At 42.3% G+C, this 57,671-nt stretch carries 55 protein-coding genes and 1 tRNA gene (2 of these 56 cut by a window edge); 37 read left to right on the forward strand and 19 right to left on the reverse strand.

The features are described from left to right. The 5 genes from astD to AN394_RS04475 all read left to right on the forward strand — a co-directional run. Positions 1 to 849, forward strand: the 3' portion of a protein-coding gene (gene astD, locus AN394_RS04455; RefSeq protein ID WP_054563479.1) for a succinylglutamate-semialdehyde dehydrogenase. 621 nt of this gene lie to the left of the window's left edge; only the last 849 of its 1,470 coding nucleotides appear in the window; the start codon falls outside the window, past its left edge; it ends in the stop codon at positions 847 to 849. A 128-nt stretch (positions 850 to 977) separates the two neighbouring features. Next, positions 978 to 1,325 carry a DUF3802 family protein gene (locus tag AN394_RS04460; protein WP_054563480.1) on the forward strand — a complete coding sequence of 116 codons (348 nt, stop codon included), beginning with the start codon at positions 978 to 980 and terminating at the stop codon, positions 1,323 to 1,325. Positions 1,326 to 1,470: 145 nt separating this feature from the next. Continuing rightward, positions 1,471 to 1,884 (forward strand): OsmC family protein, encoded by a 414-nt coding sequence (locus AN394_RS04465; protein ID WP_055020887.1) that lies wholly within the window; start codon positions 1,471 to 1,473, stop codon positions 1,882 to 1,884. An 88-nt stretch (positions 1,885 to 1,972) separates the two neighbouring features. Next, positions 1,973 to 2,785 (forward strand): adenosylmethionine decarboxylase, encoded by an 813-nt coding sequence (gene speD, locus AN394_RS04470; RefSeq protein WP_054563482.1) that lies wholly within the window; start codon positions 1,973 to 1,975, stop codon positions 2,783 to 2,785. 117 nt (positions 2,786 to 2,902) lie between these two features. Beyond that, positions 2,903 to 4,381, forward strand: coding sequence for a bifunctional ADP-dependent NAD(P)H-hydrate dehydratase/NAD(P)H-hydrate epimerase (locus AN394_RS04475; RefSeq protein ID WP_055020888.1), 1,479 nt, complete (start codon positions 2,903 to 2,905; stop codon positions 4,379 to 4,381). Between the two features lie 124 nt (positions 4,382 to 4,505). On the opposite strand, the gene groL is transcribed toward AN394_RS04475, so the two are convergent. The 3 genes from groL to AN394_RS04490 form a co-directional block, all read right to left on the reverse strand. After that, positions 4,506 to 6,155 carry a chaperonin GroEL gene (gene groL / locus AN394_RS04480; protein WP_054563484.1) on the reverse strand — a complete coding sequence of 550 codons (1,650 nt, stop codon included), beginning with the start codon at positions 6,153 to 6,155 and terminating at the stop codon, positions 4,506 to 4,508. Between the two features lie 51 nt (positions 6,156 to 6,206). Further along, on the reverse strand, positions 6,207 to 6,494 hold the full coding sequence (locus AN394_RS04485; protein WP_036973362.1) for a co-chaperone GroES: 288 nt from the start codon (positions 6,492 to 6,494) through the stop codon (positions 6,207 to 6,209). A 143-nt stretch (positions 6,495 to 6,637) separates the two neighbouring features. Further along, positions 6,638 to 7,114 (reverse strand): FxsA family protein, encoded by a 477-nt coding sequence (locus AN394_RS04490; protein WP_054552425.1) that lies wholly within the window; start codon positions 7,112 to 7,114, stop codon positions 6,638 to 6,640. 162 nt (positions 7,115 to 7,276) lie between these two features. Here AN394_RS04490 and cutA point away from each other — a divergent pair, with 162 nt between their 5' ends. From cutA to AN394_RS04565, 15 genes are all read left to right on the forward strand, one after another. Further along, the gene (cutA, locus tag AN394_RS04495) at positions 7,277 to 7,597 is read left to right on the forward strand and encodes a divalent-cation tolerance protein CutA (protein WP_054552426.1); all 321 of its coding nucleotides are present in this window, start codon (positions 7,277 to 7,279) and stop codon (positions 7,595 to 7,597) included. Beyond that, positions 7,597 to 9,423, forward strand: coding sequence for a protein-disulfide reductase DsbD (locus AN394_RS04500; RefSeq protein ID WP_055020889.1), 1,827 nt, complete (start codon positions 7,597 to 7,599; stop codon positions 9,421 to 9,423). The genes cutA and AN394_RS04500 overlap by 1 nt, the downstream gene beginning before the upstream one ends. A 348-nt stretch (positions 9,424 to 9,771) precedes the next feature. Continuing rightward, complete coding sequence (gene aroQ / locus AN394_RS04505) at positions 9,772 to 10,224, forward strand: type II 3-dehydroquinate dehydratase (RefSeq protein WP_054563486.1); 453 nt, start codon at positions 9,772 to 9,774, stop codon at positions 10,222 to 10,224. A 30-nt stretch (positions 10,225 to 10,254) separates the two neighbouring features. Continuing rightward, positions 10,255 to 10,719: an acetyl-CoA carboxylase biotin carboxyl carrier protein gene (gene accB, locus AN394_RS04510; protein WP_054552429.1), complete on the forward strand. Its 465-nt coding sequence runs from the start codon at positions 10,255 to 10,257 to the stop codon at positions 10,717 to 10,719. A 23-nt stretch (positions 10,720 to 10,742) separates the two neighbouring features. Next, positions 10,743 to 12,083 (forward strand): acetyl-CoA carboxylase biotin carboxylase subunit, encoded by a 1,341-nt coding sequence (gene accC / locus AN394_RS04515; RefSeq protein WP_054552430.1) that lies wholly within the window; start codon positions 10,743 to 10,745, stop codon positions 12,081 to 12,083. Between the two features lie 142 nt (positions 12,084 to 12,225). Beyond that, on the forward strand, positions 12,226 to 12,699 hold the full coding sequence (tsaE, locus tag AN394_RS04520; RefSeq protein ID WP_055020890.1) for a tRNA (adenosine(37)-N6)-threonylcarbamoyltransferase complex ATPase subunit type 1 TsaE: 474 nt from the start codon (positions 12,226 to 12,228) through the stop codon (positions 12,697 to 12,699). A gap of 66 nt (positions 12,700 to 12,765) precedes the next feature. Further along, complete coding sequence (locus AN394_RS04525) at positions 12,766 to 14,073, forward strand: N-acetylmuramoyl-L-alanine amidase (RefSeq protein ID WP_235576240.1); 1,308 nt, start codon at positions 12,766 to 12,768, stop codon at positions 14,071 to 14,073. 23 nt (positions 14,074 to 14,096) lie between these two features. Next, positions 14,097 to 15,941: a DNA mismatch repair endonuclease MutL gene (gene mutL / locus AN394_RS04530; RefSeq protein WP_054563489.1), complete on the forward strand. Its 1,845-nt coding sequence runs from the start codon at positions 14,097 to 14,099 to the stop codon at positions 15,939 to 15,941. A 15-nt stretch (positions 15,942 to 15,956) separates the two neighbouring features. Then, positions 15,957 to 16,874 (forward strand): tRNA (adenosine(37)-N6)-dimethylallyltransferase MiaA, encoded by a 918-nt coding sequence (gene miaA, locus AN394_RS04535; protein ID WP_082401722.1) that lies wholly within the window; start codon positions 15,957 to 15,959, stop codon positions 16,872 to 16,874. 80 nt (positions 16,875 to 16,954) lie between these two features. Then, positions 16,955 to 17,218: an RNA chaperone Hfq gene (hfq, locus tag AN394_RS04540; RefSeq protein ID WP_054552435.1), complete on the forward strand. Its 264-nt coding sequence runs from the start codon at positions 16,955 to 16,957 to the stop codon at positions 17,216 to 17,218. A gap of 17 nt (positions 17,219 to 17,235) precedes the next feature. Then, entirely contained in the window at positions 17,236 to 18,525 is a 1,290-nt protein-coding gene (hflX, locus tag AN394_RS04545; protein ID WP_054563491.1) for a ribosome rescue GTPase HflX, read from the forward strand. A gap of 91 nt (positions 18,526 to 18,616) precedes the next feature. Further along, the gene (hflK, locus tag AN394_RS04550; protein ID WP_054563492.1) at positions 18,617 to 19,783 is read left to right on the forward strand and encodes an FtsH protease activity modulator HflK; all 1,167 of its coding nucleotides are present in this window, start codon (positions 18,617 to 18,619) and stop codon (positions 19,781 to 19,783) included. A gap of 5 nt (positions 19,784 to 19,788) precedes the next feature. Then, on the forward strand, positions 19,789 to 20,667 hold the full coding sequence (gene hflC / locus AN394_RS04555) for a protease modulator HflC (protein ID WP_054563493.1): 879 nt from the start codon (positions 19,789 to 19,791) through the stop codon (positions 20,665 to 20,667). A 225-nt stretch (positions 20,668 to 20,892) separates the two neighbouring features. Beyond that, positions 20,893 to 22,206 (forward strand): adenylosuccinate synthase, encoded by a 1,314-nt coding sequence (locus AN394_RS04560; RefSeq protein WP_054552439.1) that lies wholly within the window; start codon positions 20,893 to 20,895, stop codon positions 22,204 to 22,206. A 116-nt stretch (positions 22,207 to 22,322) separates the two neighbouring features. Next, positions 22,323 to 22,931, forward strand: coding sequence for a tetratricopeptide repeat protein (locus AN394_RS04565; RefSeq protein ID WP_054563494.1), 609 nt, complete (start codon positions 22,323 to 22,325; stop codon positions 22,929 to 22,931). A 47-nt stretch (positions 22,932 to 22,978) separates the two neighbouring features. On the opposite strand, the gene AN394_RS04570 is transcribed toward AN394_RS04565, so the two are convergent. Then, a complete protein-coding gene (locus tag AN394_RS04570; RefSeq protein WP_054563495.1) occupies positions 22,979 to 24,838 on the reverse strand; it encodes a sodium:proton antiporter in 1,860 nt (619 codons plus the stop codon). Between the two features lie 909 nt (positions 24,839 to 25,747). On the opposite strand from AN394_RS04570, the gene proB reads away from it, so the two are divergent. After that, complete coding sequence (gene proB, locus AN394_RS04575) at positions 25,748 to 26,854, forward strand: glutamate 5-kinase (RefSeq protein ID WP_054563496.1); 1,107 nt, start codon at positions 25,748 to 25,750, stop codon at positions 26,852 to 26,854. After that, positions 26,851 to 28,098: a glutamate-5-semialdehyde dehydrogenase gene (locus AN394_RS04580; protein ID WP_054563497.1), complete on the forward strand. Its 1,248-nt coding sequence runs from the start codon at positions 26,851 to 26,853 to the stop codon at positions 28,096 to 28,098. The genes proB and AN394_RS04580 overlap by 4 nt, the downstream gene beginning before the upstream one ends. A gap of 158 nt (positions 28,099 to 28,256) precedes the next feature. Here AN394_RS04580 and AN394_RS04585 read toward each other — a convergent pair. Continuing rightward, a tRNA-Ala gene (locus AN394_RS04585) sits at positions 28,257 to 28,332 on the reverse strand. A 165-nt stretch (positions 28,333 to 28,497) separates the two neighbouring features. Between AN394_RS04585 and AN394_RS04590 the strand changes: the two genes are divergently transcribed. Further along, a complete protein-coding gene (locus AN394_RS04590; RefSeq protein WP_054563498.1) occupies positions 28,498 to 28,884 on the forward strand; it encodes a hypothetical protein in 387 nt (128 codons plus the stop codon). Then, on the forward strand, positions 28,885 to 29,385 hold the full coding sequence (locus AN394_RS04595) for a prolyl-tRNA synthetase associated domain-containing protein (protein ID WP_055020892.1): 501 nt from the start codon (positions 28,885 to 28,887) through the stop codon (positions 29,383 to 29,385). On the opposite strand, the gene AN394_RS04600 is transcribed toward AN394_RS04595, so the two are convergent. Beyond that, positions 29,352 to 30,488 carry an MFS transporter gene (locus tag AN394_RS04600; RefSeq protein ID WP_054563500.1) on the reverse strand — a complete coding sequence of 379 codons (1,137 nt, stop codon included), beginning with the start codon at positions 30,486 to 30,488 and terminating at the stop codon, positions 29,352 to 29,354. The genes AN394_RS04595 and AN394_RS04600 overlap by 34 nt on opposite strands. Before the next feature lie 232 nt (positions 30,489 to 30,720). On the opposite strand from AN394_RS04600, the gene AN394_RS04605 reads away from it, so the two are divergent. From AN394_RS04605 to AN394_RS04625, 5 genes are all read left to right on the forward strand, one after another. Then, positions 30,721 to 31,260: a DUF2058 domain-containing protein gene (locus AN394_RS04605; RefSeq protein WP_054563501.1), complete on the forward strand. Its 540-nt coding sequence runs from the start codon at positions 30,721 to 30,723 to the stop codon at positions 31,258 to 31,260. Between the two features lie 103 nt (positions 31,261 to 31,363). Then, complete coding sequence (locus AN394_RS04610; protein WP_054552448.1) at positions 31,364 to 31,687, forward strand: c-type cytochrome; 324 nt, start codon at positions 31,364 to 31,366, stop codon at positions 31,685 to 31,687. Between the two features lie 129 nt (positions 31,688 to 31,816). Then, positions 31,817 to 32,584: a class II aldolase/adducin family protein gene (locus tag AN394_RS04615; protein ID WP_055020893.1), complete on the forward strand. Its 768-nt coding sequence runs from the start codon at positions 31,817 to 31,819 to the stop codon at positions 32,582 to 32,584. Positions 32,585 to 32,593: 9 nt separating this feature from the next. After that, on the forward strand, positions 32,594 to 33,769 hold the full coding sequence (locus AN394_RS04620) for a mandelate racemase/muconate lactonizing enzyme family protein (protein WP_054552450.1): 1,176 nt from the start codon (positions 32,594 to 32,596) through the stop codon (positions 33,767 to 33,769). Between the two features lie 412 nt (positions 33,770 to 34,181). Beyond that, positions 34,182 to 37,202 (forward strand): TonB-dependent receptor, encoded by a 3,021-nt coding sequence (locus tag AN394_RS04625; RefSeq protein WP_054563504.1) that lies wholly within the window; start codon positions 34,182 to 34,184, stop codon positions 37,200 to 37,202. A gap of 80 nt (positions 37,203 to 37,282) precedes the next feature. Here the strand turns inward: AN394_RS04625 and AN394_RS04630 are convergent, their stop codons facing one another. The 9 genes from AN394_RS04630 to AN394_RS04670 all read right to left on the reverse strand — a co-directional run bounded on the left by AN394_RS04630 (position 37,283) and on the right by AN394_RS04670 (position 44,481). Then, positions 37,283 to 37,657 (reverse strand): hypothetical protein, encoded by a 375-nt coding sequence (locus AN394_RS04630; protein ID WP_054563505.1) that lies wholly within the window; start codon positions 37,655 to 37,657, stop codon positions 37,283 to 37,285. Between the two features lie 8 nt (positions 37,658 to 37,665). Then, positions 37,666 to 39,213, reverse strand: coding sequence for a S41 family peptidase (locus tag AN394_RS04635; protein WP_055020894.1), 1,548 nt, complete (start codon positions 39,211 to 39,213; stop codon positions 37,666 to 37,668). Between the two features lie 44 nt (positions 39,214 to 39,257). Continuing rightward, a complete protein-coding gene (locus tag AN394_RS04640) occupies positions 39,258 to 40,100 on the reverse strand; it encodes an amidohydrolase (RefSeq protein ID WP_055020895.1) in 843 nt (280 codons plus the stop codon). Then, positions 40,097 to 40,822 (reverse strand): SDR family NAD(P)-dependent oxidoreductase, encoded by a 726-nt coding sequence (locus tag AN394_RS04645; RefSeq protein WP_055020896.1) that lies wholly within the window; start codon positions 40,820 to 40,822, stop codon positions 40,097 to 40,099. The genes AN394_RS04640 and AN394_RS04645 overlap by 4 nt, the downstream gene beginning before the upstream one ends. 9 nt (positions 40,823 to 40,831) lie before the next feature. After that, entirely contained in the window at positions 40,832 to 41,320 is a 489-nt protein-coding gene (locus AN394_RS04650; RefSeq protein WP_054563509.1) for a peptidylprolyl isomerase, read from the reverse strand. 63 nt (positions 41,321 to 41,383) lie between these two features. Continuing rightward, a complete protein-coding gene (locus tag AN394_RS04655) occupies positions 41,384 to 42,880 on the reverse strand; it encodes a LysM peptidoglycan-binding domain-containing protein (RefSeq protein ID WP_152968915.1) in 1,497 nt (498 codons plus the stop codon). Positions 42,881 to 42,908: 28 nt separating this feature from the next. After that, complete coding sequence (locus AN394_RS04660) at positions 42,909 to 43,895, reverse strand: MBL fold metallo-hydrolase (protein WP_054563510.1); 987 nt, start codon at positions 43,893 to 43,895, stop codon at positions 42,909 to 42,911. Positions 43,896 to 43,963: 68 nt separating this feature from the next. Beyond that, a complete protein-coding gene (locus AN394_RS04665) occupies positions 43,964 to 44,251 on the reverse strand; it encodes a cell division protein ZapA (RefSeq protein WP_054563511.1) in 288 nt (95 codons plus the stop codon). Beyond that, a complete protein-coding gene (locus AN394_RS04670; protein WP_054563591.1) occupies positions 44,251 to 44,481 on the reverse strand; it encodes a cell division protein ZapB in 231 nt (76 codons plus the stop codon). The genes AN394_RS04665 and AN394_RS04670 overlap by 1 nt, the downstream gene beginning before the upstream one ends. Positions 44,482 to 44,721: 240 nt before the next feature. On the opposite strand from AN394_RS04670, the gene AN394_RS04675 reads away from it, so the two are divergent. After that, positions 44,722 to 45,561, forward strand: a complete 840-nt coding sequence (locus AN394_RS04675; RefSeq protein WP_055020897.1) for a 23S rRNA (adenine(2030)-N(6))-methyltransferase RlmJ — start codon at positions 44,722 to 44,724, stop codon at positions 45,559 to 45,561. A 56-nt stretch (positions 45,562 to 45,617) separates the two neighbouring features. Here AN394_RS04675 and AN394_RS04680 read toward each other — a convergent pair whose 3' ends face one another. From AN394_RS04680 to AN394_RS04690, 3 genes are all read right to left on the reverse strand, one after another. Continuing rightward, a complete protein-coding gene (locus AN394_RS04680) occupies positions 45,618 to 46,427 on the reverse strand; it encodes an META domain-containing protein (protein ID WP_055020898.1) in 810 nt (269 codons plus the stop codon). A 150-nt stretch (positions 46,428 to 46,577) separates the two neighbouring features. Then, complete coding sequence (locus AN394_RS04685) at positions 46,578 to 47,144, reverse strand: alkylphosphonate utilization protein (RefSeq protein WP_054563514.1); 567 nt, start codon at positions 47,142 to 47,144, stop codon at positions 46,578 to 46,580. A gap of 79 nt (positions 47,145 to 47,223) precedes the next feature. Beyond that, positions 47,224 to 47,988: an ABC transporter substrate-binding protein gene (locus tag AN394_RS04690; RefSeq protein ID WP_054563515.1), complete on the reverse strand. Its 765-nt coding sequence runs from the start codon at positions 47,986 to 47,988 to the stop codon at positions 47,224 to 47,226. Between the two features lie 104 nt (positions 47,989 to 48,092). Between AN394_RS04690 and AN394_RS04695 the strand changes: the two genes are divergently transcribed. From AN394_RS04695 to AN394_RS04725, 7 genes are all read left to right on the forward strand, one after another. After that, the gene (locus tag AN394_RS04695; protein WP_055020899.1) at positions 48,093 to 49,370 is read left to right on the forward strand and encodes an EAL and HDOD domain-containing protein; all 1,278 of its coding nucleotides are present in this window, start codon (positions 48,093 to 48,095) and stop codon (positions 49,368 to 49,370) included. A 54-nt stretch (positions 49,371 to 49,424) separates the two neighbouring features. Then, positions 49,425 to 50,039: a paraquat-inducible protein A gene (locus tag AN394_RS04700; RefSeq protein ID WP_055020900.1), complete on the forward strand. Its 615-nt coding sequence runs from the start codon at positions 49,425 to 49,427 to the stop codon at positions 50,037 to 50,039. Positions 50,040 to 50,082: 43 nt separating this feature from the next. Next, positions 50,083 to 50,436 carry a hypothetical protein gene (locus AN394_RS04705; RefSeq protein ID WP_055020901.1) on the forward strand — a complete coding sequence of 118 codons (354 nt, stop codon included), beginning with the start codon at positions 50,083 to 50,085 and terminating at the stop codon, positions 50,434 to 50,436. Between the two features lie 104 nt (positions 50,437 to 50,540). Then, entirely contained in the window at positions 50,541 to 51,863 is a 1,323-nt protein-coding gene (locus AN394_RS04710) for a TolC family protein (RefSeq protein ID WP_055020902.1), read from the forward strand. Next, complete coding sequence (locus AN394_RS04715) at positions 51,856 to 53,313, forward strand: efflux RND transporter periplasmic adaptor subunit (protein WP_055020903.1); 1,458 nt, start codon at positions 51,856 to 51,858, stop codon at positions 53,311 to 53,313. The genes AN394_RS04710 and AN394_RS04715 overlap by 8 nt, the downstream gene beginning before the upstream one ends. Beyond that, positions 53,310 to 56,414, forward strand: coding sequence for an efflux RND transporter permease subunit (locus tag AN394_RS04720; protein ID WP_055020904.1), 3,105 nt, complete (start codon positions 53,310 to 53,312; stop codon positions 56,412 to 56,414). Before AN394_RS04715 ends, AN394_RS04720 begins: the two co-directional genes overlap by 4 nt. A gap of 142 nt (positions 56,415 to 56,556) precedes the next feature. Further along, positions 56,557 to 57,012: a hypothetical protein gene (locus tag AN394_RS04725; RefSeq protein ID WP_054563522.1), complete on the forward strand. Its 456-nt coding sequence runs from the start codon at positions 56,557 to 56,559 to the stop codon at positions 57,010 to 57,012. A gap of 53 nt (positions 57,013 to 57,065) precedes the next feature. Here the strand turns inward: AN394_RS04725 and ppx are convergent, their stop codons facing one another. Next, positions 57,066 to 57,671, reverse strand: partial view of an exopolyphosphatase gene (gene ppx, locus AN394_RS04730; RefSeq protein ID WP_055020905.1) — the 3' end only. 882 nt of this gene lie beyond the right edge of the window; only the last 606 of its 1,488 coding nucleotides appear in the window; the start codon falls outside the window, past its right edge; the stop codon is at positions 57,066 to 57,068.

Genomic DNA, 57,671 nt, shown 5'->3' on the forward strand with positions numbered 1-57,671 from the left:
AAAGCGCTTGCATCTCATAAAGGGATCGACGGTTTATTCTTTACTGGCTCTTCGCGCACTGGTCATATTTTACATGAACAGTTTGCTGGTCAGCCGGGTAAAATCTTAGCCTTAGAAATGGGTGGTAATAACCCGCTTATCGTTACTGATGTTGCTGATACTAAAGCGGCTATTCACGATATTATTCAATCAGCGTTTATCTCTACAGGTCAACGTTGTACGTGTGCGCGCAAGTTATTCTTACCTGTAGGCGAGCAAGGCGATGCCATCTTAGCGGGTCTTATTAAAGCAACTAAAGCTATTAAAGTCGGTGACTACGACGCAGAAGAGCAACCTTTCATTGGGTCAATGATTTCTTCAGTAGCAGCAGCTGGTATGGTCACAGCACAACAGCAACTTGTTGAGCTTGGCGCTGAAGTGTTAGTTGAGCTAACGCACAAAGAAAATACCGGCTTTGTAACACCGGGTATTTTAGAGTGTACAAATGTCGCTAACTTCCCAGACGAAGAGCACTTTGGACCACTTCTTAAAGTATTCCGCTTCACTGATTTTGATGCCGCTATTGATAAAGCGAATGACACAAGCTTTGGTTTATCAGCTGGTTTATTAAGCGACAGCGCAGCAGATTACGACCATTTCTTACGTCGTATTCGCGCAGGTATCGTAAACTGGAACCGTCCTATCACAGGTGCATCAAGTGCAGCACCATTTGGTGGTATTGGTGCATCAGGTAACCACAGAGCAAGCGCATATTATGCTGCTGACTATTGTGCATACCCAGTCGCTTCGGTTGAGCTTGAAAAAGTAGCAATGCCAGCGACATTAAGCCCAGGCTTAAAAATCGATTAATAATCGTAAATCATTATAAAAAGCAGCTTCGGCTGCTTTTTTTGTATGAGATGCTTGGCAAAGGTAGCAATTAAAAGCGCTTTCTGCTTAAATCTAAAGAGATAGTTTTTTATTAGGTGTGCAGTCGTATGGTTTTAGATAGGCAAGGGTACGATGATCTTGTCATGTATCTCACTCAAAATTTAGCGCTTTTTGAGAAGCCGGGTCAAATTAAACCAGGAGCTCCAACAGTGTTAGAGCTTATTGAAGACGTGATAGCAGAAAATGTCATGTTACTTTGCGAGCAACACACAGAGCTTAATACTGAACAACGCAGCCAAATTGTTCGCGAAGTCGACGGTATCGTATATGACTTACAAGAAGTGCTAAGCAGCGTTACAAATCACACAGTAACCGTTGAACAACACGCGTTTATTGATGAGTTTGCTGGATTAGTAAAAAACTTATTCGATAGTGCTGTTGTCGAAAGTGCCTAACTTATAAAGCACAACACAATTTCTAGTCTTTAAGCGAGCAGCTCAAAGTTAGCAACTCGCTTTCCTTTAAAGCTCACCTCTTATCCCTTGCATCTGTGTGTGACTTGCTTACAATCAAGCAAAATAACTTTAAGAGATAAAGCACATGCAAGCGAATGTAAAATGGGTAGAAGGCGATACGTTTATTGGCCTTTCAAATTCAGGTCACAATGTAGTTTTTGATGCAGGTAGCGATAGCGCTGCGCCAAGCCCAATGGAAATGGTTTTAATGTCAGCGGGCTGTTGTTCATCTGTTGATGTTGTTAGTATTTTAAAAAAAGCAAAACAGTCATTTTCTGATGTGCAAGTTAAGCTATCTGCAGAGCGTGCTGAGTCAGCACCTCGCGTGTTTACCAAGATTAATCTACACTTTGTGGTTACCGGTGATAATGTATCTGAAAAGCACCTTGCAAGAGCGGTACAATTATCTGCTGAAAAGTATTGTTCTGTAGCCTTAATGCTTGATAAGACAGTAGAAATTACGCATAGTCATGAAGTTGTGCAAGAACAGGTAAAATAACGCTTTTTCCGAGCAGGAAATTCGTATAAAATCCGCGAACTTTTATTTCTGCTGGTGCAGGTTTCACTCGTTTTAAGGTTGGTTTAGCATGAATAAACCCTTCGATAAAATTAAGCTTCATGGCTTTAATAACTTAACTAAGAGCTTAAGTTTTAGTATTTACGATATTTGTTACGCAAAGACGGAACAACAGCGTAAAGAATATATTGAATATATCGACGAACAGTACAGTGCTGATCGCCTTACCGATATTTTAGGTGAAGTTGTGGATATTATTGGCGCAAACATTCTAAATGTTTCTCGCCAAGATTATGACCCGCAAGGCGCCAGCGTAACAATCTTGATCTCTGAAGAGCCAATTGAGCAACAAACAACGTATGACGTTGATGAAGCGCCGGGTCCTCTTCCTGAAACAGTGGTAGCGCACTTAGACAAGAGCCACATCTGTGTTCACACATACCCAGAAGCACACCCTGATGATGGTATTTGTACGTTCCGTGCTGATATCGAAGTATCAACGTGTGGCATTATTTCGCCATTAAAAGCGTTAAACTTCTTAATTCACAGCCTTGAGTCTGATGTTGTAACAATTGACTACCGCGTACGTGGTTTTACTCGTGACGTAGATGGTGTAAAACACTATATCGATCACGCGATTAACTCAATTCAGAACTATATGACTGAAGATACCAAAGAAGCGTACCAAATGATGGACGTGAACGTGTATCAAGAGAACTTGTTCCACACTAAGATGATGTTAAAAGAAACTGACTTGAATACTTACCTATTCGGTGTTTCTACAGCAGATCTTTCGGAAGAAGAAGAAGAAGCCATCTACTCTAAGCTGACCCGCGAGATGCAAGAAATCTTCTACGGTCGCAACTTACCAGACACTGAGTAAGTCACTATAGCTTTAAAGAGACGGCGCGTAATGTAAGTTACGCGCCGTTTTTTATGCCTCATTGACTGCACTCATCTGTACTTATATGCTGATTAAAAGGCCAATTTAAGGATAGATATGTCAGTTGTTCTCTCGCAGTCAGTATTTTTAGCAGAGCAAGTTCGTGACCATGAAGGACCCGCAGCTAAGCGCTCTGGCGTAACCTTGTATGAGCTTATGGAGCGAGCAGGGCTGGCGACTTATCAGCAAGCTATCAGCTATTTTCCTAAAGCAGGTACATTCGTAGTGTTAGCGGGCGTTGGTAACAATGCCGGTGATGGTTATGTTGTTGCTCGCTTAGCTAAACAAGCGGGCAAACAGGTTACGGTTATTGCAGCAATATCTGATAAACCGCTCAAAGGCGATGCGCTCAGTGCTCAGCAAGCTTGGCTTGACGCCGGAGGGGAAATAACCGCTGATACCAGTGCTATTGAGCGAGCAGATCTCATTATTGATGGCCTGCTTGGTACTGGCATCCAAAGCAAAGTGCGCGAGCCTTTTTCACAGCTGATTAAAACTGCCAACGAGAGCCAAGTGCCGATAGTTGCTATTGACCTACCCTCAGGCATACATGCCGACACAGGTGTGGTACAAGGAGTTGCAATAAAAGCCGCGCTTACTGTGACTTTTGTGGGGATTAAACAAGGCTTAGTGACAGGGCAAGGTAGAGCGCATGCAGGGACATTAGAGTTTAATGATTTAGGTATTGAAGATGCCTTTTTAAAACAGACATCACCCACGGCTGAGCTTATCAATTATCAGAGCCAAGCTAGGCTTCCTGAGCGCGATAACAATAGCCATAAAACCAGCCATGGTAAATTGCTGTGTGTTGGTGGTAATGCCGGCACTGCCGGCGCTATTCGTTTAACTGCAGAGGCAGCGCTTCGCACCGGTGCGGGTATGGTCAAAGTGTATACCCATAGTAGCTCTATTCTACCAGTAAGTATTGGCCGGCCAGAATTAATGGTGACAGATACAAATCTGATTAGCGCTCTTGAGTGGGCAACCTGTATTGCTATGGGCCCAGGGCTTGGGCAAGACACTTGGTCGGAAACAACCTTTGAAGCAGTAATGCAGTATTGCTTTACTAATAATAAGCCTCTGGTTATTGATGCTGATGCACTTAATTTAATGGCTCAGCATGCTTCGTCATTTCCATTAGCTAATACCGTTATCACACCACACCCAGGTGAGGCAGCAGGGTTACTTAATTGTCGCGCTAGCGATATTGAAGAAAATCGCTTTCATGCAGTAAAGCAGCTTGCACGTAGCTATACTACTACTTGTGTACTCAAAGGTGCTGGAAGCTTAATTGCTGATAATAACCAAACATGGGTGTGTACAGATGGAAATCCTGCACTTGCGGTTGGCGGCAGTGGCGATGTATTAACAGGTATCATAGCGGCATTGATCGCACAGGGGCTTACTCCTCAGCAAGCAGCTTGCTTAGGCGTAACCTTACATGCAAAAGCTGGTGATATTGCCGCAGAGCGTGAGGGCGAAAGAGGTATGTTACCGAGTGATTTGTTTGCGATAGTGAGGGAGTTGATTAACTGAGCCGTCAGCCGTCAGCCGTCAGCCGTCAGCCGTCAGTTTCTGATAGCTGACAGCTTAAAACTGATAGCTAAAAGAAAACCCAGCCGGAGCTGGGTTTTTTAAGCAAAGTGCTTGGGAGGGATAATTACATCATGCCGCCCATACCACCCATGCCGCCCATGCCGCCCATATCTGGAGCAGCTGGTACATCTTCTTTCGGGATTTCAGCAACCATAGCTTCAGTTGTGATCATAAGACCTGCGATTGAAGCTGCGTACTGTAGTGCCGAACGCGTTACTTTAGTTGGGTCTAAGATACCCATTTCGATCATGTCGTTGTACTCGCCTGATGCTGCGTTGTAACCGTAGTTACCTTCACCGCCTTTTACTGAGTTAACAACAACAGATGCTTCGTCACCTGCGTTAGTTACGATTTGACGAAGTGGTGCTTCCATCGCACGTAGTGCAACTTTGATACCGTGGCTTTGGTCTTCGTTGTCGCCAGCAAGTTCAACAAGTTTGCTTGCTACGCGAACTAGTGCAACACCACCACCTGGTACAACACCTTCTTCAACCGCTGCGCGAGTTGCGTGTAGTGCATCTTCAACGCGGTCTTTTTTCTCTTTCATTTCGATTTCAGTTGCTGCGCCAACTTTGATTACTGCAACACCGCCAGCTAGTTTAGCCATACGCTCTTGTAGTTTCTCTTTATCGTAGTCAGACGTCGCTTCTTCGATTTGTGCTTTGATTTGTGCAACACGACCATTGATGCCGTCTTCTTCGCCTGCACCGTCGATGATTGTTGTATCATCTTTAGTGATCACAACGCGCTTCGCTGTACCTAGGTCTTCGATTGTCGCTTTCTCTAGCTCTAAACCGATTTCTTCAGAAATAACAGTACCACCTGTTAATACTGCGATGTCTTGTAGCATTGCTTTACGACGGTCGCCGAAACCAGGTGCTTTAACCGCAGATACTTTAACGATGCCGCGCATGTTGTTCACAACAAGAGTTGCAAGTGCTTCACCTTCAAGGTCTTCAGCAATGATAAGTAGTGGCTTGCTAGCTTTTGCAACAGCTTCTAATGTAGGTAGTAGCTCACGGATGTTAGATACTTTTTTATCTACAAGTAGAATGAATGGGTTGTCTAGCTCTACAGCGCCTTTTTCAGCGTTGTTGATGAAATATGGAGAAAGGTAACCGCGGTCAAACTGCATACCTTCAACGACGTCTAGTTCGTTTTCTAACGACTGACCTTCTTCAACAGTGATAACGCCTGAATCACGGCCTACTTTTTCCATTGCTTCAGCAATGATGTCACCGATTTCTTTATCAGAGTTAGCAGAAATAGTACCTACTTGTGCAATTGCTTTAGTGTCTGCACATGGAACAGAAAGTGCTTTAAGCTCTTCAACTGCTGCAGTAACTGCTTTGTCGATACCGCGCTTAAGGTCCATTGGGTTCATACCCGCTGCAACTGCTTTTAAGCCTTCGTTTACGATAGCTTGTGCTAATACTGTTGCAGTTGTTGTACCGTCACCTGCAGCGTCATTCGCTTTCGACGCTACTTCTTTAACCATTTGTGCGCCCATGTTTTCGAACTTGTCTTCAAGCTCGATTTCTTTTGCTACAGATACACCATCTTTAGTGATCACTGGAGCGCCGAATGATTTGTCTAATACAACGTTACGGCCTTTAGGACCTAAAGTTACTTTTACTGCGTTTGCTAAAATGTTTACGCCAGTTAGCATTTTGCCACGTGCGTCACCTGCAAAAAGTACTTCTTTTGCTGCCATGATTAAATTCCTCTTAAATTCTGTAAACGGGTTGCTAAACGAAAAGTAGGATTAGCCTACAATGCCTAGAATGTTATCTTCACGCATGATCAGGTACTCTTGACCTTCGATCTTTTCAGCTTTTTCAACATAAGAGCCGAACAGCACAGTGTCACCGGCTTTAACTTCTAATGCTCTTACTTCACCGTTGTCTAAAACACGGCCATTACCAACAGCGATAACTTCTCCGCGAGTTGATTTTTCAGCTGCAGAGCCAGTTAATACAATACCGCCAGCAGACTTAGTTTCTTCTTCTAGACGCTTAACGATGACGCGATCATGTAAAGGACGAATGTTCATTTATTTAGTTCTCCTAACAGTTTCTGAACAGTACAGAAAAAATCTTGTGTTATTGCAGGGGAGTGCTAAGCCACCCGTTGCGTTTCATTGCATTCATTAATGGGGGTGGCTTAAAAAAATCCAAGTACAAAAATTAAAAAATTTTAATCTTTTCGCTCAAATTCACCATCGATAGTTGTCGGTTGATGGTTTGGCTCTTCATGAGTGGTTGTTTTACTATGATATTGGAAGTGTGCAGAGCCTTGATTTGCCTGCGAACTCATACGCACAGTTGCTTGACTAGCAAGACCTGCAGCCAGTTTGTTGCGGATTGCTGGCGTGAGTAGTAAAAAGCCAAAAAAGTCAGTCATGATGCCTGGTGTCATTAATAAAACACCGGCGATAATGACACATAATCCAGTAAATAATTCTTTTGCAGGCATTTGCCCTTGTGCCATTTGTAATTGCACGTTTTGAATCGCGCCCATACCTTGCTGCTTCACTAATTTCGCACCGACAATCGCGGTCACAATTACAAGCGCTATGGTGGCAAAGCCGCCGATCACTTCACTCACTTGGATGAGTAACGCGATCTCCACAATCGGCACTAAAATAAATAACAAAAACAAAAATCTAAACATAACGCTCTCTAAAAAATGTCATTCTCTTTCGAGTCAGTGAAATATAAATTGGGGTGAGCAGGTCATTTTTCAAGACGGAACCTAGGATCACCTTGCTCGCTACACATTATAGTTACTATCGGCTACTATGGTGCGACTCACGTAATCAAATAAAGGTTCCTTATGACTACGCATTTTCGACTTATTTTTACGACTTGTGCAAATGAGGCTGAAGCCCGCCAGTTGGCACAACATCTAGTTAAAGAAAAGCTAGCTGCTTGTGTGAATATTTTGCCTACTATTGAATCTATTTACATGTGGGAAGGCGAGGTTACTCAAGCTATTGAGAGTAAGTTACTGATCAAAACTAAGTCAGAAAAAATGAATGAGGTGATCCAAACTATCAAGAAATTGCATAGTTATGAGGTGCCTGAAATTCAGGTCGTTGATGTGGCTACAGGCAATTTAGCCTATTTTAATTGGATGGATGAGGTACTTAATTAATGCGATCGTTCCTTTTATTACTTTGTGCATTGTGGCTTATGCCAGCAAGCGCGAGTAATAACAATTTACTTGGAAATCTACTACAACCTGCGGAGCAAACATTTCTCCCAGTTGATCAGGCTTTTGTTTTCGATTTTGACCAGCAAGGCAAAACGTTATTTATTGGCTGGGATATTGCGCCTGATTATTACCTTTATAAAAAGAAAGTCGAAATTATTGCCAAAGGCGCAGATATTGAAATTCCTGATCTTGGCAAGGGCGTGATTATTGAGGATGAATTTTTTGGTAAGACCGAGGTATTCTTTGATTCGTTAAGTGTGGTTTCTAAGCTCAGTAACGTCACAGAAGGTGCGGTTGTTAAAGTGCGTTTTCAAGGCTGTGCCGAGGCGGGGTTATGTTATCCGCCAGAAGTTAGAACCATTCCTTTATCTGTGATTGCAGGTGAGCAAGTATCACAGGCTGCAGATGCGGGGAACGCATTAGCGGCATTAACACAAGCAGCCGATACTAATGAAGCGTCATCAGCCCCTTCTCAAGAAGTTTCAAAACCAGCTGGTGAGCAGTCGTATACCGATAAGCTGGCATCGCAAGGTTTACTAACTAACCTAGTAATCTTCTTTTTAGTTGGTGTTGGTCTTGCCTTTACGCCATGCGTATTCCCAATGTTTCCGATTTTGTCGAGCCTTATAGCGGGTCAGCAGAATTTATCGACTAAAAAAGCGTTCTCGCTGTCGTTTGTATATGTACAAGGTATGGCCGTTACTTACGCAGCACTGGGCTTAGTGGTTGCATCATTAGGTGGGCAAGTACAAGGGTATTTACAGCATCCTACTGTACTAATTAGCTTTAGTATCTTATTTGTATTACTGGCAATGTCGATGTTTGGCTGGTACGAAATCAAATTACCTAGCGGCATGATGAATAAACTCACACAGGTTAGTAACCAGCAAAAAGGCGGCAACTATGTTGGCGTATTTATGATGGGTGTACTGTCTGGTTTGATTGCCTCACCGTGTACAACAGCACCATTGTCTGCTGCTTTACTTTATGTGGCGCAAAGTGGTGACTATCTTGTCGGTGGTTTAACACTTTATGTGCTCAGTTTAGGCATGGGCTTACCGTTATTATTACTGGGGACTTCTGGCGGTAAATTACTACCAAAAGCCGGTGGTTGGATGGAGCAAGTGAAAACCCTATTTGGTTTCATTATGCTAGTTGTACCACTTATTCTGCTTGAGCGTATTGTTGATATTGAAATCATTTGGTTAATGGCGGGTTTATTAGCTCTTGCTACAGCACTTTATTTACACCATTGGCAAAGTGGTCAATCACAAGGCAAGCTAAAAACAGCATTGTGGTTTGCAGCAACCTTATTGGTTGTGACTGGGGCGAGTTTAACGAAAAATTATTTTTGGCCTAGTAAAGCCGTGGTTGCTGAAGCTGCTGTAAAAACACATGGTTTTAGACAAGTTGCTAATCTAAGTGAATTAAAAGAAGAAATTGCACAGGCAAGTAGCGAGGGGCGCTTAGTAATGGTCGACTTATATGCCGACTGGTGCGTTGCCTGTAAAGAGTTTGAGCATTACACGTTTCCTGACGCTAAAGTGCAAGAGCAATTTGCTCACTTTGAATTAATTCAAATCGATTTAACTGAAAGCGATGCAAAAACCATAGAGCTAATGGAAGAATACACGGTATTTGGGTTGCCGAGCATTTTGTTCTTCGATAGCCAAGGTAATGAGCTTTTAGAGCAACGCGTAACAGGCTTTTTAAATGCCAAAGACTTTGCAGAACATTTAGCAAAAGTTCGAAATAGCGCTAAATAAACGCAAACGTGCAAGAAAATAGCAAAACGCCACTCATCTGAGTGGCGTTTTTGTATCTGCATCGTAAAAAATACTTATTTTAAGTGAAAAATAGCAAATTCACTCAGTGAAGCTCAATTAATCAACAGGAAAACGCTTAGAATGACCCTGTTGTGTGCCTTGCTATGCTTGACTTTGCCACGAATAGGGAGTGATTAGACCAGTATTTTGCTGCTATTTACGTCGAAATATCTATAATAGGTGGTTAACGTGAGAAATAGTTGCTATTTTACATCAGCACGCTTAGGTTAAGCGTGGGTTTATGATGAACATGGTTAAACTGCTTACTTATAGGATATATCGCGTATTATGGCTGCAAAATTCAAACTTTTAGTTCTAAATGGGCCAAATTTAAACATGCTTGGCAAGCGTGAACCAGAAAAGTACGGCACTCAATCTCTTGATGAGATTATAGCTGAACTTAGTCAGGTTGCTGCCGGTCTCAATGTTGATTTAACGCATTTCCAAAGTAACAGTGAAGCTGCATTAATAGAACGCATTCACGATGCATGGCAAGCGGTTGATGCAATTATTATCAACCCTGCTGCATTTACGCATACAAGCGTAGCCTTACGGGATGCATTACTTAGTGTAAACATTCCCTTTTACGAGGTGCATTTAAGTAATGTGCATGCTCGAGAAGCATTCCGTCATCATTCGTATTTTTCGGATGTGGCACAAGGCGTCATTATTGGATTAGGAGCAATGGGTTATAAGGTGGCACTTGAAGCTGCTGTTAGCCGGTTGCAAAACACACATTAATTTTTAAATAACTAACAGGCGGGTCGTTCAATGGATATTCGCAAGATCAAAAAACTTATCGAATTAGTAGAAGAATCTGGTATTGCTGAATTAGAAATCACTGAAGGTGAAGAGTCAGTACGCATCAATCGTAACAATATGTCAGCAGCTCCTGCAATGCAGTATGCACCACAACAGTTTGCAGCACCTGCGCCAGCAGCGGCACCAGCTCCAGTAGCAGAGGCTCCAGCAGCAGAAGCGGCTGCTCCAGCTGCACCGACTGGTCACCAAGTTAAATCTCCTATGGTTGGTTCATTCTACTCAGCGGCTTCTCCAGAAGCAGCGCCATACGTAGAAGTAGGTTCTAAAGTAAATGTTGGCGATACGTTATGTATCGTTGAAGCAATGAAGATGATGAACCAAATCGAATCTGATAAAGCAGGCACAGTAAAAGCTATCTTAGTTGAAAATGGCGAGCCAGTAGAATTCGATCAACCTTTATTCATCATTGAATAATAGCGCAACAAAAGGCCAACTCTATGTTAGATAAAGTAGTCATTGCAAACCGAGGTGAAATTGCACTTCGCGTACTGCGCGCCTGCAAAGAGCTTGGGATCAAAACTGTTGCTGTGCATTCAACGGCAGACCGTGATCTTAAGCACGTGTTACTGGCAGACGAAACAATTTGTATTGGTAAACCAGCAGCCACTGAAAGTTACTTAGATATTCCGCGCATTATTGCAGCGGCAGAAGTAACAGACGCAGTTGCTATCCACCCAGGTTATGGTTTCCTTTCTGAAAATGCAGACTTTGCTGATCAAGTTGAGCAAAGCGGCTTTGTATTTATCGGTCCTAAAGGCGACACAATTCGTTTAATGGGTGACAAAGTTTCTGCAATCGAAGCGATGCGTAAAGCCGGTGTACCTTGTGTACCAGGTTCTGATGGCCCATTAACGGCAGACAGTGAGCGCAACATTCAAATCGCTAAGCGTATTGGTTACCCTGTAATCATTAAAGCAGCAGGCGGCGGCGGTGGTCGTGGTATGCGTGTTGTTCGCAGCGAAAAAGAACTGATTGATTCAATCGCTCTTACTCAGCAAGAAGCAAAGCAGTTCTTCGGTAATGGTATGGTTTACATGGAAAAATTCCTTGAAAACCCACGTCACATCGAAGTTCAAGTACTTGCTGATGGCCAAGGCAATGCAGTTCACTTAGGTGAGCGTGATTGTTCAATGCAACGTCGTCACCAAAAAGTTGTTGAAGAAGCGCCAGCGCCAGGTATCACAGCTGAAATGCGTAAGTTCATCGGTGACCGTTGTACTCGTGCATGTATCGAAATCGGTTATCGCGGTGCAGGTACGTTCGAATTCTTATACGAAAACGGCGAGTTCTATTTCATCGAAATGAATACCCGTATTCAGGTTGAGCACCCTGTAACAGAAATGGTTACTGGCGTTGACTTAATCAAAGAACAGCTAAAAATTGCAGCGGGTCAACCATTATCATTCACACAAGAAGATGTGGTTATTCGTGGTCATGCAATTGAGTGCCGTATTAATGCGGAAGACCCAGACACCTTTATTCCATCACCAGGTAAAATCACGCGATTCCACCCTGCTGGTGGTTTAGGTATTCGTTGGGACAGCCACATCTACGCAGATTACACAGTACCACCTCATTACGATTCAATGATTGGTAAGCTGATCTGTTACGGTGAAAACCGTGATGTAGCTATTGCTCGTTCACGCAATGCGTTAAACGAATTAGTGATCGATGGCATCAAGACCAACACACCACTGCACAAGAAAATCTTGGCAGATGAAAACTTCCAAAACGGTGGTACAAACATCCACTACCTTGAGAAGAAACTAGGTCTGTAAACAAAATTCTGTTTAAGCTAAAAAGCCGGCAACTTTGCCGGCTTTTTTTTGTCAAACTAGGCATAAGAGCGGCTCTCGCCTTACAAAATTATTCTGGTATGATTAACAAAGTAATGTGTTTTTAGTTTTTCATGAGGTAATAATGACCGACAGTGTTGGTTTTCCACTCGCTGATGAAGCAGCAACGGTTAATATGGGTAAGCAACTTGCAACCTTGATGGAGCAAGGGGCAGTCATCTATTTACATGGTGATTTAGGTGCCGGTAAAACGACATTAACCCGTGGTATCGTGCAAGGTTTCGGTCATCAAGGTAAGGTTAAGAGTCCAACTTATACACTGGTTGAGCCTTACCAATTAGCTAAAGCTGATGTCTATCACTTTGATTTATATCGCTTAGGTGACCCTGAAGAACTTGAATATATGGGAATTCGTGACTATTTTTCACCACAGGCTATTTGTGTTGTGGAATGGCCAGAAAAAGGCGGCGAATTTATTCCAACACCGGATCTTGATATCACCCTACGCTATGAAGGCGAGGCGCGTGCCATTGCAATTAACAGCTTAACCGAACGTGGTCAGGCAATTGTTCAGCAACTTAAGAGCGCGCAAGAATAAACATATAAAAATAAAGGTGTATTAGTAAAAATGGGTCGTTGTACGTTTAAACTATTAACTACTTTGATGTTATTGGTTGTGAGCCAGATTGCGCTTGCACAAAATACTATTAATAGCGTACGTGTGTGGCCTTCACCTGACAGCACTCGTGTGGTCTTTGATTTAAACGATAAACCTGATTTCAGCTATTTCATGCTGAAAAATCCAGCTCGTTTAGTGATTGACTTAAAAAATACCGACAAACTAGATAGCTTGCCTGCTATTCCTAAAAAGCATCAGATTGTTTCAAAGCTGCGTTACTCAAAACCTAAAGACAGCAAAAGTGTGCGCTTTGTTTTCGAGCTAGCCCGTGCTAGTAAACCCGTTGTGTTTGCTTTACTACCTACCGACCCATACAAGCATCGTTTAGTAGTTGACCTTGTTGATAAAACACCGAAGGCAGAGCCTGTTGCTTCGACCAATACCAGTGTGAAAAAACGCGAACTCAATCAAGAGCGCGATATTGTTATTGCCATTGACGCAGGTCATGGTGGTGAAGACCCTGGTTCAATCGGTCCATCAGGGACTTATGAAAAAGACATTACGCTACAAATAGCGAAGCGTTTAGAGCGAATGATAGATGCTGAAAAAGGCATGATTTCGCGTATGGTGCGCCGCAGTGACTACTTTGTAAATCTAAACACCCGTACTAGCATTGCCCGTAAGAAAAAAGCTGACTTCTTTGTGTCGATTCATGCGGATGCCTTTACTAGCCCGCAGCCAAACGGTGCCTCAGTGTGGGTGCTATCACTACGCCGTGCAAATTCAGAAATTGGTAAATGGATTGAGGATAAAGAGAAACACTCAGAGCTTTTAGGTGGTGCAGCTGGGGTATTAAAAGATACCGCAAGCGAAAAATATTTAGCGCAAGCACTGCTAGATATGTCGATGGATCACTCGATGAAAACAGGCTTTAGTGTCGCAGAAGAAGTGGTTAGCGAATTACGAAAAGTGGCTAAAATGCATAAGAAACGCCCACAAGCGGCGAGCCTTGCAGTATTAAAGTCACCTGATATTCCGTCTATTTTGGTTGAAACAGGGTTTATCTCGAATCCACGCGAAGAGCGAATGCTAAAAACGGCGCAGCATCAGGAGCGCTTAGCAAAAGCAATTTTCACCTCGATTAAAAATTACTATATGCAAAACCCGCCAGATGACTCGCTATTCGCTAAGTTAAAGTCGCAGTTTCCGACTAAACACAAAGTTCGCCCTGGTGAGTCGTTAAGTATTTTAGCAAGCAGATATAACACCTCTGTGAGTAAGCTAAAAACGGCCAACAACTTAAAATCAAATACCTTATTTATTGGTCAAGAGCTTGATATTCCTCAAAGCTAGTCAATTTTCGTGTTAGGAACACTATGAGTATAGAAATACTACCCGCGCGATTGGCTAACCAAATTGCTGCGGGTGAAGTGGTTGAACGCCCTGCATCCGTTGTTAAAGAGTTGGTAGAAAACAGTTTAGATGCTGGCGCAACGCGCATTCAAATAGATATTGAGCGTGGTGGTCATAAGCTTATTCGCATTCGCGATAATGGCTCTGGCATTAATAAAGATGAGCTAACATTAGCCTTGTCGCGCCATGCCACGAGTAAGCTTAAGTCACTCGATGACCTTGAGAACATCTGTTCATTGGGTTTTCGTGGTGAAGCGTTAGCATCAATTAGTTCCGTGTCGCGGTTAACCTTAAGCTCAAAACCAAAGCAGCAAGAGGCTGCATGGCAAGCGTTTGCTGAAGGTCGCGATATGGCGGTGCAGATTAAGCCAACCGCACACCCTGATGGCACCACCATTGAGGTGAAAGACTTATTCTTTAATACCCCTGCGCGCCGTAAATTTCTTCGCACCGAGAAAACCGAGTTTTCACATATTGATGAGCTCATAAAGCGTATTGCGCTGAGTCGTTTTGATGTCTCTATCACCCTGACTCATAATGGCAAAGTTGTGCGCCAATACCGTGCTAAACCAAACCCTGAGCAAGCAATAGCGCGTGTCGCTCAAGTTGCTGGCAAAGCATTTAGTGAGCAGGGGCTGCATATTCAATCAGGTGAAGCTGGTTTGATGCTGCGCGGTTGGGTATTACCCGTGGGCTCAACTAATAGCACGCAATATACCTATGTGAATAATCGCATGATGCGCGATAAACTTATTTTGCATGCAATCCGTCAAGCCTTTGAAGAAGTCGCAGGTTCAGAAGAGCTGCCCGGTTTTGTCATTTATATTGATATTGACCCACGTCAGGTCGATGTAAACGTGCACCCAGCAAAACATGAAGTGCGTTTTCATCAAGGCCGTTTAGTGCATGACTTTATCCTGCAGGCAATAAAACAAGTGGTGGTGCCGCTTCAGCACGAAGCTGGTTTTACAGAGCATAATGACACTGCTTTTCAGCATGCTCCGTTTGATGAGGCGCACTCAAGCAGCACACAGCCAAGTTTTACTCAATCAGCGCCAACAGAGCAGTATGATTACCCTAAATCTGAATTACAGCCGACACGTTCAGCGAGTTATTCTGGGGCAACTGGAGCAGGTCGCTCTGGCGGTGGTTTTAGTAGTGACAGCCAAGGTCGCAGTAAAACATCGCACCAAGATGTCAATGCATTTTATCAAGGGATCAGCGAGCAACATGCTGCGCATTTTGACCAAGTACGCCCTGAACCAAGTGTTACAGCACCGGTTGTAGAGCAAGCAAAACTTGCCAAGCTTATTCATGTACGAGATGGCGAGTGCGTATTTAGTGAAGACAACCAACTCTTTGCTGCGCACTTTAAGCATGCATTAGCACTCGACTGGCAAGCGCACGTAGAGCAAGCAGGTAGCCTTGATGGCAAAGCCTTGTTGTTACCTGTGCGAGTAAATGCAAGTGCTGATGATATTAGTGCTTTAAATGCTCAGCAGTCGTGGTTTACCTTACTTGGTTTTGATTTAGTCATTGAAAAACAGTTTGTGATGGTGAAAAAGCTTCCGCCTTGTGTCTATTTACTTGATGTAAGTGATGCTATTGAGCGACTTATTGCTGGCTGTAAAGCCTCACCAAGTTCACTCGATGAATGGTTAGCTTGGTTAGCTCAGCAAATCCCAGCACGCTATTACGCAAGCCAAGCCTTTTTGGAGCAAGTGGCTCGGTTAGAAAATAATCCACAAACTATGCAACGTTTACGTCAAAAAGCAGTTAAAATAGAACTATCTCAGTTTTTAAACTAAGCAAGGTATTTAGGCTTGAATAACTTACCCGTCATTTTTTTAATGGGACCAACCGCTGCAGGGAAAACAGATTTAGCAATTTCGCTGTGTGAGCATTTAAACACAGAAATAATCAGTGTTGATTCAGCATTAGTCTATAAAGATATGGACATCGGCACCGCAAAACCAAATGCCGAAGAGCTTGCTCGTGCGCCGCACCACTTGATCGATATTATCGACCCAGCAGATAGTTATTCAGTGGCAGATTTTCGCCGTGATGCAATTGAAAAGATTGATCTATTTCATCAGCAAGGTAAAGTACCTGTATTGGTTGGCGGTACAATGATGTATTTTAAGTCGCTTATTGATGGCTTATCACCGCTACCAGAGGCATCACCTGAAGTACGTGCTGAACTCGAAAAGGAAGCAAAGCAGTTTGGCTGGCCACATTTGCATAAAGAGCTTGTGAAAATCGATCCTGATGCAGCAAAAAAAATGAGCGAAAATGATTCGCAAAGAATTAATCGTGCATTAGAAGTGTATCGTATTACAGGCAAAACAATGACTGAGCTGCAAAAACAAAAGCAGCCTGAGCTTCCTTATACTTTCCATCAATTTGCCATTGCACCTGATGATCGCAGTGAATTACATCAGCGAATTGAGAAAAGGTTTAAAATAATGCTCGATCAGGGGTTTGAAAATGAAGTTTCATCCCTATATAAACGTAATGATTTACACCCAGACCTGCCTTCGATTCGTTGTGTGGGTTATAGACAAATGTGGGATTACATTGCTGGCGAAATTGACTATGATGAAATGGTCTTTCGTGGTATTGCAGCCACACGGCAGTTAGCCAAGCGACAACTCACTTGGTTAAGAGGTTGGCCTGAAGTAACTTGGTTGACCACGGGTGATGAAGAAAACTTGCAACGTGTAGTAAGTTCGCTAAGCTAGTAGTAGCTGGAAGTTTTTTAGCTTTGTTAAATTAGTTCAGCTACTTAATTATAATAACACCTAGAACGAAGGAAAATAACATGGCAAAAGGCCAGTCGTTACAAGACCCATTTTTAAATGCGTTACGTCGTGAGCGCATTCCAGTATCAATCTTTTTGGTTAATGGCATTAAATTGCAGGGTAAAATCCAGTCATTTGACCAATTTGTTATTTTACTTGAAAACACCGTAAATCAAATGGTGTATAAACACGCTATTTCAACTGTTGTTCCAGCGCGTTCTGTTAACTTCCAAGGCGTTCAAGGAAGTGATGATTCAGAAGAGCAAGAATCTGGAAATTTTTAAACTTAGGAGCGTAATGCTTGTTTGACCGTTATGAAGCCGGCGAACAGGCAGTTTTAGTTCATATCGACTTACCTAAAGAGGGAGATCGCGAAGATCTTCACGAATTAGAGTTGTTGGTATCTTCTGCTGGTGTTAGTAGTTTGGCGATTGTGCAAGGCAGTCGTCAAGCACCACATCCGAAACTTTTCGTCGGGACCGGAAAAGCAGAAGAAATCGCTGAAACTGTCAAAATCCACAATGCAGATGTCATCATTTTCAACCATCAACTTAGTCCGTCACAGGAACGCAATTTAGAAAGCGTTTGCCAGTGCCGCGTTCTTGATCGTACGAGTTTGATCTTAGATATTTTTGCGCAGCGAGCGCGTACTCACGAAGGTAAACTTCAGGTTGAGTTAGCTCAGTTACGCCACATTTCTACTCGCTTGATCCGTGGTTGGACCCACCTTGAAAGACAAAAAGGCGGGATAGGTTTACGTGGCCCAGGTGAAACCCAGCTCGAAACCGATAGACGATTACTGCGCGCAAGAATTAAAAACATTCGTGCCCGTTTAGATAAAGTTGCTGTTCAACGTGAGCAGGGACGACGTGCGCGTACGCGCAATGAAATTCCAACTGTGTCACTGGTAGGTTATACCAATGCGGGTAAATCAACGTTATTTAACCGTATTACAGACTCAGATGTGTATGCTGCTGACCAGCTATTCGCAACCCTAGATCCAACCTTACGTAAGTTGGATATCGGCGATATAGGTCCAATTATTTTAGCTGATACGGTAGGTTTTATTCGTCACTTACCACATGACCTTGTTGCAGCATTTAAAGCAACCTTAACAGAAACTCGTGAAGCTGATTTACAGCTACATGTTATCGATGTGGCAGACCCTCGTCGAAAAGAAAATATTGAGCAAGTACAATCTGTTTTAAAAGAAATAGAAGCAGATGAAGTGCCGCAATTATTGGTTTATAACAAAATTGATGCGCTAGATGACGTTGCGCCACGTATAGATAGAAACGACGAAGGTCAACCGGTACGAGTCTGGTTGTCGGCGCGCACTGGCGTTGGTTGTGAACTGCTAAGTGAGGCAATTAATGAGTTACTTGCCAAAAAGATGTTTGCTGATGAGCTAAAATTACCACCACAACATGGTCGTATTCGAGCAGCATTATTCAACTTAAATGCAGTTCATCAAGAGTGTTTTGATGAGCAAGGAAACTGGTTATTATCGGTACGCTTGCCAATGGCAGAATGGAATCGCTTGAAAAAAGAGATGGGACAAGACCTCGACTCTTTCGTAGTGACTGATTAAAAATCACCAGCATTTGTCTTTTTTAGTATGAGAAATGCTGTAGATTTGATAGATTTAACCTAATTCATTTAGATAACAATGGAGTATAGCTATGGCCTGGAATGAACCGGGTAATAATGGCAATGATAAAGATCCGTGGAATAATAAAGGCGGAAAAGATCAAGGCCCACCTGATTTAGACGAGGTAATGCGTAAGTTCGGCAACAAGTTTGGCGGTTTATTTGGTGGTAATAAGCCAGGTAAAAACGGCGGTGGACTTGGTGGCGCAGGCATTTCTTTCATCCTTATTATTGCCATCATTGTATGGGCATTAAGTGGTATTTACACGGTAAAAGAAGCTGAGCGCGGTATTGTTTTACAATTTGGGCAATACGATCGCATTGCAGAACCTGGCTTACGTTGGAAAATGACCTTCATTGAACGCGTGATCCCTGTTGATATCGAAGCGGTACGCTCGTTATCTGCTAAAGGTTTTATGCTTACCGAAGACGAAAACGTGGTAAATGTAGAGTTTGAAGTACAGTACCGTGTTATCGACCCACATCTTTACAAGTTCAGCGTTACTGATGCTGACCACAGCTTACAACAAGCACTTGATAGTGCATTACGTTATGTAATTGGCCACGTAAAAATGGACCAAGTACTAACAACAGGTCGTGAGTTAGTGCGTCAACAAACGTGGGATGAGCTTAACAAAATCATCGAGCCATACAATCTAGGTATTATTGTAAGCGATGTGAACTTTAAAGATTCACGTCCACCAGGCGAAGTAAAAGACGCGTTTGATGACGCTATTGCTGCACAAGAAGATGAAGAGCGTTTCATCCGTGAAGCAGAAGCCTATGCTCGTGAAATTGAACCTCGTGCCCGTGGTCAAGTTACTCGTATGACGCAAGAAGCAGAAGCGTACCGTGAACGTATTACATTAGAAGCACAAGGTGAGGTAGCACGTTTTGAAAAGCTATTACCTGAGTACCAAGCTGCTAAAGAGGTAACTCGTAAGCGTCTTTACATCGATGCGATGGAAGAAGTGCTAGGTAACAGCTCTAAAGTGTTAGTTGATGTTGAAGGTGGTAATAACATGATGTATTTACCGCTTGATAAAATCATGGAAAAGCAAGGTACAGCAACACGTGTTGCATTACCAAGCTCAAGTGATATCAAAGACCTTCGCAATAAAATAAACACGTCGCGTAACAGCACGGTAAATTCAAGCAATGACCGTTTCGCAACTGACCGTTTTAATGAGGGGAGATAAGCAAGATGAAAAATTTTAGTTTAGTAATACTTGCCATTGCTATTGTGCTGTCTTTCTCTTCAATTTTTGTTGTGCAAGAAGGCGAGAAGGCAATCGTACTGTTATTCAGCAAAGTTGAAAAAGACAGTGACGACAAGGCTGTAGTATACGGCCCAGGTTTACACCTAAAAGTGCCTTTCTTTAGCCAAGTACGTCGTTTAGATGCACGTATTCAAACGCTAGATGGTGCACCTGACCGTTTCGTAACAAGTGAGAAAAAAGACTTAATCGTTGATTCTTACGTTAAGTGGCGCATTAATGACTTTAGTGCATTCTACCTGCGTGCCCGTGGTGATAAGCAATACGCTGAAACACTACTTAAGCAAAAGGTGAACAACGGTCTGCGTACTAATTTCGGTTCTCGTACTATCAGAGAGATCGTTTCTGGTGAGCGTAGTGAGTTGATGGAAGAAGCATTAGTTCAAGCGTCTGAAAGTGCACAAGAGCTAGGTATTGAAGTACTTGATGTACGCGTTAAGCAAATTAACTTACCACAAGAAGTGAGTAGTTCAATCTTCCAACGTATGCGTGCTGAGCGTACTGCGGTTGCAAAAGAGCACCGTTCTGAAGGTCAAGAAAAAGCTGAAACAATTCGTGCAGAAGTCGACCGCCGTGTAACAGTAATGCTTGCAGACGCTGAGCGTAATGCGCGTACTGTTCGTGGTCAAGGTGATGCCGATGCAGCCGCTATCTATGCTAACGCTTATAACAAAGACGCTGAGTTCTTCGGTTTTGTGCGTAGCCTAGAAGCTTACAAAAACACCTTTAAAAATAAGCAAGACGTGATGGTGATTTCACCTGATAGCGACTTCTTTAATTATATGAAAGGTACAAAAGCACAGTAATTAATATTTGTGTGATAAAAAGCCCTGCTTTATGTAGGGCTTTTTTGTTTTTGCGTGTGATTAATTTTTATCCTTAACTATTTTATAAACCCCTGTTCTGCATGTAGTTGTTTAAGTAATTAAGAAGTTAAAAATTCATGCGCAGAAAAAATAAGCTAAACGGGGTGATCTTTCACCTCGTTTTCTGATAAAATCTCGTCCTAATTTTTTCTAAGTGAATTTGCAATGGGTAAAAACGTTGTTGTACTAGGCACCCAATGGGGTGACGAAGGTAAGGGTAAGGTAGTTGACCTCCTTACAGACAAAGCATCTTTAGTAGTTCGTTATCAAGGTGGTCATAACGCAGGCCATACTCTGGTAATCAACGGTGAAAAGACGGTTTTACACCTTATTCCATCGGGTGTATTACGTGACAATGTTAAGTGTGTGATCGGTAACGGTGTTGTTTTATCACCAGAAGCATTAATGAAAGAAATCGGCATGCTAGAAGAGCGTGGCGTACCAGTACGTGAGCGCTTATTAATCAGCGAAGCATGTCCATTAATTTTACCTTTCCACATTGCATTAGATTTAGCCCGTGAAAAAGCACGTGGCGATAAGCCAATTGGTACTACAGGTCGTGGTATCGGTCCAGCTTATGAAGATAAAGTAGCACGTCGTGGTTTACGTGTAGGTGACTTATTCAACCCTGAACAGTTTGCTAGCAAGCTTAAAGAAGTATTGGAATACCATAACTTCACATTAGAGCATTACTACAAAGCTGAACCAGTTGATTTCCAGAAGACATTTGACGATGCAATGGCTATCGCAGATATCTTAAAAGCAATGGTTGTTGATGTTACTGAGCTTCTTGATCAAACGCGTTTAGCGGGCGACAACATCTTATTTGAAGGTGCGCAAGGTACATTACTTGATATCGACCACGGTACTTACCCGTACGTAACATCATCAAACACAACTGCTGGTGGTGTAGCAACAGGTGCTGGTTTTGGTCCATTACACCTTGATTACGTGCTAGGTATTATTAAAGCTTACACTACACGTGTAGGTTCTGGTCCATTCCCTACAGAGCTTTACGACGGTCTTGATAAACAAGATCCAGTTGGTAAGCACTTAGGTGACAAAGGTCATGAGTTCGGTGCAACGACAGGTCGTTTACGCCGTACAGGTTGGTTAGACGCAGTGGCAATGCGCCGCGCAGTGCAAATCAACAGTATCTCAGGTTTCTGTTTAACTAAACTAGACGTTTTAGACGGTTTAGAAACATTAAAAATCTGTACTGGTTACCAGTTAGAAGATGGCACAGTAACGAACGTTACACCATTAGCAGCTGAAGGTTACGAGAAAGTAACACCAGTATACGAAGAGATGCCAGGCTGGTCAGAAAACACAGTAGGTGCTACGTCAGTTGATCAATTACCGCAAGCGGCACTTGATTACATCAAACGTATTGAAGAAATCACTGGCGTTCCAGTTGATATCATCTCTACTGGCCCAGACCGTGTAGAAACTATGGTATTACGCAGCCCGTTTGCATAATCGTCATAGTGACTGAAAAAAGAAGCTGCCTCGGCAGCTTTTTTTGTGCCCGAAATTCACTCTGGAATGATAATTGTATATTATTTGCTAAGACTGACTTTATTTAAGTGATTTTGATGCGTGTTTTATTGCCTTTAACATTACTCTTCTCAAGCCTAAGCATGGCTGAAGAGCCTATAACAGCTGTGCCTCTGTACACAGAGAGCGAGTTAATTGGCTTGATCAATAAAAATGCACACCTAGCACGTGTAAAGGCAGATGATTGCCAGTTAGTGCAAGATATCGAAGCGCGAGCCAATAAAATGGCACTGCCATCGTATCAGTTCTTGTATGGCGATATGCTAGCTTATGCTGTGTGTGTAGACCGTAATGTAGAGTTAGGGGTCTATTACATGCGTCAGGCTGCTCAACAAGGGCTAGGCGCGGCATTAGAGCAACTTGGTCGCTACTACGATGTAGGCCAGTTAGTGCAGCAAGATAAAGCGATGGCGGTAACCTATTTACGAGAAGCATCAGCCCAAGGCAACTTAAAGGCACAAATGCGACTGGTTAACCTATTTAATCAAGGTTATGGCAGCCCACGCGATTATGAAGATGCCTACCGTTGGTTATTTCATTCAATGGTTGCCGATAAAGCAACTCACAAGAAAGTCGAAAATTTACTCGCTAAGCTTGCCGAAAAAATGCCAGACAGCGTCGTTGCACGCGCCCGTTTACCTATGTAGGTAAATATAAATACATATAAAAAAGGCCAGCTAATGCTGGCCTTTTTTTATTTCTCTTCTTTATTTTCTTTTAGTTTGCCGTTATTCGGGTCTTTTAGCACCGATAGTTTAGGCGGTTGAAGTGCCACAATACGTTCACCTACTTGTGGAGGTTTTTCCATATTTGTAGTGAACGGGCGAATTTTAATAGGTGAATCGTCATCATCACTTTTCTCACCATTTAAAATAAACAGCGGGATAGCTTCGCTATTAACGTCTTTGTATTGCTCCCAACTAAACTCTTCAGAAATACGTGTTGCACTGACCTTGCCGCCTTTGGCAATTAAGCTACTTAAGCGCGCATAAGCGCCATTGTCGCCAAACAGAATTTGTCGCGATAAGAAGGTCGCACTGTCTTTATTTGCTTTAGCGTGGTTGGTTGAAGAACGCAGTGAAAATACATCTTTTTCGTCAAGTAAATGCGAGAAATACTGCACGCCTAATGCGTTGTGGTGACGGTTAGGCGAAAGCGCGAGTACGCTACGAATCGTCGTTAATGGTAAATAACGCTCAGCATGCTCTGACTGTGGATTACCATAGTAACAAGGTAAGCCATCCATGCGTGCCATTTTGCAGTTCTCCCATGCAGGATCAGATAAGTGCACGGGAATGTTTTGATCTTTTAAGCCGCAAGCAATGGCACGGGCCACATGGTTTGCACCAATAATCAAAATGGTATTTGGCGCTGGCTGACGTACTTTTAATAACTTTGCTAATGGCGTTGCTGTCAGGCTTTGCAGTACCACAGTCACGATGATCACCGTGAAGATAAGTGGCACAATTTTCTCTGCATCGGCAATGCCAGCTTCCACCATACTTAACGCAAATACTGAACCAACCGCCGCTGCAACAATACCCCTTGGCGCAATCCAAGCCAGAACTAAGCGAGACTTAAGTGGTAAATCGGTTTTAAAAGTCGATATTGCGATACACGCAGGACGGGCTACGAATAACACGATGGCTAAGAAAATAAACACATCGCTATGTAACATCATTAAGTCTGATAACTGTAGGCGGGCAGCAAGTAAGATGAATAACGATGAAATCAAGATCATCGAAAGGTCTTCTTTAAACTCAAGTACAGAGTCAATTTCAAGTTCGTCTTGGTTGGCAAGCCAAATACCAAACACGGTAACAGCGAGTAGGCCAGATTCATGGCTTAGGTGGTTTGAAACCGTAAAACTAATGAGTACTAAGGCAAGAATACCAAACTTGTGTAACTCAAACGGCAGCCATTCTCTACGAATAAGCAGCGTTGTAAGCCAGCCTGCAACCACACCAATGGTTAAACCTACACCGAGAGTTTTAAATAACGCGATAATAGTATGGCTTAGTACTTCGCCTTGGCCTACCAGCATAACAGCTTCAAATACCAATACAGCAAACAAGGCACCAATAGGGTCTATTACGATGCCTTCCCAACGTAAAATACGGTCTATGTCTTGGTTTGGTCTCATAGAGTTTAATAGCGGTGCAATAACCGTAGGGCCAGTAACAACAAGTACCGCACCAAGTACAGCGGCAACACGCCAATTAAGTTCTAAAATCCAATAGGCACTTAGGCTTATTACTAAGCAAGTTGTGATCATGCCTATTGAACAAAGGTTACGAACTACCTTGCCAATCCCTTTGAGTTCTCGAAAGTGCAGAGTGAGTGAACCTTCGAATAAAATCACGGCCACACTTAAAGAAACCACTGGGAATAATAAATCTCCCAACAGTGCATCTGGTTCTAACACGCCACTAAAAGGCCCGAGAATTAAACCTGTTAGTAGTAAAAATAAAATAGCCGGTACACGAAACGCCCAAGCTATCCATTGTGCCAATACTGAGCACAAGGCGATCCCTGCTATAAAAATTGCTGACATAGAATGAATTATCCTTTAGTTACTACAATTTAAAATGCCAACGCCTTAGATAATCGCGTCATTAGTTGCTGACATTATTAAAATAATGCTTGCCTATTAAAGCCTACTCACCGTCATGGATACAAGCAAACTCGTTGCTTCAAATACGATTTTAGTCGTTATTAATACTTTTTGGGTGTGTTTATGAAATTAAACCCTGCTAGGCTCGTTAAAAATTATTACACAATAAAATTGCACGCCTAAGGTACTGTTAATAAATGTATATTTTCTATGTTTATGGTAAGTATAAAAGTTATGACTACTTTTTGCACTTGATCTTTGCCCCTGATTTCCCGTATTATAGTTCGTGTTCAAACAATTTGATATCTAAATAGTTATTGGCTTTAAAGACACTCTTTGTAGCTTAGCTTTTTGAAAAGATACTTGTTTGCGACATTATTAGTGTTTTATACGCTTTGTTTTCTAATTAAATAGAAATGAGCTCTAAGTTGTTCAGTACATATTTATTACGTGTTGAATAGAATATAAGTTCATTATCTGGTCAATGTTTAGCTCCCATCGTGGCAGCTAAATCTCGGTCATACAATCTACACCCTATCTGCTGGTGTACCAGATTGTATAGGCTCTATGTATGTTGTTATTAATAAAAGCCGCACACAGCTTTTTACAGCGATACATAAACAACACTTATCTTTTTTTATCAACTTATGGTTTATAACCGTTTGGTCTACTGACTGAATAAAAGTTGTGCTATATCTAATCGCAGTACTTGCGTGGCGTAGTCGTGTGCATAGATAAGTGGTTTGGCAAAGTGATAATAGTCAGTGCGTTTAGTAAAGCTAAGCGCGAGTCTTTTAATCAGTGGCAAATTGGCACTGAACAGATAGTAAAATGGAAAGTTGAACAGTTATGCAAAAGTTAAATTGGCGACGTATAGTACTAAAAGTAGGTAGCGCATTAATCGCACCCGAACAAGACGGGTGTCGCTCACGTTATTTACTGACCATTGCACAGTTCATCGTTCGCTGTCGAGCGCAAGGTATCGAAGTTATTTTAGTATCATCGGGTTCGGTAGCTGCTGGTTCGCATTTATTCCCTGAACAAGAAAAGCGTTCAGTGACGATGAAAAAAGCAATGGCTGCTGCCGGTCAGACAGAAATGATGGCGATGTGGGATCGCTTCTTCGATTTCCCATCAGCACAGATTTTATTAACTCATGGTGACTTACGTGACCGTGAGCGTTACACAAGTATTCGTGAAACTGTTTTCACCTTACTTGAGCATGGTGTGTTACCTATCATCAATGAGAATGACACGGTAACAACCGACGATTTAAAAGTTGGTGACAATGATAACTTGTCGGCAATGGTTGCTGCAGCTGCGGATGCAGATGCATTGATGATTTTTTCGGATGTTGATGGTCTTTATGACAAAAACCCGAATTTACATGAAGATGCAGTGTTGTTACCTGAAATTGAAAGCATTGATGAGTCAATTTATGCCATGGCCGGTTGTGCAACCAGTGCCGTTGGTACAGGTGGTATGAAAACAAAAATTGAAGCGGCTGAAAAAGCCACTTCACATGGTATTACAACCTTTATTTTAAATGGTTTTAAAGAAGAGACATTTAACCGACTGCTAGCGGGTGACAACCCAGGTACTATCTTCACACCATACGAAAAACCAATGCAAGAAGCAGTGCATTGGATGACTCACACAGCAAATGAGCAAGGTGAGGTTGTCGTTGAAGGTTCATTTGATGAATCATTAGAAGATGAAGACGGTTGTATTCGTAGCGATGAAATCGTTGCAGTACACGGAGAATTTGGCGTAGGCGATACCATTTTAGTCCGTAGTGATGATGGTACGCGTCTAGCAAAAGCCACAGCGAATTACAGTAGCTGTTTATTGAATTTTATTGCTGACAACGAGCAAAGTGAATTTAGCGAAAAAATGCAAGATTCAATCGGCCCAGTTGTTTCAGAAAAAGATATCGCATTATTGGAGAAGTCATGAGTTTAATTACGGATATTTCGAGTCAAGCTGCAAAAGCTGCAACCCAGTTAGCTTTACTTGATACTGCTACTAAGAATCAAGTTTTAACTGAGATGGCAGAGGCGCTACGTGAAAGCAAAGCTTTTATCATCAAAGAGAACGAAAGCGATTTAGCGGCAGCACGTGATAACAACCTTGCTGCATCGATGATTGACCGTTTAACGCTTAACGATGAGCGTATTGAAGCAATGGCAGAAGGCATCGAAGTAATTGTTAGCCTTGATGATCCTGTTGGTCAATTACGTGAAATTTCAGAACGTCCAAATGGTATTAAGATCAGCAAGATGCGCGTACCATTGGGTGTTGTATGTATGATTTATGAAGCACGTCCAAATGTGACGGCTGATGCAGGCGCTCTATGCTTTAAATCGGGTAATGGTGTTATTTTGCGTGGTGGTAAAGAAGCACTACGTAGCTCGCAAGCAATCGCGAGCGTAATGCATAAAGTACTTGAAAAGCATGGTTTACCAGCTGCGTTGATTTCAGTAATCCCAGATCCAGACCGTGGTCTACTCATGGAGTTGATGCAACAGCGTGACACAATTGATTTAATCATTCCGCGTGGTGGTGAAGGTTTAATTAATTTTGTAACAGAAAACAGTACCATTCCAGTGATTCAGCATTTTAAAGGCGTATGTCACCTTTATGTTGATAAAGACGCTGATTTGAATGTAGCAATCAATTTACTATTAAATGGTAAAACTCAGCGTACTGGTGTGTGTAATGCCCTAGAAGGCTTAGTGGTTCACCAAGATATCGCTGATGAGTTTTTAAACCTGTGTGCAGTTGTTCTTCGTCAAGAAGGCGTAAAAGTAAATGCAGATGCGAAAGCTGCCGAGTACTTTGATAACGCAACACTACTTGCTGACGACGAGTTTGGTGAAGAGTACTTAGATTTAGAAATCGCAATCAAGGTTGTGCCTGACTTTGCTGGTGCCATTGATCATATTGCTAAATTTGGTTCAAACCACACTGAAGTGATTTGTACTAAAGACCAAGCTGCAGCGCAGTTATTCCAACGCAGTGTGGATGCATCTGTGGTAATGGTTAATGCGTCATCGCGTTTTTCTGATGGTTCACAGTTAGGTTTAGGTGCTGAGATTGGTATTGCGACAACTAAGCTACATGCTTATGGTCCAATGGGTCTAGAGTCACTTACAACTGAAAAATACTTAGTGAATGGCGAAGGGCAAATTCGTGAATAATCACTAAAAAGTAATTGCTTAAAAAGCCGGGCTTTGCTCGGTTTTTTTGTGTTTAAAATAAAACGAAGACAGCAGAAAGACTAATAAAGTCGCTTTAATTTAGAATTTATTGGCTTTTATTAAGGATTCGGCAGATTGCCTAAAGAGAGGTAGGAAAGTGGTGGAGCTAAGCAGGATCGAACTGCTGACCTCCTGCGTGCAAGGCAGGCGCTCTCCCAGCTGAGCTATAGCCCCACATTCCTAAATACAGGATGCTTAAGTCTTGCGTCTCAAGCGGGGTGAACTTTAAATATTTTTGCATTTGTGGTCAAGTATTTTTTTTAAAATGTTCGATTTTTTACTCTGTTGTTTTATTTTTGGTAGACTAAAGCGCATTCACTGTTCAAGGCTTATCCAATAATGAAAAAAATAGCATGGCTTTTGGTTGTTTTACTTGCCGGTTGCGCAAGCCAACAAGAAGCGCCTCCTTTTGAAATCAATAATAAGCAGTTTTACGAAAAAAATGATGAGCAAGGCAATAAAATCTTTGCCTATGTGGTGTCAGTTAAAGCACAAGGCAGACGCCCGATTAATCTTGATAAGCCAATGACACGCAGGCAGTTTAAAGATTTTGCCGAGCAAGAAGTATTTGAAGAGTCGAGCAATTTAAAACTTATGCTCGAAGACCAAGCGGTTGAATTATTAAATGAAGAGCTTAAAGAACGACAATACTGCGACGATAAACACGTTATTGACGAAGTATTATGGCGTGATTTAAGTGTGCAATTACGAGGACGTTGTTTGTAAATGTATGCAGATAAAAGCAAGTTAGCTGCTACGCTAGCTCAATTAGATATTAATTATGATGTGATTGAGCATCCACCATTACACGGCAGCTTAGATGCCGATAAGTTTATGCTCGATAGACCGGGCACACGTTTAAAAAACCTGTTTTTACGAGATAACGAAGGTAAGCGCCACTTTTTAGTGATCACCTCTCACGACAAACAACTCGACTTAAAAGCCATTGCTCAGCAGCAGGGGTTATCGCGTTTAGGGTTTGCATCTGATGAGCGATTAGCGCGTTATCTTAAAGTGCCACCGGGCTGTGTTTCTATGTTGGCACTGTTAAACGATAAGCAAAATAATGTCACTCTTTGGCTAGACCAAGAAATTTGGTTTAACGAGCTTTTTCATTGTCACCCTTTTGAAAATACCGCCACTTGGCTGATGAAAAAAGATGACTTAGAGCTGTTTTTTGAAAGTACCGGGCATCAACCGCGTATCGTATTTCTACCTGCCAAATAAACTAAGCTTAAACCCACTAAGCAGACTAAAAGTAGCACGGTCATAAAGGCAACTTGGCCGTGTTGCTGATATACCAGCCCTGGCAATAATGAACCTAATGCGCCACCGCTATAATAAAACGATACATAACCGCCATTGGTGACACTTGCAGGTGCGCTGCTGATTTTATTTACCAGTGGAGCGGCACTTGAGTGGATAACAAACATTGCACCGCAAAAGCCAGTAAAAGCAATAACAAAAAGTAATAACTGTTGGCTCATCAATAGCACCATTGTCAGGCTATAAAATACAAAAACCCAGGTTAGTAAACGCCAAGGTGTTGATGACTTTCGTAACAACCAAGGTGTGGCTATAGAAGCTAGTGCACCAAGCAAATAACCGCTGTAAACCAGTCCGATGTCTCGGGTGTTAGTGATAGCAAAACTGTCTTGCAGAATGAAAGGTAAATAATTTAACAGTGCCGCAAAACAAAAGAACATACAAAACACCGCTCCGTAGAGCTTTAATACCAGCGGATCTTTTAATTGCTTTAGATACAACAGCGGAGACTTTGCAGCATGAATACTCGCACCTTTGTTTGATTTAGGAATGGCGAGTGCAAATAGTACTAACCCAAGCGCAATCACATAATAAAAACTTTGCCAGCTCAAAAAGTCAGTAAACAAGGCGGCGAGCATACGTCCGAAATAGCCACCAACAATGGTGCTGCCAATGTAAAGTGTCATATTACGTTGTAATTGGTCAGCCTGAAAAGTCACACCAATATAACTGGTCATGGCAGTGAGCGCTGCGGGTAGGGTGATCCCTTGTATAAAACGAACCAGTAATAGCAACTCAAAGCTTGGTGCTAAAGTAAAAGCGATACAGCTGATTGCTAACACAAACATGGCAATCTTTAGAATTGTTAGTGGGTTTCGCTTAGCTAAAAACAAGCCATACACTAAAGGAGCAATTGCTAGTGGCAACATAGTTGCGGTCATTAAGCTACCAGCAGTGGCTGGCGATACAGAAAAATGACTGGCAAATAATCCAAGTAAGGGTTGTGGGGCGTATAAAACAAAGAAAATAAACACAGAGCAAAGTAACAAATGTCGCAGCTGCATTTTTAGCTCCCAAGAGGAAAAGCCCTAGCTTATCGGGTACAGGTTTTTTTACAAGTTCAAAGGCGACTAAAATGATAAATCTTGCGTTAAATCAATATGTCATGATTTCATCGCGTGTTAATCTCACATCAATATACTCGATTGCTGTGAATCAAGTGGGCTCAGTACTGTTATTTGTTGGCAGAGCTGATTAAAATAACCCTAATACGCATTAATAAATTGGAATTTCGTCATGGGGTCATTACAAGATCAATTACTTAAGGCTGGTCTTACTACGGCACATAAAGCTAAAGTAGCCAAATCTGAAAAGCGCAAACAGCAAAAGAAAAAAAAGAAAGGCGCCACGAGTAATCCTAGCGATCTGCAAAAGCATATTGAGCAGACTAAGCTTGAGCAGCAGAAAAAAGCCGACGAGCTTAATAAAGCGCGTTTAGAAGAGCAAAAGCAACGTGAGCAAGTAGCGCGCGTTAAGCAGATTTTAGAGCATCACAATCAAGATGAAATTCGTGGTGACCGTACATTTAACTTCACTTATCAAAATAAAGTGAAAGAGCTCGAAGTAAACGAAAAAACACAAAAGGCCCTAGCTGGTGGCCGTTTAGCAATTTGTGTTTTAGAAGGCCAATTTTTTGTACTGGAAGACGAACCAGCACGAAAAGTCGCTGAAGTCAGCGAAGACTACATAGTGTTCCATGTTGAGCCTGAAGATAAGCAAAAGGATGAAGATGATCCGTATGCTGATTTTGAAGTACCTGATGATTTAATTTGGTAGTGACTGTTTCTATTGCCGTTACAATTTTCGGGTGCAATATTGTTAAATCATGGTCTACACTAAAGAAAATGTTTAATAACCCGTCAAAAAAGAGAAGATACAAATGAGCAAGATCACGAAAATTTTATGTGGGGCTGGCATTGCAATGGCTGCAAGCCTATCTTTCAACACTATGGCTGCGGATGGTGCAACACTTTACACAGCTAAGCTTTGCCAAACTTGTCACGGTGCAGAAGGTAAAGCGCCTATCATGCCTCAGTACCCTAAATTAAATGGTCAAAATAAAGAGTACTTACTAGCACAAATGAAAGACATTAAATCAGGTGCGCGTAGCAACGGTATGGCTGCTGCGATGAAAGCAATGGTTGCAAACGTATCTGAAGAAGAAATGGCTGCAATTGCTGATTACTTATCACAAGTAAAATAAACACCATTTTAGCGTTAAAAGGCCACATCAATTGATGTGGCCTTTTTGTATCACCTATTGATCATCCATTAATAGTAATTTAGACTTCTATACATCTATTTGTGCAGTGTCACATATACAAGGTTTTCCATGTTTGACTTACCAAAACTCGATTTAAAAAATAAAGTATCTGAACAAGAATGGCAGCTTCGTGTTGATTTAGCAGCATGTTACCGTTTAGTTGAGCACTTTCGATGGGGGGATTTAATTTATACCCACCTATCGGCACGTTTACCGGGCACAGATCATTATTTAGTTAATGCATTTGGTCTTAGTTTTGATGAAGTGACGGCATCAAACCTTGTGAAGGTCGATTTAGCAGGCAATATTCTTGATGACACGCCATTTAAAATTAATCCGGCTGGTTTCACTATTCACAGCGCTATTCATGAAGTTCGTGATGATGCTCACTGTGTTATTCATTTACACACAAAAGAAACCATCGCCGTTGCAACGCAAGAAAAAGGCCTGTTACCACTTAGCCAATACTCAATGTTCTCATTGCCATCATTGTCTTATCATGGCTACGAAGGGTTAGCGGTAAACAATGAAGAGAAAAAGCGCTTGCAAGATGATTTAGGCACCACTAATCACATGCTATTGGTTAACCACGGTGGCTTAACTGTTGGCCCAACAGTGGGAGATGCCTTTATGCGATTTTATGATTTGCAGCGTGCCTGTGAAATTCAATTGGCTATTCAAGCCAGTGGTCAAACGGCAATCCCGGTACCACAACCTATTATCGATAATATTTATAATCAAGCGAATGTCGTGCATAGCGGCAGCACAGGTGGCCAGTTAGCTTGGCCAGCCATGTTACGTAAAGCTTATCGTCTTGATCCTAGTTTTGCTCAGTAAGGAGTAACCATGAAAGTTAATCGCGTCGAAGTGTTCGATATTCATTGTCCAGACAGACCTGCTTGGACACCTGTTTTTGTGCGTATTCACACCGATGAAGGTATTAGCGGTGTGGGTGAAGCGGGTCTGGCTTATGATTTAGGTCATAGCGCAGCTGCGGCAATGATCAAAGAAATGGCTGATGCCTTTTTAATTGGTCATGACCCATTTCAAACAGAAAAACTGTGGTCACGAATGCTACGCGAAAGCTTTTGGGGTTTAGGTGGTGGTCCTGTTGTATATGCAGCAATGAGCGCCATTGATACTGCACTTTGGGATATTAAAGGTAAAGCATTAGGCTTGCCTGTTTACCAGTTATTAGGTGGTAAAGTTAACGATAAGCTGCGTACTTATGCATCACAATTACAGTTTGACTGGGACAGCGAATTTAAAGCGCTTGTTCACCCAGAAGAATACGCAGAAGCAGCGCTTAAGGCGATGGCTGAAGGGTATGATGCGGTAAAAGTTGACCCAATCCAGTACGATAAAAACGGCAATACTTATTATGACCGCACTAATATTATTTCTCGTGCAGAAATGAAATTATATCGCGCGCGTATGCAAGCTATTCGTGAAGCAGTCGGTGACGAAGTTGACATTATTTTTGAATGTCACAGTTTACCTGGCGCAACATCAGCAATTCAAATTGGTGAAATTGCTGAAGAGTTCGATTGTATGTATTACGAAGAGCCTGTGAATTACTTAAATCATTCATTACATGCAAAAGTTGCTGACAAAGTAGCGGTGCCAATTGCAGGTGGTGAACGTTTGTATAACCGCTGGGGTGTGCGTCCTTACTTAGAAGATCAAAGTATTGATGTATTACAGCCAGACTTAGGCCTGTGTGGTGGTTTCACTGAAACTAAAAAAGTGTGTGATTATGCTGATATCTTTGATGTGCGTATTCAAGCTCACGTGTGTGGCGGCCCAGTAGCAACTGCAGCTTCGTTACACCTAGAAACCGCAATTCCTAACTTCTTAATTCACGAACATCACACCTATGCGATTAAAAAATGGAACCGTGAATTGTGTATTCAAGATCCACAACCTAAAAATGGTTTCTTCCAAGTATCAGAAGAGCCAGGTATCGGTATTGAATTAAATGATGAAGTCGTTATGCGCTCACAACGTGTTGAGATTAAGTAATACTAATTCACAATATCAGAGTTAAAATTTAATGTTGAATATTGAAAAAGGCCCGTTAGGGCCTTTTTTGTGAAAAAATGTAATTGTTAATATTTATGTATTAGGCTTTTTTATTAAATAATAGGTATGTTTAAGCTGAATGCCGAATCTAAGTTTGCTAATTTTAATGTTAATGGTTTGGTTTATTTTGATGTTTTTAATATAATCCACCTCCGTATTGTTTATGTTTCTGAAATTATACAGATTAAAACCCTGTGATTACATAAAGTTACATTTAGTCCTTGGTTCTAATAAATATGGTTTTTTTGTAATATATTTGTGTTTTTTAATTTACATTCTTGTTTCACTTTACTAATGTAATTGTGCCTATTTTATAGGCGCAAATAATTATAATTTAAACAGGGATACAAAAATGAAATCTATGTTTCGGAAAAGCATAACAGCGATAGCAGTTACTGCATCGCTAGGTTTAGCCCTTCCTGCATCTGCATCGGACGTAATTGGTTCTGTTCAGAATGTGGCAAATACCTCTTCTTACACTGTAAAAGTTAAAAACCCAGCAACAGGTTTAGAACGTACTTTAAATATTTCAGAAAATGGAACGTTCCGCTTTGCATCATTACCTTCAGGTAACTATGACATTCAGATTCTAAAAGACGGTAATATTGTTGCTGAAGACAAAGTGCGTGTTTCTTTAGGTGCTAACTCAAAGGCAAACTTTGATTTAGCAAGTGTTGCAAACTCAGGCCCTGAAGTTATTCAAGTTGTTGGTGCACGTATTTCATCAATTGATTTATCGACAGCTGACTCAGGCTTGGTTATTACCGATGCTGAAATCGATCGTATGCCTATCAGTCGTGATCTTACTTCGGTTGCATTATTAGCGCCTGGTGCAGTTAAAGGTGATAGTGCATTTGGTAACACTGCCTCATTTGGTGGTTCATCTGTTGCGGAAAATGCTTGTTATATCAATGGTCTTGAAGTAACAAATACACGTCAAGGTCTAGGCTGTGGTGAAGTACCATTCGAATTTTATGACCAATTCCAAGTAAAAACGGGTGGTTACTCAGCGAAGTTTGGCCGTGCGACGGGTGGTACGATTAACACCACAACCAAAAGTGGTACCAATGAATGGGAATTCTCTGCAGTTGTACAATATTCTCCTGACTCACTTCAAGAAGAGGGTTCTATTTCACGTGGTAACCAAGGCGCCGGACAAATTTTCCGAGACGAAAGCGTAGCTTCTGATAATAGCGCGGATGTCACTTTAGCAGTGGGTGGTCCGTTAATTGAAGATACTTTATTCTTCTATGGCTTAGTAAACCCTCGTGATACAGAGTCTACATACACTTGGGGAGGTGACGAATTCTCACCAAACGATCAATATCGTAAAGAATCAGCATCAGGCGGTGATAACCTTTTCTGGGGTGGTAAGCTTGATTGGGATATTACGGATAATCATCGCTTGAGCTATTTTGCTTACTCAAACCGTCGTGATATTGAGCGCTCTGTTTTTGAGTATGACAATGGTGCGATTGGTGATCGTATTGATGGCGCACTTCTAAAACGTGGTGGTAAAGCACAAAGCTTAAGCTATACAGGTATCTTAACAGAAGACCTAGTAGTTACAGCAATGGCTGGTAATATCAAAACTGAATATGAAACTCAATCTGAGAATCTAGTTTGTCCAAGTGTAACTGACTCGCGTGGTACTTCAAACCCAATCACTGGCTGTGGTGCTGGTGGTAGTTTTGGTGCCAATAACGATGACAATACACAATATCGCTTAGATGTTGAGTATGTGTGGGATGCACACGAAATTAGCTTTGGTATCGATTATCAAGAGCGTAAATCAGAGCGAATCAGCCAACCAATTGGTGGCCATAGCTATGACTATCGTACGCTTGCAGATAATGGTAGCTGGCAAGCTGATAATGGTGCACTAACCAATAACACAGGTGCTGCACTTGATTATGTTGAAGATCGTATCTTTGACGGTGGTGGTAGCTTTGAGTCTGAATTAACTGCTTACTATCTTGAAGATCACTGGCAAGTAACTGATGATTTTGCTGTTAAAGTTGGCCTACGTATCGACGAATTCGATAGCTGGGGTACGACTGGCAAGTTATTAACAAGCTTCAAAACAGACATTGCTCCTCGCTTAGGTTTCACATGGGATCCAACAGGTACGGGTGATACGAAAGTGTACGGTACATATGGTCGTTACTATTTACCAGTTGCTAATAACACGATTTTCCGTGCGGCATCAGGTGTTAGTGATATTACGACTGCCTATACGTATACGGGTGTGGATCCAACAACAGGCGCACCAACAGGCCTTGCTCCTTTAGCTGATACTATCGGCAGTGGTGGTTTAGCAAATTCACAACAAGTGAGTGGTGTACCTGTTATCCCTGAAAAAGATATTTTCCAAGCAAAAGAAGCGGATCCGTTTTCTAAAGATGAGTACATCATTGGTGTGCAACAAGCACTCAACGATGAATATACCGTTGGTTTAAAAGGTACATATCGTGAAGTTGCAACTGCACTAGATGATTACTGTGGCCGTTACGCATACCCATACTGCGTCATGATCAACCCAGGCTCTACATCAAGCTGGTACAGCGATGGTTATTACTGGAATGGTACTGATTGGGGTGATTCAAGCTTTGATAATGACGGTGTTCCAGATGCAGGCTCACTAACAACTTACTCAGCTGAAACAATCGGCTTACCGAAAGCAAACAATGAGTATACGTCAGTTGAATTTAGCTTGGATTACCGCGCGGAAACTATCCGTTACCAATTCGGTTATACTTGGGCACGTAGTGTAGGTAACTTCGAAGGTGCTGTTAAGTCTGATATCGGCCAAGCTGATGCGGGTATTACGCAAGATTTCGACTTCCCAGCAGTAATGGATGGTTCACAAGGTTATCAACCTAACGATCGTCGTCACACATTTAAGTTCTTCGGTAGCTGGGAACCAGTTGAAAACTTAACTGTTGGTTGGAATGCAACACTACAAAGTGGTCGTCCACAAAGCCTATTCGGCCAAGGTTATCCATCAAAAGATCCAAACCTAAATGGTGGCTGGGGTGATACTTTCTACATCTATACCAATGATTGTCCAGACACGAATGGTGATGGCGAATGTCAACAAGACGAAAAAATCTATGAGCAGCACACTCGTGGTACAGCGGGTCGTACTCCTTGGACGTTTAACTTAGATTTATCAGCTGCATATGACTTCACGGTATCTGATATTGATATGCGTGCAACTATTAACGTATTTAACGTACTTAATAGCCAAGAGATGACATCTGCGAATGAGCATTATGAGCAAAATGAGGGTGAAGTTAACTCTTATTATGGTTCTGCGTATACATGGCAATCACCTCGCTCTGTTCGTTTAGGATTTGAAGCTCGCTTCTAAGCATAAGAACAATCAATTTGATTGTCCCCCGACTAAAAAAGCCCGTAAGGGCTTTTTTTATATCTGTTTTTTAGTTTAGATTAGTTTATCGGTTTACATTTTACCAAAGGTAGTGGCTCGGTCGCTTTACTATCTAAATGGCGCACAAAACACATTTTATTTTTGATTAATAATTCAAAACGCTCAGGCATAGCTAGCTGTTTACCCATTATCGGGTTACCTTGCGCATCCAGTACATTCATACTATCAGTCACTAATATACTGCTATTTATAAACGCATCATCGGCTATAGCGACAGGCTTGCTATGCATTAGTCTTGCTATCCCTTTTGCTATTAGCTCACTTTGTGGCTCAGTTAACCGCGCATGCTGCAGTTTCGGTGTTGGCTCTTGGCTTTGAGCACTACAGCCTAGCAGTGTCGATAACAGTAATAGACTAGTTAGTTGGGCTCTCATTAAGGTTCCTACTGCTCTAAAATTTTACTTTGCTGAAGCAAGGTAGAAGTACGGGTATCAAGCACTTTCGGTGTGTCTGTAAAAATAGCCGGTGCAAACCCTTGTTCACTAATCGTTGAAGTGGCGGCAGGGCAGCGGCCAGTCTCACGATAGCTAAGCGCTGTACTTAGCATAGCTTCACTTTCATCGCCTAATTGATGAGTGAAGTCGTCAGCAACAGCGCAGCCTGGGATCATTACAGGTTGAAACTCGCTATCGTTGCTGTTTTGCGGTGCAAAGCCATCTGCATATTCACCAAATTCCTTATTATTGACGCCCGTAAACTGAATGCTGAAATACGTAGTATCACAGTTATCAGTTGGGTAGTAACCATAGGGTTTGCCACAGGTTGTTTCGCCTATTTGAATTACCTCGATGTCGGCACCGCGTAGGCCATTAATCACTGCCTCACTTGCTGAGCAGGTGCTGCCTGTTGTCAGCACAAAAACACGTTCTAGGTTCAACGAAGGCAATGGGGTTCCTGGGCTGACAGCTGGGTTTTCGGCAAAGCCTAAAAACTCATCAGTAAAATAAACAGGCTCTAAGCGATCGCCAGTGATTGGGTTAAACGTTGGATGCTGATCATTAAAAATAGTGCGCTCGAAGATTTTACCTGTGGTGTTACTTTCGCCAGCTACCATGTAAGCAACTTGGCTGGCCATTTGCAGGAACCCACCGGGGTTATAGCGCATATCAATAATTAAATCTTTAACGTTACTTGCAGCTAAATTATTAAAGGCATCGTATAAGGGTTTTTCTGCTACAGCATTATGGCGATTAAACTGAAAGTAGCCTACTTCACCATTGGCGAAGGTCTTTATGTTGCTAACTGCTTGGCCTGTAATAGTTTGTGCAGTCATAGTGACTTCGCGAATTTCGCTGGTATTAATGTCTTTGAATACAAAAGAGGTCACCTTGCCAGACTCTGATGGAAAGAGGCCTGCATTTAATACATCAACCTCAGCTTGGGTGCTGGCATTAACAAAGTCAACGCCATCCACTTCAATGACTTCTAAGCCTCGGCTCAGATTGAGGTTTGCAGCCGGTGAGTTAGGTTCTGTGTAGCTGATAATCCCTTGGCGAGGGGCGCTGGCACTGATTAACTTAAGTTTAAAGCCATAACCAAAAGACTGCCCCGATTGGCTCTGAGCTTGCCACTCGTCAGTTGGCAAGCTGGCATGAAAGTTATCTTTATTTGCACCTGAATCAGTGGTGTTTTGGGTTTTTAATAAGGCAAAGTAATTTAAAACACCGTCAGTCAATGCAGGGTTGCGATCAACAATTTCGTTATACCAAAGGTAGGTTTCGTGACTCCAAGCGCGTAGCCAGTGCTTTTCATTAAGTGCTTGGCATTGTTGGTCAAACTTACTTGATGGCTCAAATACACCTTCAGTCCATGTGATATCAGCAGCATCGATAGTCCCTGACTCTGAGCTACCAGAACCACCACAGCCTGCAATGATAAGCGAACACGTAACTGCTACAGCAGCTAAAGGCTTTTTAAAATGAACAAACATAACACCAACCTAAACAGCTTTACTGACCTGAATATAGCTAGTTTTTAAGCAATTAGATAGATTTCGCGGGCGTTTTTATAGCTTAGTTTATGCCATAAACTCGACTGCGAGCACAATGAGTGATAGTGCTCCCAGCAGTTTTTGTAGCTGGTATTTATCTGGCAAACAGGGAAATTACTGGCAAACATCACTCGATGTTCACCAAAGTACTTAACTAAATTATTAACCAGCCAAAGGTGTTTGTTTACGGCAATTTGTGTGAATTCTAACCCTGAGAACTTTATCGCGATATTATCGCAGCGGCTGAGTTTAATGATTGCTTCGAGCCATCTTTGCTCACTACTAATAAAGCCTAAATGATTAATTACCACACGTAATGAGGGCAGTGCGGTGCAATATTTAATAATCTGCTCGGTTACCTGCATGTTTTCAATTTCAAACTGTGCTTCAAAGTGTAAGTTTTCGCTTGCGAGCATGGCTAGGTTATCTTGGCAGTGAGGAGTTAATAAGCGCTTTGCTTCATCACCTTCGGTTATATCGCGAATACCAACCAAAGATGAGTGCTTTAACTCATTGAGTGACGCTTCAAAGTGTTTGCTAGATGCGTCAATCGCGCTGTAGCTGATTGCGCGATAGGGAATGTCATTTAAATGCGTTGCAAGCCAATTAAGCTCATTCACTGGCGCTTGGTTATCAAAGCCAGCTTCAATATGCACCAGCGCTTCTAGTTGAAATGGGCAAGCGGCTTTAAGCTCTGAAGCAGTAATTTGTTTTTTTATTTTATCTAGATTTGGCCAAGCGGGGGGATTGTTACCTTGTAGCCAAGTGTATTGACCCTTAGTGAGGTTAAAAAAGTGCACATGTGGGTCAATAATTTTGTCGCTCATTGCGTGGTGTATCCACCATCAATGCTTTGTAAGCTACCAGTTATAAAGCTTGCTTCTGGGCTTATTAAAAAATTCACCAAAGCAGCAATTTCTTCTGGTTGCCCTAAACGGCCTAGCGGCTGCAGCGCGGCTTCTTCAGCAACAATTTCTGCTTTATCGGCACCACTGCGCTGACAATATGCATCAATCGCATTATGAAACAGTGGTGTTTCTATCGTACCCGGACAAACCGCATTAGCACGAATGTTAAACGCGGCATAATCGAGTGCTGTCGTTTTTGCCATTGAAGCTAGCGCATGTTTGGTGAGGTTATAAGCAAACGAGTTTGGTTTGCCAATGATTGCCTGATCAGAGGCAACCAATACAACACTGCCGCCTTGCTGGCTTTTCATGCTAGGTAATACAGCTTGAATTGCTGCATAGGCACCTTTCACATTGAGCGCAAACAGGGCATCAAACGTTGCTTCATCGGTATTTTCGATGCTGGCACTTAAATGACGACCCGCATTAGAGATTAAGGCATCGACGCGACCCGTCTTGGCAATAATATCAGCGATAACTGACTTCACCTGCTGAACATCACTGACATCACAGTAGTGATAATTGCCCTCAGACGGGGTGATATCTAAGTTATATACTGTGTAGGCCTCACGCTCTAAACGCTCAACAATAGCTTTGCCAATACCTTTACTGCCACCAGTGACAATTGCAACGTTTGTCATCATTTACCCTTAGTGGCTGTGGCCACAACCGCCTTCACCGTGCACGTGGCCGTGTGATAATTCTTCGGCAGTTGCTTGGCGAACATTAATCACTTCAACATCAAACGTTAGTGTTTTACCAGCAAATGGGTGGTTTAAGTCACAATCAGCATTGAAACGGCCCACTTTAACGATAGTCACTTGGTGGCGACCTTGGTTTGAATGAACGATTGCAGTCATACCTGGCTTCCACACTTTTGTGTTACCTTGTAAGTGCTTAAGTGGAATACGTTGAATAAGGTTATCAACTCGCTCGCCGTAAGACTCGCTAGGCTCAAGTGTTACGCTAAAGTTATCGCCAGCCGATTTACCTTCAAGGGCTTTTTCAAGACCAGGAAGCATGCCTTCAGTGCCATGGATATATGAAAGTGGCTCGCCATCTTTACTTGATTCGATTTGCTCGCCTGCTTCACTAAGTGTGTAGTGAAACTCAACCGCTGCGTCTTTACTGATCTGCATGTTATTTCTCTTTAGAATTTAAATATAGGCGCTGATTTTACGCTAACCACAAAGAGTGAGCAATCAAGGCTTTTTCAACGAGCTTTCAATGCCTGACAACATGGCTTCGCTGGCTGGTACTTGCGGCTCAGCGGGTTTTGCTTGCGGTAGGTGCAATGTCAAAATGGTGCCTGGTTTTAAAATGCTAGTGGCACTGAGTTTATTCCACGTTGCGACGTCTTTATGAGGCACGTCGTATAGCTGACTGATACTCCAAATTGAATCACCTGGTTTGACTAGGTAATCAACCGCAATGGTTGCGATGACTTCCTCATGCTGTTCAAGGTAAGGGCTGATATTGTAATCAACCATAAGTGATTCCGGCATGGTTTGGGGCTGTGATAAGCGCAATTGTTCACCGACCTTAATCAGGTTACTTGTTTTGCTATTAAGCGCTTTCAGATCCTTTACAGACATATTAAAGCGTCTGGCAATGCCATAAAGGGTATCGTCTTTTTGCACTATATACTCACCGGCAAAGTTGTTGCGAAACAGCTTACTTTGCAACAAGGTGCGGCGCTCCATAGGTAAAAGCAGAGTATGTGGACCATTTGGCGAGCTTTGGTTTTTTAAATATCCTGGGTTTAATTTGTGGAGCTGGTTATGCCCCACGCCAGATAAGTTAGCGATCACCGAAAAATCAAATTGCTGGCCAACATCAAATTCTGTGGTGAGTGCTTTATTCGCTAATTTAGGGCGCTTTAAGCCTTGTTCAGGATGCTTTAGTAAATAGCTAAGTGCCAAAAGTTTAGGTATATATTCAGCGGTTTCTTTTGGTAGCGATAGCGACCAATAGTCAGTTTTTTTGCCAAGCTTTTTATTTTTTGCGATAGCTTTTTTAACGCGTCCTTCACCACTGTTATAGGCTGCAAGGGCATGCAGCCAGTCACCATCAAAGCGTTTATGTAAGTAACTTAAATAAGCTAAAGCGGCATCGGTTGAAGCGAGTATGTCTTGGCGACCGTCATACCATTGGTCGCTTTGCACACCAAAATGATAAGCCGTTGCGCCGACTAACTGCCAAACACCAACGGCTTGCTCTGATGATCGTATTGTTGGTCTAAAATCACTTTCAACAAAGGGTAATAGGGCCAGCTCCATCGGTAGCTTCTGTTGCTCGATACGTGTGACGATATGATACAAATAAGGTGCCGCACGTTTATTTACTTTAATCAGGTAATTGGGCTGTTTTAAATACCATTTTACTCGTGCAGATGTATGTTTATTGGTTTGAAATACCAGCGTTAAATTGTTGGCGATATGCTGCCATAGATCTTTCGAGCGAGGCTTTGCTAGCGGGGTATTATTGACTGCTATGGGCGCAGAAACAGGACGTGGTTCAACAGCTGTTGAATCGACAAACTCACTAGGTGCTTGTTGGGTTGTTAAATCGGGCTCATAATGGCTAAAAATCTCCGGCCTTGCCCGTTGTTGTTCTGTTTCTTGCTGAGTTACTTGGCATCCTTGTAAGCCAATAAACAAGCTCAGCAAAAGTAAATATTTCAAACTTACTTGAGCCATATAATAAAATCCTTTTACTATTTTAGCCCTATTTTGACAATTTGCTTTGTTTAAGTCCAGCTTCTAGAAACATAGAAAACGCTCTTTCGCCCACTTCATCAAGCTGGTATTGCTGTTTAACCTCTGCAGGAAAAAGCGGAATTAATTCACTCACTGGTTTATCTGGCGAGGAATTTGTCATCTCTTGAATGGTTTTTAAAAACCTTAAAGGGAGTGCAAGTTCAGCAGGTGTCAGTGGCTTACCGTGACCCGGTAAAATTGTTGTCAGTGTGGTATTTTTTTGGATACCTTGCAGCGTGGTTATCCAGCTAGAAAATGTACCATGCCCAGGATAGGGTAAGCTGTCGACTATATCGCCACCTAACAGCACGCGACCTTGATCTGCACTTAAAGTGAGATCGCCTTTAGTGTGTGCTTGATACGGTGTAATAACGATAGGGTAATTACCAAGGTCTAGCTGTGTTGGTTCAGTAATGCTAATCGCTGGTGGCTTTAAGGTGAGCTCTCGCCAGCGAAATAAGCGTTTTTTAGCAAGTTCTAGTTTGTCGCGCCAAATAGCTTGTTGATCTTCAGGTTGATTGGCAAGGCGTTGATAGCTCAATTCAATACTTTTTTCATAACCATCTAATTTATCTGTCAATGCTTGCTGCATCGCTACAAACTCAGTTGCTACTTGCTGATGCACAATAAGCTTAGCTTCAGGGAACTCAGCCTGTAAAACGGCCAAGCCTAGCAGGTGATCATCATGATAATGGCTCGCTACTAAATAACATAATGGTGTTTTTAAGCGTTTTTTTAACTGCACTGCGAGCTTTTCTACTTCGGCAAAGTTACCACTGGCATCAAACATTAATGCGCATTCTTTACCTTCAATCAGCACTTGATTCGAATCGTAAAAACGCAGTTTATTTTGTTGTTGTAGAAATTGGATTTCGGGACTGATGCTATGCCAGCTAACGCTTGCTTGGGCGCTATAGCTTACGAAAAGACAGATCAAAAAAGCACAAAATCGCATAGTGTTTCGCTCTGATAATGGTTAGTAGAATTGATTGTAAACAAAAAAAGCGCAGGATGCGCTTTTTTCTAAATACTAAGGTGCTGGCTGAGCTTATCTATTAAGCTGTCATGTTGTTGCTCTTGTTCTGCTTGTTGAGATTTAACTTCAAGCAATTCATGACTTAAATGTAATGCTGCCATCAGCAACGCTTTTTGGTCATTGCGAACCGATGAGCGTTGTTTCATTTGCTCCACTAAGTCATTCAAATTTTGTGCAGCAGCAACTAGGGCGTGTTCTTGCCCAGGTGGGCAAGAGAACTCATGTTCTTTACCTAGTAGCTCTACGGTGACCCGCTGACTTTGTGGGCCGCTCATTAGCTAGCCTGTTGAACGCTTTGTAATTTCTCAAGCAGGCCAGTTAGTGTGCTGCTTGTATCTTTTTGTTTCTCTTCGTTTTCTAGTACTTCTAGTTGCAGAGTTTCGTTCTCATCTAAAAGCTTAGAGTTTTGCTCTTGTAAGCTTTTAACTTCGCTTTCAAGTTCACTGTTGCGAAGAATTAACTTGTCGATCAGTTGTTCGAGTTGGGAAAGAGTTTCGTTATTCATAAATGCGCTCATAAAACTGTGATTATTGTCATGCAAATGTAAAGGAAAGTGTCTTGATATGCCAGCATTTACGGCCGTTTTAGAGGATTTTTATTTATTATTAAGGTGTAATTCAGCGTAGCGGCTTTTTTATTCATTTATGATTCACCAAAACGCCAGATGCTAGGATCATTTTCTGTTTATCATGTACAATATGGCTATTCATTTTTAATGCAGTTTTGCATTTGGCGACTTATAAATATGCTTAGTTATCGACACTCTTTTCATGCAGGTAACCCTGCTGATGTTCTAAAACATCTTGTTCTAGCTGAAGTTCTTAAATACCAAACAATTAAAGACAAACCGCTTGATTATGTGGACACCCACTCAGGTGCTGGCTTTTTTGAACTTGCAGGCAGTGATGCACAAAAAACACAAGAGTATTTAGATGGGATTGCTAAGCTTTGGCAGCATAACAGTGAACACAATGCACTTAATGAGTATATTGAGCTGATTAAATCATTTAACTCAAATGGTAATTTAGATTTTTACCCTGGTTCGCCAAAAATTGCAGAGCACTTTTTACGTCGCCAAGATAACGGTTGGTTCTTTGAGTTGCATCCACGTGACTTAGAGTTACTGCAAGACAACATGAAAGGTAAGCGTTCTATTCGCGTACGTGGTGAAAACGGCTTTCAAGGCTTAATTGGTTTATTACCACCAGCATCACGTCGAGCTTGTGTGCTTATTGACCCTCCATACGAAATTAAAAACGATTACGATACGGTTGTTAACACTCTTGTTAAGGCGCATAAACGCTTTGCAACTGGAACGTACATGATTTGGTATCCGGTTGTAGATCGTGAGCGAATTGACAGAATGGAAGCGGGTTTAATCGCATCGGGTATGCGTAACATTCAGCTTTTCGAGCTTGCAACAGAGGCAGACACCGACGTTCACGGTATGACAGCATCGGGTATGATAGTGATCAACCCGCCATGGAAACTAAAGCAAACAATGGATGCGGTATTACCAGAGCTTGTTTCATTACTAAGCGATAGCAGTGGTTTTTATCGCAGTGAACAGTTAGTTGAAGAATAATTTCTCCAATACAAAAACGCCCAGCAATTGCTGGGCGTTTTTTTATTTAACTGTTGTTAATTCATATAAGTCGCTGCGAAGGTCGCAAGTGGCTCATCACTATCATCTAACAAGGTTAACTGTTCACCATTGATAGAGAACTTAGCTGTTGCCGCAAGTGCTGCAGACATGGCCGCTTCAATATCCATTTGTGATACACACATTTTTTTGGTGCTTGCTAATGGGTTGAATGTAAGCGTCTGCTCGTTAACCTCGTAACTACCTGAGAAGTTATTACATCCTAAGTGACCATTGGTTGAACCATCGTCTTTAAACTGTACGAAAGGTTCTTTATTTTCAACGGTGATAGCCTCACCGCTGATTGTAACTGCTTTCCAATACGTATTGGTCAATGTCACGTCTGGCTTTTTCGCTGATACTTTTGTCACTGTCACCTTGTACACATCATCCGTCGCATCTTCGGCAAATGGATTATTGTGAGTGGTGCTGATGTAAAGTAATTTACCTTGATTCTCAATGCGTGCACTCACACTATAGCGGTGACGGTCAGCAATTTTGCTTTCGTCATACTCAAGTGCCACGTTATATGGTGGCGCACCATTTAATTCAATTTCTTGTTCGCTGATAACCTCTGCTTTGGCATCCATTTTTGATACATCAGCAAGTTGTACTTTTAATACTGAACCCGGTGGCAGCATGCTGCGGTCTAAATAAATAACCTGAGTATTGAGGGTTTTCATTGTTGATTGCTCAGCTTGTGGTGCGGCAGAGTCTTCACCACAACCTGTTAATACTAAGCTGCTCCCTAAGATCATTAAACTGCATAGAGAAGCGCGTTTGAAAGATGAGATGGTATCCGAAGCCATGATTGTTTCCTTGCGTTTTAGGGTTATGCGTCTTTGTAATTGAATAAGCATAAAGTTCGCTGACTTAATCATAGCTTAATTAACAAAAAATGGGCACTAGGCCCATTTTCTTAATTACGGATTCGCTTTAAAAAGCAAATTGAGTGTTCGTTATTTTTTCACGTATTTGGTAAGAATAACAATGCGTTGACCATCAACACGGCCTTCAATATGTTCTGGGTTGCTCGTTAAGCCAATGTTTCTTACTGCTGTGCCACGCTTAGCAACAAGGCTGCTGCCTTTCACATCAAGATCTTTAATAAGTGTCACAGTGTCACCCGCTTGAAGTACAACACCATTACTGTCGATGTGTTTAATATCGTCATCTTCAGCTAGGGCTGTTTGCGCCCATTTTAACGTGTCTTCTTCAAGATAAATCATATCGAGTGCGTCTTGTGCCCAACCGTTATCAGCAGCTAAACGCTTCAACATGCGATAAGCCACAACTTGTACAGCCGGTGTTTGACTCCACATGCTGTCGTTCAAGCAATGCCAGTGGTTTGCAGTTAAATCAGCATTATTTTCAATTTGATCTTTACAGGTTTGGCAAACGTAAATGCATTTATCAGAATGAGCCTCTGTAACAGGTGGCACTTCGTAAACAGATAGATTGTCTGTATTAGTGCAAAGTTCACATTGGTTATTACTGCGTTCGATTAGGGCTTGTTCAATGCTCATAGGAGGCTCTTTTAGTTAACAAGGTAAGAAAAACAGCGCGCATTATAGCAAAAGCAGGTCCAAAGCGGAATATCCCTAATTATTGTAGGGGTATGCTTTTTGTGTATTTATTGATTATGGCATCTAAGCGGCCAGAATTTTTAAGTTCTTTGATTGCTGTATTTATTTTTGGTAACAATGATTGATGCTCACTGCGCAGGCGAATTTTTAGATTACCTAGCGAATGTAATGCACCAAAGCTGATATCTGCATCAAATTGCTCAGCCCAATATAATGCTGGCAGTTTATCAATTATGACGACCTCAATTCGTTGCATTTTTAACGCCTGAATGAGTTGTTGTTCAGAGTGAAAATCAACCCGTTTAAAGCGGTTATCGTCATAATAGTAATAGCCTAAAACAGTCCCTACGGGTTGATTACGAATACTGTTGAGTTGCTGCCATTGAGCCACAGAGCTTTTTAAGCTCACTAGATACTCTTCAACGGCAAACAGGGTGTTTGAGTAACTAAACTGTGGATTTTGTTTTTCTGTCTGGCTCAGCCATTCGGGGCTTATGACATCAAAATCGATATGTCCTTGGTGAAGGTATTTAACGGTTCGTTTTGCAGGAAGCTCGACATGCTGCACTTGAATATCAGCAAGCAGCATAACTTGTTTGATAATTTCAGGAAGGATCCCTGGATTGCTTTTATCATCAATATAGTAAGGATAGTAGTTCCCAGAGCCGGTTACATTGTATTTCAGTACAGGTTGCTGCTCAGCCAAAACTGCTTGAGTAAGAAAAAGTAAAATTAAGAAAATCGAGTTAGAGAAGCGCAATGGTCTGATTGAATTCGTTTTCATGTACCTAGTTTGGTTGGGTTTTTGTTTTTTAGCAAGGTAAACATCTTTCACTATACTTATAACAATAGTAATGTGGAGATAGCCACATCTAAGTGAGAAGTAGAATGTCAGAATTAAGTATGGAAGGTAACAAAAGTCAGAGCGTGACTCAGTATATAGCCCGGCAGCCAATATTTAATGCTGATAAAAGTTTGTATGCTTACGAATTATTGTATAGAGAATCGAGCGATAATGTCTTTCCGGTAGGCACCAGTGATGGCCAAGCAACGGGGCGACTGTTTTTTAATGCGTTAATGTTGATGGGACTCGAGAAGCTAACGGGCTTTCAACCTGCGTTTATCAACCTATCGACCGACGCTATTTTGGATGACTTCCCTAAGTTGCTGCAACCACGCAGTGCGGTTATCGAAATAGTGGAGCGGGCTACTAGCATTCCAAAAGTAGTAAGCCGCGTTAAGCAATTAAAACAAGAAGGCTATTTGTTCGCGCTTGATGATTACGATGGCACAGATAAATGGCAAGATATTTTGCCTTTAATGGATTTTATTAAGCTTGAAGTCACGCAGCCGATTATCAAAACCAACATGATGATCAAAAAGCTCAAACGTAGTTTCCCAGAGACCACTATCATAGTGGAGCGCATTGAAACTTATGAAGACTTTAAGCAACTAAAAGCGGCTGGTTGCGACCTGTTTCAGGGCTACTTTTTTGCCAAGCCAGAGCTTTTAAGTTTTGGTAATGTTGAACCATCAAAAGTTGCCGTGCTTGAATTACTTAACTGTACTGCGCAAACAGATTTAAATTTTGACGCAATTCAACAACGAGTTGCTAAAGATATAGGCCTTACAGCACGCATTTTAAAATTAGTTAATGCGCGAATCAGTAATAGTCAGCAAACAATTCGTTCGATTTCACAAGCGGTTATTTACCTTGGTGAAGACGCGATTAGACAATTTGTACGGGTATTAGCGCTGAGCGAGTTAGGCAATGATAAACCGCAAGAGCTAACTAAACTGGGCTTAACAAGAGCTAAATTTATTGCGCTGATGCTTGAACCTGGTGGTAAAGACCTAGCTGAGCAGGGTTATTTAGTCGGTTTACTATCCGTACTTGATGCTATTTTAGATATGGAGCTTGATATCATTGCCAAAGAGTTTTCACTGGGTAGTGAGCTTTCGAGCGCACTGTTAAACTTTAATGGCATGCAAGGTGCGAGCTTACAACTCGTTAAGGCGATGGAAGAAGAGCAGTGGCAAACTGCTCATGAGCTGCTAATGATGATCCGCCCTGCGTCAAAGATGGATGTGGTTTTTCAAGCTATGTACGATGCCCGTGCTTATGCCGATGAAGTGTTCGCAAGCTTATCATCGGTTACAGACTAAAAGTGCAGAGTTCGTTATGATGCGGGCTCTGAGTATTAAAAAGGTTTGTAACTAATGCGTGTTGTTTTTCCAGTACTGGCTATTTTAATTGCCTTGGCGTTACTAATTCCTGGTGTAACCCAGCCTGTGCTCACCCTAGAAGGAAAAATCGATAAATCTAAGCTTGCCAAAACAGGTATTGAAATGATTGCCGATGAAGGCGATCGCAATACCCGTAGCGTGTTAATGATGGCTTCAAGCATGTTGGGGCTTGATAAGCTTGAAGGTGAAATAGATGCCTACAAAAAAACACGCAGCATTTGGGGCACCGTGAATGAGCTAGCCAATAACAAAAATTACCTTGTTGCCGCGCTTGTTGCAGTGTTCTCGATTGTTATTCCCACTTTAAAACTCTTGATGCAATTGCTTTATTGTTTTTTACCTGCGAATAGATTTAAGCATTTGCTCGGTCAACTCATACAGGGCCTAAGTAAATGGAGCATGGTCGATGTGTTTGTGATTGCATTAATCGTGTCTTATTTGGCTGGTAATGCCGATGGGCAAATGGGCGAGCTAATCAAAATGCATGCCGAACTGGGGGATGGATTTTGGTATTTTACTGGCTATTGCCTGTTTGCTATTGCTGCCAGCAGTAACATAAAAATAGATAAACCCTTGTCGAGCGCGTAAATTTTGGGCTACAATTTGGGCAATTAATTTTTAAGGTATGATGATGACGCGACTTTCAAGCTACTTATTGATAGCTATGATGCTGCTCACTTTTGTGGGTCAGTCAATTGCGTCTGTTGCTATGGTGTGTGATATGCCACATGCCAGTATGCAGATGGATCATCATGCTAATATGAGTGCTGACAGCGACATGAGTGATATGGATTGTTGCCATGAAGACGTAATGGATAACAGCGATTGTGCGTGTCCGTTCAATGCCTGTACAGCTCATTCACTCCTGCCGTTAAATGATTTAGTTGTTAAATCAATTAAGCAATCAGAAAAAGTCACCGTGTTAGGCGCCAGCCAGCTTAGTTTCCACGCAAGTTCTTTATATCGTCCACCTATTACTGCTTAAGCAGGATAGGTCTGTCTAAAATTCAGTAAAACGCTGAAATACTCCTTATTCTGCACCCAAAATCTATTGTTTTTTAACCATTTTTAAGATTTTTGGAGCATGTGATGATTCACAGCAAATTGATTAAGGCGCTTTCTCTAGGCGCAGTATTGATAACCTCAAGTTTAGTGAAAGCAGAGCCATTGGCGCTCAATCAGGTGATTGATTATGCATTGACTCACGAGCCTTGGTTACAGGCAAATAAATACCAGCAACAGGCGATAGAAGCGCAAAGCATTGCGGCAGGTACCTTGCCAGATCCAGTGTTAACCGTTGGACTCATGAACTTACCAACCGATGGCTTTGCCTTTGACCAAGAGGGTATGACGCAATTCAAAGTGGGCTTGTCACAACAATTTAGCCGAGGTGATAGTCTTGCCTTACAGCAACAAGCTTTAAAACAATCGGCTGAACAATACCCTTGGCTAAGAGCTGACCGCCAAGCACAGATTAAAGCCATTGTTAGCGAAGCATGGCTAAATGCCTATCGCGCACAAAAAAGCATTCAACTGATCAGCCAAGATAAAGCCTTATTTAATCAGCTTATTGATATTACAGAAGCAAGCTATGCCAATACACTTGGTGCGACTCGCCAGCAGGATATTATTCGCGCCCAGCTAGAGCTGACTCGGCTTGAAGATAAGCTGGTGATGTTAGAGCAACAGTTTGATAGTGCAAAAAAACGACTAGCACAATGGCTACCTATTGAAATGCTAAACGGTGCAGTGAGCGATGAAAATACCAAGGTGACCGCAGTAATGGCTTATCAAGAGCTTGCGCCATCGGGGGTGACTGAAGTGCTGATGAATCACCCGGCAATTATTGCTATTGATCATGCTATGCGTGCCAAAAACACCCAAGTGAAAGTGGCTAAAGAAGCGTATAAGCCGCAATTTGGTATGAACCTAGGCTATGGCTATCGTGATGATACCCCGATGGGTGACTCTCGCGCTGACTTATTCTCTATTGGGGTAAGTGTTGATTTACCGCTGTTTACTGATAACCGTCAAGATCAACAAGTTAATGCCGCAATAGCTAATGCCGAGGCGGTAAAAACCAACAAACTTATTACCCTACAAAAACTGCAAGGTCAGTATTTTAAAGAGCTTAGCCAACTAAGCCGACTTGCTCAGCGCAAAGCACTATATCAACAGCAGCTTTTACCGCAAATGGCGGAGCAAGCCGAAGCGACTTTAAATGCTTACACCAACGATGATGGTGACTTTTCAGAAGTGATGCGTGCACGCATCAGCGAACTTAACGCAAAAATTGATGCATTGAATATCGAAATAGACAAACAAATAACCCTCGCTCGCCTTAACTATTACGCAGCAGCAAAAGATAACCAAATAAATGCAGCACAAAGCCAAGGAGCTACCAATGAATAATACAGTGAAATTAGTTATCGCCTTGGCGGTAGGTGCGGCATTGGCAACGGCTTTAAATAAACTAGCTGAGCCAGATCATGAAGCTATGCCAAGCGCTGAGAAAAAGCCCTTATATTGGGTGGCGCCTATGGACAGTAATTACCGCCGTGATGAACCGGGTTTATCGCCAATGGGTATGGAATTAGTCCCCGTTTATGAGGAGCAAAGTAGCGCTGAAGACAGCCCTGGTACTGTGAGAATCTCACCAGCAGTCGTTAATAACTTAGGGGTAAGAACAGCGCCTGTAAGGTTTAAATCATTACAAACGACGGTTGATACGGTTGGTTATGTGCAATACGACCAAGACCAACTCGTGCATATTCACCCTCGTGTCGAAGGTTGGATAGAAACCTTATATGTAAAAGCTGCAGGTGACCAAGTTAAGCAAGGCGAGCCACTTTATACCTTGTATTCTCCACAGCTAGTGAATGCACAAGAAGAGTTATTGCTTGCCCTTAAACGTAACAATGCAGTGCTTATACGTGCCGCAAAAGCACGCTTAGCCTCACTGAATGTTTCTGACGATTTTATTACCCAATTAGAGCAAAGCCAAAAGGTCAGACAAAACATTACCTTTTATGCCAAGCAAAGTGGCGTATTGGATGAGTTAAATATCCGCGAAGGTTTCTTTGTGAAACCGGGCACAACCATGATGAGTATTGCTCACCTAGAAGAAGTGTGGGTTGAGGCTGAAGTTTTTGAGCGTCAAGCAGGGCTAATTCATAAAGGCTTGCCAGTTACTATGAGCTTAGATTACTTACCGGGTAAGCGCTGGCAAGGCAAGGTCGATTATATTTACCCAACCCTTGATGAGAAAAACCGTACCCTTCGTGTGCGTTTACGCTTTGCCAACCAAAATGGCTTACTCAAACCGAATATGTTTGCTGAAGTCAGCATTACTACTAAGCCAACTGAGCCGCAATTAGTCATCGCAAAAGAAGCGGTGATCCGCACCGGTAGCCAAGACCGTGTGGTGATTGATTTAGGTGAAGGGCGCTTTAAGTCAGTGGCTGTGACGCTAGGTCGTAGTGATAATCATGATGTCGAAATTTTATCAGGCTTATTGAAAGACGATAACGTAGTGGTTTCAGCGCAGTTCTTAATAGATTCCGAATCAAGTAAGAGTTCTGACTTTATGCGTATGCAAGAGCCAGATAGTGACAGCGCAATGGTCAATGGCGTGATCAACAGCATTGACCGTGAAGCCCGCACAGCCGTGATCAGTCGTGAGGCTATCCCTAAGTGGGGACGCGAGGCTGCAACTATGGAATTTCATTTTTCGCCGCGTATCGATATGTCTAGTTTACAAAGTGATGATGAAGTGCATTTTACCTTTAAGTTGGTAGACGGTGAGTTTGTGATTTTTGACATCATGACCATGAGCCACCCTATGCAAGGAGAAATGCAATGATAGCTGCCGTGATCCGTTGGTCAGTCGGTAATCGCTTCTTTGTATTACTGCTGTCTTTAATGTTGGCGGGCTTTGGGATTTTTTCTTTAAAGAATACCCCAGTTGATGCCTTGCCTGACTTATCTGATGTACAGGTTATTGTAAAAACGTCTTACCCAGGACAAGCGCCTCAAGTGGTGCAAGATCAAGTAACGTTTCCTATCACTACAGCCATGTTGTCGGTGCCGGGTGCTGAAACGGTAAGGGGCTTTTCGTTTTTTGGTGACTCTTATGTATACGTTATTTTTAACGAAGACACCGACCTTTATTGGGCACGTAGCCGGGTGCAAGAGTATTTGAGTCAAGTAAGTGCTCGCTTACCAGATTCAGCAAGGCCTGAACTTGGCCCTGATGCAACAGGTGTGGGTTGGATTTACTTGTATGCGCTGGTGGATAAAACCGGTAAGCACGATATTAGTCAGCTACGCAGCCTGCAAGATTGGTTTTTAAAGTTTGAGCTGCAAACGGTGCCGGGTGTATCAGAAGTAGCGTCTGTTGGTGGTATGGTTAAGCAGTATCAGGTGAATGTCGACCCCGATAAATTGCGTGCTTATGGTATTCCGCTGAGTTTAATTCAAACAGCAATTAAGCAAGGTAACCAAGAGCGTGGTGCCTCAGTGGTCGAAATGGCTGAAGCTGAATACATGGTATCAAGCACAGGTTATATTAAAAGTGTCGCAGATTTAGAAGCCATTCCGCTGGGTACTAATGCCAATGGCACGCCACTGCAATTACGTGATGTGGCTGATATAAAACTTGGGCCGCAAATGCGCCGTGGTATTGCCGAACTAAACGGCGAGGGTGAAGTAACTGGTGGTGTGGTTGTGATGCGCTTTGGAGAAAACGCCGAAGCAACCATTAAACTCGTAAAAGAAAAGCTAGAGTCGCTCAAAAAAGGCCTGCCAGAGGGGGTTGAAATCATCCCTGTGTACGACCGCTCAAACCTTATTACCCAAGCGCTTGATAACTTAAGCTCAAAGTTAATTGAAGAATTAATTGTCGTGGCCTTAGTGTGTGTCGTGTTTTTATTCCATATACGCTCATCGATCGTAGCCATTATCACGTTGCCAATGGGTATTTTAACGGCTTTTGTGGTGATGTATTGGCAAGGTATAAACGCCAATATCATGTCGCTTGGCGGGATAGCGATTGCCATTGGTGCAATGACCGATGGCGCTATCGTGATGATAGAAAATATGCATAAGCATATGGAGAAAACCCCACTGACCGATGAAAATCGTTGGCAAGTGGTGATGGACTCAGCCGCAGAAGTCGGGCCCGCGTTATTCTTTAGTTTATTGATCATCACTGTCAGCTTTATGCCGGTGTTTATTCTTGAAGCACAAGAAGGGCGCATGTTCTCGCCACTGGCTTATACAAAAACCTATGCGATGGCAGCTTCGGCTGGTTTAGCGATTACACTTGTGCCGGTATTAATGGGCTACTTTATTCGCGGTAAGGTTATTTCGGAGCAGAAAAACCCTGTAAACCGCTTATTAGTGGCAGCCTATAAACCCTTGTTAAATGCAGTATTAAAAGCACCGAAAACAACATTGGTACTGGCATTAGTGTTGGCTGCTATCGGCTTTTACCCGGTTAATAAAATTGGCAGTGAGTTTATTCCTCCCCTTGATGAGGGCGACTTAATGTATATGCCAACGACTTACCCAGGTATTTCAATTGGTAAGGCCCGCGAAATCTTACAGCAGACCGATAAGCTAATTGCCAGTGTTCCAGAGGTTGAGTCGGTATTTGGTAAGGTTGGTCGAGCGGATACTGCCACAGATCCTGCGCCGCTGACCATGATCGAAACCTTTATTCAGTTAAAGCCAAAGTCACAGTGGCGCGAGGGTATGACAACCGAAAAACTGAAAAAAGAGCTCGATAATCTGGTTAAGTTCCCAGGGCTTACCAATGCGTGGGTTATGCCAATCAAAACGCGAATCGACATGCTTGCTACTGGGATTAAAACGCCTGTAGGGATTAAAGTCGCAGGGCCAAAGCTGAGTGAAATTCAAAAAATCGGTGAGCAAATTGAAGTCATCTTAAAAGATTTACCGGGCACGGCTTCGGTTTATTCTGAGCGCGTTGCCGGCGGTCGTTACATCAAAGTCGATATCAACCGTGAGAAGGCTGCGCGTTACGGTTTAAACATTGCTGATGTGCAACAGGTTGTTGCTACTGCTATCGGTGGTATGAATGTGACCGAAACTGTTGAAGGGCAGGAGCGTTACCCAGTTAACTTACGTTATCCACAAGATTATCGCGACTCGCCAGAAGAGCTTAAGTTGTTACCGATAGTAACACCAAACGGACAGCGTATCGCATTGGCTGATGTTGCCCATGTCTTTATCGAAGATGGCCCGCCGGGTATTAAAAGTGAAAATGCACGTATTAATGGCTGGAGCTTAATCGACATTGAAGGCAGTGATATCGGCAGTTATGTTGAGCGTGCGCAACAAGCGCTGCATGAGCAACTTGAGCTACCTGCTGGTTACTCAATTACGTGGGCGGGGCAATATGAATATATGGAGCGCGCAAAAGCCAAACTCAGTTATGTATTGCCACTCACTTTGGCAATCATTGTGGTGCTGTTATACCTCAATTTTAGAAGCTTTATTGAGGTGGCAATGATCATGCTGACCTTACCGCTTGCCATGATAGGCGGTATTTGGCTGATGTACCTTGAAGGTTTTAACTTCTCGGTTGCTGTTGGGGTTGGTTTTATTGCCTTAGCTGGAGTTGCTGTAGAAATAGGCGTAATTATGCTGGTTTATCTCAACCAAGCTTATCAAGATGCCAAAGCGCAATCAGCACAGTTTACGGTTACAGAACTGCGCCAAGCAATCATCAATGGTGCAGGCCTTCGGGTTAGACCAGTGATGATGACAGTCGCCACTATTATCATAGGGTTATTGCCAGTGCTTTATGGCACTGGAACGGGCAGTGAGGTGATGAGCAGAATAGCCGCGCCTATGGTCGGCGGGATGCTCAGTGCCATAGTTTTAACACTACTAGTGTTACCTGCGCTTTATTTTATATGGCGTAAACGCCATCTATAAATTTTACAGTCAGTGTGTAACTTGTACGCTTTTACTTGCTGCAAGTTACACACTTTATTTTTAAGTAGCTGAAAATTAATGATTTTATTGCTGGTGTGATTTATGCAAAGTCATATTAAATTGATTTTGATAAGGAATGCACATGCAAGTTAAAACAATACAACAAGTTTATGATTGGACCGTGTTATTTCATACTCAAATGGCAGCCAATTTCCACAGTGTTAAAGACTTACTGGATGAGCATAATCAAATGCTGGTGGACTATTATCTGCAATATGAGAAGAAACTAGCAGAAGATCTCGTTGGCTTTAAAGCCATTACTGAAATAAACACACTAGATACCTATTGCTATGAGTATTTTGCTGAAAACCCAGAGCTAATTACTTTTAACGATATCAGCACAGATCAGCAAATTGATGAAAAGGCGATTCAGGTTTACTTAACCACGCAACACCAAAAAGTAATCGACTTATACGAGTACTTGGTATCGCGAGCTGATACAGAACAAAGCAAAGAAAAGCTTGAGCGTTTACTTGAGCTTGAACATCAAGGCCTTAAGCAAATGATGCAAAGCTCAAACCGCCATATGGATATGTAATCGATTAATAGATTAATCTATTAATCGATTAATCTATTAATCTATTAATCCGCTTAATGAAAATCGAGTAAGAAGCCGACTTTTTTAAGGTATTTTTGCTCTTGCTGTAAGTCAGCTAAAAGCAAGGTATGTTCTTTAAGCCACTTATTGTGAAACTTTAAGAACATACTATTTTGCTTGGCTGTTACCTCAAGTTTAAAACCTTGATCGGTAATACGCTTTTGATTCAGTAGTACCGCTAAGCGCAAAATCACAATAAGCTGCAATATTTCATAATGCTGCATGGTATGCAGTGCAGGAAACTCTTCTAAACGAATTTTTTTCCGATAAAAACGGATCATGCAACTAAGCAAGGTTTGTTGTTGCTGCGTAAAGCCTGGTAATTGGCTATTCGCAACGATATACGCACTGTGCTTATGTATCCCTGATGAATTAACCCCTAAGCCAATTTCATGCAGCTGCGCGGCCCAATCCAGCAAGTTGATGTAGTCAGGATCGGTAAGTTGCCATGCCTCTTTTACTTGTTCAAACAGCCATTTTGCAGTTGACGAGACGCGGTTAGCATGCTCTTTATCTATGGCGTTACGCTCAGATAGGTTCGCAATGGTATTAGTGCGAATATCTTTGTGGGCGAGCTTTTGCTGCATTTCATGTAGCAG

The sequence above is a fragment of the Pseudoalteromonas sp. P1-26 genome (assembly GCF_001401795.1).
Classification (GTDB): domain Bacteria; phylum Pseudomonadota; class Gammaproteobacteria; order Enterobacterales; family Alteromonadaceae; genus Pseudoalteromonas.

Excerpts from the sequence above, each read along its gene's own strand:
- AN394_RS04525 (WP_235576240.1), top strand. The coding sequence starts at position 12,766 with ATGTTATTGGTTGTGAGCCAGATTGCGCTTGCACAAAATACTATTAAT.
- AN394_RS04655 (WP_152968915.1), bottom strand. The coding sequence starts at position 42,880 with ATGGCTCAAGTAAGTTTGAAATATTTACTTTTGCTGAGCTTGTTTATT.
- AN394_RS04560 (WP_054552439.1), top strand. The coding sequence starts at position 20,893 with ATGGGTAAAAACGTTGTTGTACTAGGCACCCAATGGGGTGACGAAGGT.
- groL (WP_054563484.1), bottom strand. The coding sequence starts at position 6,155 with ATGGCAGCAAAAGAAGTACTTTTTGCAGGTGACGCACGTGGCAAAATG.
- AN394_RS04570 (WP_054563495.1), bottom strand. The coding sequence starts at position 24,838 with ATGTCAGCAATTTTTATAGCAGGGATCGCCTTGTGCTCAGTATTGGCA.
- mutL (WP_054563489.1), top strand. The coding sequence starts at position 14,097 with ATGAGTATAGAAATACTACCCGCGCGATTGGCTAACCAAATTGCTGCG.
- AN394_RS04635 (WP_055020894.1), bottom strand. The coding sequence starts at position 39,213 with ATGTTTGTTCATTTTAAAAAGCCTTTAGCTGCTGTAGCAGTTACGTGT.
- cutA (WP_054552426.1), top strand. The coding sequence starts at position 7,277 with ATGACTACGCATTTTCGACTTATTTTTACGACTTGTGCAAATGAGGCT.
- AN394_RS04640 (WP_055020895.1), bottom strand. The coding sequence starts at position 40,100 with ATGAGCGACAAAATTATTGACCCACATGTGCACTTTTTTAACCTCACT.
- AN394_RS04460 (WP_054563480.1), top strand. The coding sequence starts at position 978 with ATGGTTTTAGATAGGCAAGGGTACGATGATCTTGTCATGTATCTCACT.
- AN394_RS04680 (WP_055020898.1), bottom strand. The coding sequence starts at position 46,427 with ATGGCTTCGGATACCATCTCATCTTTCAAACGCGCTTCTCTATGCAGT.
- tsaE (WP_055020890.1), top strand. The coding sequence starts at position 12,226 with ATGACCGACAGTGTTGGTTTTCCACTCGCTGATGAAGCAGCAACGGTT.
- hflC (WP_054563493.1), top strand. The coding sequence starts at position 19,789 with ATGAAAAATTTTAGTTTAGTAATACTTGCCATTGCTATTGTGCTGTCT.
- aroQ (WP_054563486.1), top strand. The coding sequence starts at position 9,772 with ATGGCTGCAAAATTCAAACTTTTAGTTCTAAATGGGCCAAATTTAAAC.
- AN394_RS04645 (WP_055020896.1), bottom strand. The coding sequence starts at position 40,822 with ATGACAAACGTTGCAATTGTCACTGGTGGCAGTAAAGGTATTGGCAAA.
- hflK (WP_054563492.1), top strand. The coding sequence starts at position 18,617 with ATGGCCTGGAATGAACCGGGTAATAATGGCAATGATAAAGATCCGTGG.
- AN394_RS04500 (WP_055020889.1), top strand. The coding sequence starts at position 7,597 with ATGCGATCGTTCCTTTTATTACTTTGTGCATTGTGGCTTATGCCAGCA.
- AN394_RS04590 (WP_054563498.1), top strand. The coding sequence starts at position 28,498 with ATGAAAAAAATAGCATGGCTTTTGGTTGTTTTACTTGCCGGTTGCGCA.
- AN394_RS04710 (WP_055020902.1), top strand. The coding sequence starts at position 50,541 with ATGATTCACAGCAAATTGATTAAGGCGCTTTCTCTAGGCGCAGTATTG.
- AN394_RS04660 (WP_054563510.1), bottom strand. The coding sequence starts at position 43,895 with ATGCGATTTTGTGCTTTTTTGATCTGTCTTTTCGTAAGCTATAGCGCC.
- AN394_RS04695 (WP_055020899.1), top strand. The coding sequence starts at position 48,093 with ATGTCAGAATTAAGTATGGAAGGTAACAAAAGTCAGAGCGTGACTCAG.
- AN394_RS04475 (WP_055020888.1), top strand. The coding sequence starts at position 2,903 with ATGTCAGTTGTTCTCTCGCAGTCAGTATTTTTAGCAGAGCAAGTTCGT.
- accB (WP_054552429.1), top strand. The coding sequence starts at position 10,255 with ATGGATATTCGCAAGATCAAAAAACTTATCGAATTAGTAGAAGAATCT.
- AN394_RS04605 (WP_054563501.1), top strand. The coding sequence starts at position 30,721 with ATGGGGTCATTACAAGATCAATTACTTAAGGCTGGTCTTACTACGGCA.
- AN394_RS04580 (WP_054563497.1), top strand. The coding sequence starts at position 26,851 with ATGAGTTTAATTACGGATATTTCGAGTCAAGCTGCAAAAGCTGCAACC.
- AN394_RS04595 (WP_055020892.1), top strand. The coding sequence starts at position 28,885 with ATGTATGCAGATAAAAGCAAGTTAGCTGCTACGCTAGCTCAATTAGAT.
- AN394_RS04700 (WP_055020900.1), top strand. The coding sequence starts at position 49,425 with ATGCGTGTTGTTTTTCCAGTACTGGCTATTTTAATTGCCTTGGCGTTA.
- AN394_RS04465 (WP_055020887.1), top strand. The coding sequence starts at position 1,471 with ATGCAAGCGAATGTAAAATGGGTAGAAGGCGATACGTTTATTGGCCTT.
- AN394_RS04565 (WP_054563494.1), top strand. The coding sequence starts at position 22,323 with ATGCGTGTTTTATTGCCTTTAACATTACTCTTCTCAAGCCTAAGCATG.
- AN394_RS04615 (WP_055020893.1), top strand. The coding sequence starts at position 31,817 with ATGTTTGACTTACCAAAACTCGATTTAAAAAATAAAGTATCTGAACAA.
- AN394_RS04625 (WP_054563504.1), top strand. The coding sequence starts at position 34,182 with ATGAAATCTATGTTTCGGAAAAGCATAACAGCGATAGCAGTTACTGCA.
- AN394_RS04650 (WP_054563509.1), bottom strand. The coding sequence starts at position 41,320 with ATGCAGATCAGTAAAGACGCAGCGGTTGAGTTTCACTACACACTTAGT.
- proB (WP_054563496.1), top strand. The coding sequence starts at position 25,748 with ATGCAAAAGTTAAATTGGCGACGTATAGTACTAAAAGTAGGTAGCGCA.
- accC (WP_054552430.1), top strand. The coding sequence starts at position 10,743 with ATGTTAGATAAAGTAGTCATTGCAAACCGAGGTGAAATTGCACTTCGC.
- AN394_RS04715 (WP_055020903.1), top strand. The coding sequence starts at position 51,856 with ATGAATAATACAGTGAAATTAGTTATCGCCTTGGCGGTAGGTGCGGCA.
- AN394_RS04490 (WP_054552425.1), bottom strand. The coding sequence starts at position 7,114 with ATGTTTAGATTTTTGTTTTTGTTATTTATTTTAGTGCCGATTGTGGAG.
- AN394_RS04665 (WP_054563511.1), bottom strand. The coding sequence starts at position 44,251 with ATGAGCGGCCCACAAAGTCAGCGGGTCACCGTAGAGCTACTAGGTAAA.
- AN394_RS04720 (WP_055020904.1), top strand. The coding sequence starts at position 53,310 with ATGATAGCTGCCGTGATCCGTTGGTCAGTCGGTAATCGCTTCTTTGTA.
- AN394_RS04675 (WP_055020897.1), top strand. The coding sequence starts at position 44,722 with ATGCTTAGTTATCGACACTCTTTTCATGCAGGTAACCCTGCTGATGTT.
- AN394_RS04685 (WP_054563514.1), bottom strand. The coding sequence starts at position 47,144 with ATGAGCATTGAACAAGCCCTAATCGAACGCAGTAATAACCAATGTGAA.
- speD (WP_054563482.1), top strand. The coding sequence starts at position 1,973 with ATGAATAAACCCTTCGATAAAATTAAGCTTCATGGCTTTAATAACTTA.
- AN394_RS04610 (WP_054552448.1), top strand. The coding sequence starts at position 31,364 with ATGAGCAAGATCACGAAAATTTTATGTGGGGCTGGCATTGCAATGGCT.
- AN394_RS04620 (WP_054552450.1), top strand. The coding sequence starts at position 32,594 with ATGAAAGTTAATCGCGTCGAAGTGTTCGATATTCATTGTCCAGACAGA.
- AN394_RS04485 (WP_036973362.1), bottom strand. The coding sequence starts at position 6,494 with ATGAACATTCGTCCTTTACATGATCGCGTCATCGTTAAGCGTCTAGAA.
- hfq (WP_054552435.1), top strand. The coding sequence starts at position 16,955 with ATGGCAAAAGGCCAGTCGTTACAAGACCCATTTTTAAATGCGTTACGT.
- AN394_RS04600 (WP_054563500.1), bottom strand. The coding sequence starts at position 30,488 with ATGCAGCTGCGACATTTGTTACTTTGCTCTGTGTTTATTTTCTTTGTT.
- AN394_RS04690 (WP_054563515.1), bottom strand. The coding sequence starts at position 47,988 with ATGAAAACGAATTCAATCAGACCATTGCGCTTCTCTAACTCGATTTTC.
- AN394_RS04705 (WP_055020901.1), top strand. The coding sequence starts at position 50,083 with ATGACGCGACTTTCAAGCTACTTATTGATAGCTATGATGCTGCTCACT.
- AN394_RS04725 (WP_054563522.1), top strand. The coding sequence starts at position 56,557 with ATGCAAGTTAAAACAATACAACAAGTTTATGATTGGACCGTGTTATTT.
- AN394_RS04670 (WP_054563591.1), bottom strand. The coding sequence starts at position 44,481 with ATGAATAACGAAACTCTTTCCCAACTCGAACAACTGATCGACAAGTTA.
- AN394_RS04630 (WP_054563505.1), bottom strand. The coding sequence starts at position 37,657 with ATGAGAGCCCAACTAACTAGTCTATTACTGTTATCGACACTGCTAGGC.